The organism is Pusillimonas minor (assembly GCF_014237865.1).
In the GTDB taxonomy this organism is placed as follows: domain Bacteria; phylum Pseudomonadota; class Gammaproteobacteria; order Burkholderiales; family Burkholderiaceae_B; genus Neopusillimonas; species Neopusillimonas minor.
Genome location: NZ_JACJUU010000004.1, coordinates 170433 through 225414 on the forward strand (window position 1 = coordinate 170433; position 54982 = coordinate 225414).

Annotated in this window: 57 protein-coding genes, 2 tRNA genes and 1 pseudogene (2 of these 60 only partly in view); 23 read left to right on the forward strand and 37 right to left on the reverse strand. The window is 59.0% G+C overall.

The features are described 5' to 3' along the window. Both GTU67_RS07500 and GTU67_RS07505 read right to left on the reverse strand, forming a co-directional pair. A protein-coding gene (locus tag GTU67_RS07500) for an ATP-binding protein (protein WP_185779474.1) crosses the window boundary here: on the reverse strand, window positions 1-978 show its 5' portion. The gene continues 456 nt to the left of window position 1, outside the view; the window shows 978 of its 1434 coding nt (coding positions 1-978); its start codon is at window positions 976-978; the stop codon falls past the left edge of the window. Further along, window positions 978-1679: a response regulator gene (locus GTU67_RS07505; protein WP_185779475.1), complete on the reverse strand. Its 702-nt coding sequence runs from the start codon at window positions 1677-1679 to the stop codon at window positions 978-980. Before GTU67_RS07505 ends, GTU67_RS07500 begins: the two co-directional genes overlap by 1 nt. Before the next feature lie 82 nt (window positions 1680-1761). On the opposite strand from GTU67_RS07505, the gene recQ reads away from it, so the two are divergent. Further along, on the forward strand, window positions 1762-3597 hold the full coding sequence (gene recQ, locus GTU67_RS07510; protein WP_185779476.1) for a DNA helicase RecQ: 1836 nt from the start codon (window positions 1762-1764) through the stop codon (window positions 3595-3597). Window positions 3598-3671: 74 nt separating this feature from the next. On the opposite strand, the gene ruvB is transcribed toward recQ, so the two are convergent. Genes ruvB through GTU67_RS07545 form a run of 7 tightly spaced genes read right to left on the reverse strand, consistent with a single transcriptional unit; the run spans window position 3672 to window position 10061 of the window. Then, window positions 3672-4739, reverse strand: coding sequence for a Holliday junction branch migration DNA helicase RuvB (gene ruvB, locus GTU67_RS07515; RefSeq protein ID WP_185779477.1), 1068 nt, complete (start codon window positions 4737-4739; stop codon window positions 3672-3674). A 29-nt stretch (window positions 4740-4768) separates the two neighbouring features. Then, complete coding sequence (gene ruvA, locus GTU67_RS07520; protein WP_185779478.1) at window positions 4769-5344, reverse strand: Holliday junction branch migration protein RuvA; 576 nt, start codon at window positions 5342-5344, stop codon at window positions 4769-4771. 38 nt (window positions 5345-5382) lie between these two features. Next, a complete protein-coding gene (ruvC, locus tag GTU67_RS07525; protein WP_185779479.1) occupies window positions 5383-5925 on the reverse strand; it encodes a crossover junction endodeoxyribonuclease RuvC in 543 nt (180 codons plus the stop codon). Next, window positions 5925-7520 (reverse strand): bifunctional phosphoribosylaminoimidazolecarboxamide formyltransferase/IMP cyclohydrolase, encoded by a 1596-nt coding sequence (purH, locus tag GTU67_RS07530; RefSeq protein ID WP_185779480.1) that lies wholly within the window; start codon window positions 7518-7520, stop codon window positions 5925-5927. Before purH ends, ruvC begins: the two co-directional genes overlap by 1 nt. A gap of 26 nt (window positions 7521-7546) precedes the next feature. Then, window positions 7547-7786 (reverse strand): helix-turn-helix domain-containing protein, encoded by a 240-nt coding sequence (locus GTU67_RS07535; RefSeq protein ID WP_093969248.1) that lies wholly within the window; start codon window positions 7784-7786, stop codon window positions 7547-7549. A 35-nt stretch (window positions 7787-7821) separates the two neighbouring features. Further along, window positions 7822-8853, reverse strand: coding sequence for a tRNA dihydrouridine synthase DusB (gene dusB / locus GTU67_RS07540; protein ID WP_185779481.1), 1032 nt, complete (start codon window positions 8851-8853; stop codon window positions 7822-7824). Between the two features lie 47 nt (window positions 8854-8900). Continuing rightward, the gene (locus tag GTU67_RS07545) at window positions 8901-10061 is read right to left on the reverse strand and encodes an FAD-dependent monooxygenase (RefSeq protein WP_185779482.1); all 1161 of its coding nucleotides are present in this window, start codon (window positions 10059-10061) and stop codon (window positions 8901-8903) included. A 48-nt stretch (window positions 10062-10109) separates the two neighbouring features. Here GTU67_RS07545 and GTU67_RS07550 point away from each other — a divergent pair, with 48 nt between their 5' ends. The 4 genes from GTU67_RS07550 (at window position 10110) to GTU67_RS07565 (ending at window position 13642) form a co-directional block, all read left to right on the forward strand. Next, window positions 10110-10529, forward strand: a complete 420-nt coding sequence (locus tag GTU67_RS07550) for an NINE protein (RefSeq protein ID WP_249417619.1) — start codon at window positions 10110-10112, stop codon at window positions 10527-10529. Between the two features lie 427 nt (window positions 10530-10956). Then, window positions 10957-11295 carry a hypothetical protein gene (locus GTU67_RS07555; RefSeq protein ID WP_185779484.1) on the forward strand — a complete coding sequence of 113 codons (339 nt, stop codon included), beginning with the start codon at window positions 10957-10959 and terminating at the stop codon, window positions 11293-11295. A gap of 20 nt (window positions 11296-11315) precedes the next feature. Further along, window positions 11316-12185 carry a cytochrome c oxidase assembly protein gene (locus GTU67_RS07560; RefSeq protein ID WP_185779485.1) on the forward strand — a complete coding sequence of 290 codons (870 nt, stop codon included), beginning with the start codon at window positions 11316-11318 and terminating at the stop codon, window positions 12183-12185. Beyond that, window positions 12182-13642 carry a M48 family metalloprotease gene (locus GTU67_RS07565; protein ID WP_249417620.1) on the forward strand — a complete coding sequence of 487 codons (1461 nt, stop codon included), beginning with the start codon at window positions 12182-12184 and terminating at the stop codon, window positions 13640-13642. Before GTU67_RS07560 ends, GTU67_RS07565 begins: the two co-directional genes overlap by 4 nt. 80 nt (window positions 13643-13722) lie before the next feature. On the opposite strand, the gene GTU67_RS07570 is transcribed toward GTU67_RS07565, so the two are convergent. Both GTU67_RS07570 and GTU67_RS07575 read right to left on the reverse strand, forming a co-directional pair. Continuing rightward, window positions 13723-14814: an alpha/beta fold hydrolase gene (locus GTU67_RS07570; RefSeq protein WP_185779486.1), complete on the reverse strand. Its 1092-nt coding sequence runs from the start codon at window positions 14812-14814 to the stop codon at window positions 13723-13725. 10 nt (window positions 14815-14824) lie between these two features. After that, window positions 14825-15037, reverse strand: a complete 213-nt coding sequence (locus tag GTU67_RS07575; protein WP_093969241.1) for a zinc-finger domain-containing protein — start codon at window positions 15035-15037, stop codon at window positions 14825-14827. A gap of 158 nt (window positions 15038-15195) precedes the next feature. Here GTU67_RS07575 and GTU67_RS07580 point away from each other — a divergent pair, with 158 nt between their 5' ends. The 3 genes from GTU67_RS07580 (at window position 15196) to GTU67_RS07590 (ending at window position 17802) form a co-directional block, all read left to right on the forward strand. Continuing rightward, complete coding sequence (locus GTU67_RS07580; RefSeq protein WP_185779487.1) at window positions 15196-15942, forward strand: AzlC family ABC transporter permease; 747 nt, start codon at window positions 15196-15198, stop codon at window positions 15940-15942. Then, complete coding sequence (locus GTU67_RS07585) at window positions 15935-16261, forward strand: AzlD domain-containing protein (protein ID WP_185779488.1); 327 nt, start codon at window positions 15935-15937, stop codon at window positions 16259-16261. Before GTU67_RS07580 ends, GTU67_RS07585 begins: the two co-directional genes overlap by 8 nt. Before the next feature lie 146 nt (window positions 16262-16407). Beyond that, complete coding sequence (locus GTU67_RS07590) at window positions 16408-17802, forward strand: DEAD/DEAH box helicase (RefSeq protein WP_185779489.1); 1395 nt, start codon at window positions 16408-16410, stop codon at window positions 17800-17802. An 82-nt stretch (window positions 17803-17884) separates the two neighbouring features. Here GTU67_RS07590 and GTU67_RS07595 read toward each other — a convergent pair whose 3' ends face one another. After that, on the reverse strand, window positions 17885-18274 hold the full coding sequence (locus tag GTU67_RS07595) for a thioredoxin family protein (protein WP_185779490.1): 390 nt from the start codon (window positions 18272-18274) through the stop codon (window positions 17885-17887). An 87-nt stretch (window positions 18275-18361) separates the two neighbouring features. Between GTU67_RS07595 and GTU67_RS07600 the strand changes: the two genes are divergently transcribed. From GTU67_RS07600 to phaP, 4 genes are all read left to right on the forward strand, one after another. Continuing rightward, window positions 18362-19159: an EI24 domain-containing protein gene (locus GTU67_RS07600; RefSeq protein WP_185779491.1), complete on the forward strand. Its 798-nt coding sequence runs from the start codon at window positions 18362-18364 to the stop codon at window positions 19157-19159. A 20-nt stretch (window positions 19160-19179) separates the two neighbouring features. Further along, window positions 19180-19977 (forward strand): competence/damage-inducible protein A, encoded by a 798-nt coding sequence (locus GTU67_RS07605; protein ID WP_185779492.1) that lies wholly within the window; start codon window positions 19180-19182, stop codon window positions 19975-19977. Between the two features lie 148 nt (window positions 19978-20125). Next, window positions 20126-20953 carry an IclR family transcriptional regulator gene (locus tag GTU67_RS07610; protein WP_185779493.1) on the forward strand — a complete coding sequence of 276 codons (828 nt, stop codon included), beginning with the start codon at window positions 20126-20128 and terminating at the stop codon, window positions 20951-20953. A 115-nt stretch (window positions 20954-21068) separates the two neighbouring features. After that, window positions 21069-21647, forward strand: a complete 579-nt coding sequence (phaP, locus tag GTU67_RS07615) for a TIGR01841 family phasin (RefSeq protein WP_185779494.1) — start codon at window positions 21069-21071, stop codon at window positions 21645-21647. A 179-nt stretch (window positions 21648-21826) separates the two neighbouring features. Here the strand turns inward: phaP and GTU67_RS07620 are convergent, their stop codons facing one another. From GTU67_RS07620 to GTU67_RS07650, 7 genes are all read right to left on the reverse strand, one after another. Next, window positions 21827-22876, reverse strand: coding sequence for a quinone-dependent dihydroorotate dehydrogenase (locus GTU67_RS07620; protein WP_185779495.1), 1050 nt, complete (start codon window positions 22874-22876; stop codon window positions 21827-21829). 3 nt (window positions 22877-22879) lie between these two features. Then, the gene (locus GTU67_RS07625; RefSeq protein WP_185779496.1) at window positions 22880-23614 is read right to left on the reverse strand and encodes an arginyltransferase; all 735 of its coding nucleotides are present in this window, start codon (window positions 23612-23614) and stop codon (window positions 22880-22882) included. A gap of 42 nt (window positions 23615-23656) precedes the next feature. Then, window positions 23657-24397 carry a leucyl/phenylalanyl-tRNA--protein transferase gene (aat, locus tag GTU67_RS07630; RefSeq protein WP_185779497.1) on the reverse strand — a complete coding sequence of 247 codons (741 nt, stop codon included), beginning with the start codon at window positions 24395-24397 and terminating at the stop codon, window positions 23657-23659. Between the two features lie 20 nt (window positions 24398-24417). After that, on the reverse strand, window positions 24418-25029 hold the full coding sequence (locus GTU67_RS07635; protein ID WP_185779498.1) for an NUDIX hydrolase: 612 nt from the start codon (window positions 25027-25029) through the stop codon (window positions 24418-24420). A 65-nt stretch (window positions 25030-25094) separates the two neighbouring features. Then, a complete protein-coding gene (locus GTU67_RS07640; RefSeq protein WP_185779499.1) occupies window positions 25095-25697 on the reverse strand; it encodes a DUF2946 family protein in 603 nt (200 codons plus the stop codon). A gap of 26 nt (window positions 25698-25723) precedes the next feature. Beyond that, window positions 25724-25797, reverse strand: a tRNA-Cys gene (locus GTU67_RS07645). Window positions 25798-25855: 58 nt separating this feature from the next. Beyond that, window positions 25856-25931: transfer RNA gene (locus GTU67_RS07650), tRNA-Gly, on the reverse strand. A gap of 375 nt (window positions 25932-26306) precedes the next feature. Here GTU67_RS07650 and murB point away from each other — a divergent pair. Continuing rightward, window positions 26307-27326 carry a UDP-N-acetylmuramate dehydrogenase gene (murB, locus tag GTU67_RS07655; RefSeq protein ID WP_185779500.1) on the forward strand — a complete coding sequence of 340 codons (1020 nt, stop codon included), beginning with the start codon at window positions 26307-26309 and terminating at the stop codon, window positions 27324-27326. A 73-nt stretch (window positions 27327-27399) separates the two neighbouring features. On the opposite strand, the gene dapB is transcribed toward murB, so the two are convergent. Both dapB and GTU67_RS07665 read right to left on the reverse strand, forming a co-directional pair. Then, window positions 27400-28191 carry a 4-hydroxy-tetrahydrodipicolinate reductase gene (gene dapB / locus GTU67_RS07660; protein WP_185779501.1) on the reverse strand — a complete coding sequence of 264 codons (792 nt, stop codon included), beginning with the start codon at window positions 28189-28191 and terminating at the stop codon, window positions 27400-27402. Between the two features lie 10 nt (window positions 28192-28201). Then, complete coding sequence (locus GTU67_RS07665) at window positions 28202-28741, reverse strand: outer membrane protein assembly factor BamE (protein ID WP_346727000.1); 540 nt, start codon at window positions 28739-28741, stop codon at window positions 28202-28204. Window positions 28742-28818: 77 nt separating this feature from the next. On the opposite strand from GTU67_RS07665, the gene fur reads away from it, so the two are divergent. Further along, complete coding sequence (gene fur / locus GTU67_RS07670; RefSeq protein ID WP_185779502.1) at window positions 28819-29238, forward strand: ferric iron uptake transcriptional regulator; 420 nt, start codon at window positions 28819-28821, stop codon at window positions 29236-29238. 3 nt (window positions 29239-29241) lie between these two features. Here fur and recN read toward each other — a convergent pair whose 3' ends face one another. Both recN and GTU67_RS07680 read right to left on the reverse strand, forming a co-directional pair. Next, the gene (gene recN / locus GTU67_RS07675; RefSeq protein WP_185779503.1) at window positions 29242-30885 is read right to left on the reverse strand and encodes a DNA repair protein RecN; all 1644 of its coding nucleotides are present in this window, start codon (window positions 30883-30885) and stop codon (window positions 29242-29244) included. A gap of 3 nt (window positions 30886-30888) precedes the next feature. Continuing rightward, window positions 30889-31788: an NAD kinase gene (locus GTU67_RS07680; RefSeq protein ID WP_185779504.1), complete on the reverse strand. Its 900-nt coding sequence runs from the start codon at window positions 31786-31788 to the stop codon at window positions 30889-30891. A 123-nt stretch (window positions 31789-31911) separates the two neighbouring features. Here GTU67_RS07680 and hrcA point away from each other — a divergent pair, with 123 nt between their 5' ends. From hrcA to dnaJ, 5 genes are all read left to right on the forward strand, one after another. Next, window positions 31912-32922, forward strand: coding sequence for a heat-inducible transcriptional repressor HrcA (hrcA, locus tag GTU67_RS07685; RefSeq protein ID WP_185779505.1), 1011 nt, complete (start codon window positions 31912-31914; stop codon window positions 32920-32922). Window positions 32923-32945: 23 nt separating this feature from the next. After that, window positions 32946-34007 (forward strand): ferrochelatase, encoded by a 1062-nt coding sequence (hemH, locus tag GTU67_RS07690; RefSeq protein WP_185779506.1) that lies wholly within the window; start codon window positions 32946-32948, stop codon window positions 34005-34007. A gap of 144 nt (window positions 34008-34151) precedes the next feature. Next, window positions 34152-34715: a nucleotide exchange factor GrpE gene (gene grpE, locus GTU67_RS07695; RefSeq protein ID WP_185779507.1), complete on the forward strand. Its 564-nt coding sequence runs from the start codon at window positions 34152-34154 to the stop codon at window positions 34713-34715. 99 nt (window positions 34716-34814) lie between these two features. Further along, on the forward strand, window positions 34815-36740 hold the full coding sequence (gene dnaK / locus GTU67_RS07700) for a molecular chaperone DnaK (protein ID WP_185779508.1): 1926 nt from the start codon (window positions 34815-34817) through the stop codon (window positions 36738-36740). Window positions 36741-36842: 102 nt separating this feature from the next. Beyond that, window positions 36843-37976 carry a molecular chaperone DnaJ gene (dnaJ, locus tag GTU67_RS07705; protein ID WP_093969219.1) on the forward strand — a complete coding sequence of 378 codons (1134 nt, stop codon included), beginning with the start codon at window positions 36843-36845 and terminating at the stop codon, window positions 37974-37976. A gap of 150 nt (window positions 37977-38126) precedes the next feature. On the opposite strand, the gene GTU67_RS07710 is transcribed toward dnaJ, so the two are convergent. The 3 genes from GTU67_RS07710 to GTU67_RS07720 are packed head-to-tail and all read right to left on the reverse strand — an operon-like array spanning window position 38127 to window position 43080. Beyond that, window positions 38127-40982, reverse strand: coding sequence for a M16 family metallopeptidase (locus GTU67_RS07710; protein ID WP_185779509.1), 2856 nt, complete (start codon window positions 40980-40982; stop codon window positions 38127-38129). Window positions 40983-41002: 20 nt separating this feature from the next. Beyond that, window positions 41003-42175 carry a vWA domain-containing protein gene (locus GTU67_RS07715; RefSeq protein WP_185779510.1) on the reverse strand — a complete coding sequence of 391 codons (1173 nt, stop codon included), beginning with the start codon at window positions 42173-42175 and terminating at the stop codon, window positions 41003-41005. A gap of 32 nt (window positions 42176-42207) precedes the next feature. Further along, window positions 42208-43080 carry an AAA family ATPase gene (locus GTU67_RS07720; protein ID WP_185779511.1) on the reverse strand — a complete coding sequence of 291 codons (873 nt, stop codon included), beginning with the start codon at window positions 43078-43080 and terminating at the stop codon, window positions 42208-42210. Window positions 43081-43224: 144 nt separating this feature from the next. Here GTU67_RS07720 and GTU67_RS07725 point away from each other — a divergent pair, with 144 nt between their 5' ends. Then, on the forward strand, window positions 43225-43578 hold the full coding sequence (locus GTU67_RS07725) for a c-type cytochrome (protein ID WP_093969216.1): 354 nt from the start codon (window positions 43225-43227) through the stop codon (window positions 43576-43578). 12 nt (window positions 43579-43590) lie between these two features. Then, a complete protein-coding gene (locus tag GTU67_RS07730) occupies window positions 43591-43950 on the forward strand; it encodes a c-type cytochrome (RefSeq protein ID WP_185779512.1) in 360 nt (119 codons plus the stop codon). 107 nt (window positions 43951-44057) lie between these two features. On the opposite strand, the gene GTU67_RS07735 is transcribed toward GTU67_RS07730, so the two are convergent. The 6 genes and pseudogenes from GTU67_RS07735 to GTU67_RS07755 form a co-directional block, all read right to left on the reverse strand. Further along, on the reverse strand, window positions 44058-44495 hold the full coding sequence (locus GTU67_RS07735) for a DUF1841 family protein (protein WP_093969214.1): 438 nt from the start codon (window positions 44493-44495) through the stop codon (window positions 44058-44060). Between the two features lie 350 nt (window positions 44496-44845). After that, window positions 44846-44950, reverse strand: a complete 105-nt coding sequence (locus GTU67_RS15695) for an SRPBCC domain-containing protein (RefSeq protein WP_430459002.1) — start codon at window positions 44948-44950, stop codon at window positions 44846-44848. A gap of 23 nt (window positions 44951-44973) precedes the next feature. Then, window positions 44974-45297 (reverse strand): annotated as a pseudogene (locus tag GTU67_RS07740) ((2Fe-2S)-binding protein); the annotation flags it as partial. A gap of 31 nt (window positions 45298-45328) precedes the next feature. Beyond that, entirely contained in the window at window positions 45329-46687 is a 1359-nt protein-coding gene (locus GTU67_RS07745) for a xanthine dehydrogenase family protein molybdopterin-binding subunit (RefSeq protein WP_185779573.1), read from the reverse strand. A 22-nt stretch (window positions 46688-46709) separates the two neighbouring features. Continuing rightward, window positions 46710-47033, reverse strand: a complete 324-nt coding sequence (locus GTU67_RS07750; RefSeq protein WP_185779514.1) for a MarR family winged helix-turn-helix transcriptional regulator — start codon at window positions 47031-47033, stop codon at window positions 46710-46712. A 101-nt stretch (window positions 47034-47134) separates the two neighbouring features. After that, complete coding sequence (locus tag GTU67_RS07755) at window positions 47135-47857, reverse strand: hypothetical protein (protein ID WP_185779515.1); 723 nt, start codon at window positions 47855-47857, stop codon at window positions 47135-47137. 175 nt (window positions 47858-48032) lie between these two features. Here GTU67_RS07755 and GTU67_RS07760 point away from each other — a divergent pair, with 175 nt between their 5' ends. Beyond that, window positions 48033-48821 carry an SDR family oxidoreductase gene (locus GTU67_RS07760; protein WP_185779516.1) on the forward strand — a complete coding sequence of 263 codons (789 nt, stop codon included), beginning with the start codon at window positions 48033-48035 and terminating at the stop codon, window positions 48819-48821. 13 nt (window positions 48822-48834) lie between these two features. Next, a complete protein-coding gene (locus tag GTU67_RS07765) occupies window positions 48835-50355 on the forward strand; it encodes a flavin-containing monooxygenase (RefSeq protein ID WP_185779517.1) in 1521 nt (506 codons plus the stop codon). On the opposite strand, the gene GTU67_RS07770 is transcribed toward GTU67_RS07765, so the two are convergent. From GTU67_RS07770 to trxB, 5 genes are all read right to left on the reverse strand, one after another. Then, window positions 50321-51322: an AraC family transcriptional regulator gene (locus tag GTU67_RS07770; protein ID WP_185779518.1), complete on the reverse strand. Its 1002-nt coding sequence runs from the start codon at window positions 51320-51322 to the stop codon at window positions 50321-50323. The two genes, GTU67_RS07765 and GTU67_RS07770, sit on opposite strands and share 35 nt — an antisense overlap. A 92-nt stretch (window positions 51323-51414) precedes the next feature. Continuing rightward, window positions 51415-51969, reverse strand: coding sequence for a DUF934 domain-containing protein (locus tag GTU67_RS07775; RefSeq protein WP_185779519.1), 555 nt, complete (start codon window positions 51967-51969; stop codon window positions 51415-51417). Beyond that, window positions 51962-53701 (reverse strand): nitrite/sulfite reductase, encoded by a 1740-nt coding sequence (locus GTU67_RS07780; protein ID WP_185779520.1) that lies wholly within the window; start codon window positions 53699-53701, stop codon window positions 51962-51964. Before GTU67_RS07780 ends, GTU67_RS07775 begins: the two co-directional genes overlap by 8 nt. A gap of 362 nt (window positions 53702-54063) precedes the next feature. Beyond that, entirely contained in the window at window positions 54064-54918 is an 855-nt protein-coding gene (locus GTU67_RS15585) for a Smr/MutS family protein (protein WP_185779521.1), read from the reverse strand. Beyond that, window positions 54908-54982 carry the 3' portion of a thioredoxin-disulfide reductase gene (gene trxB / locus GTU67_RS07790; protein ID WP_185779522.1) on the reverse strand. 885 nt of this gene lie beyond the right edge of the window, so the window shows 75 of its 960 coding nt (coding positions 886-960); the start codon falls outside the window, past its right edge; its stop codon occupies window positions 54908-54910. The genes GTU67_RS15585 and trxB overlap by 11 nt, the downstream gene beginning before the upstream one ends.

Sequence of the window (54982 nt, forward strand, 5' to 3'; positions counted from 1 at the left end):
TTTGTAGGTACTTAAATCGGTGCCGCGCACAAACCCGATGAACTGGTCGATGATGCGTTGCATGTCGTGGATATCTTTACGGAAACCTTCTTGCGCTTCGGTATTGTCGAGCATTTCGGCGCGCAGCCGCATGCGGGCCAGCGGGCCTTTCAGATCGTGGGGCAGGCCGGCCAGCAGGGTGCGTCGGACTGTGTCGGATTCGGCCAGGGTGTCGAGCATGGCATTGAAGCGTTCGCCCAGACGGCGCGTTTCGGTGGGGCCGGCGGGCTCGACCCGCTGGGGCTTGCCGGCGGCCAACTGGTCGGCGGCCCGCGATAGCCGGGTAAGCGGCCGCGTGATGTGCCACGAAAAAGCCGCAGCAACAAGCAGCAGTAACCCCATGCCACCCAACCACGCCAGAATGGCCGGTGTGCTGACAGGCGGGGCCAGTTGGTCTAACGGGATGACCAGCCACTCTTGGGCATTGCTATCGGGGTTTTCGTCGGGAACCAGCGAAATATACAGACGTGGCACGGGCCCGCGCGATAGCCCGACACGTGTGCCGTCGTCGAGCCGTGCGTTCAGGGCATCGACAAAGTAGCGTAGCTCGCGGCGCAAGTCGGTATCGGGCGGAGGCTTGGGCGGCGTGGCGCCCTGGCCCGGCCGATGATGCCCGGCGTTGTTTTGGCGGATGCGGCGCTCGAGCCGCGCATTGGCCGGCAATGTGCGCGACCACAGGCGCCACTCGTTGCGCGAGGCCTGACGAACAAAATCGGCCCGTTCTGCCGCCGGTACTTTGGCCAGCGATTGGCGCAAGGTACGGATGGTTGTCGCCGTGACTTCGACGGTGACCTGTTCGGTAAATTTTTGCCGGAAATGCGCGACCGTCGCCAAGGTGGCCGCCTGAACCACCAGCAGGGTGCCCAGCGTGAGCAGAATCAGGCGTGCGCTGAGCGAACGCGGCACAAGTACGCCGAGTTTGTTATTAAAGCCGGCCATTATGGCGAGAACCGGTAGCCAATACCCCACACGGTTTGAATCCAGCGCGGTTGTTTGGGGTCGTCTTCGATGGCGCGGCGCAGGCGCAGTACGGCAATGTCGATGGCCCGGTCGTTGCGTTCGCCTTCGTCGTCGTCGCGGGCCAGCGCCAGCAGGCGCTCGCGCGACAGCGGCTTGCCGGGGTTGCGTATCAGTGCTTCCAGAAGGTTGACTTCGCCGCCGGTGAGCTTGATGGCGGTTTCGCCTTTGAACAGCTGGCGCAGTACCGGGTCGAAGCGAAATGGTCCGAACTCGACGGCTTGTTCTTTGACCAGGGCCGATGCGCCTTTTTTGCGTCGTAATACGGCCTCGATGCGTGCCAGCAGCTCGCGCGGGTCAAAGGGCTTGCCCAGGTAATCGTCGGCGCCGGCCTCCAGGCCGATAATGCGGTCAACGGTTTCGTCTTTGCCGGTAAGCAAGATGACCGGGATGTCTTCCCCCTGCTGACGCAAGCGGCGGCAGGCGTCGGCGCCATCGCCGTGGGGCAGCATGCGGTCAAGCACGATCAGGTCGGGTGCATAGCGTTCGATGCGCATTTCGAGATCGCGGCTGTCGGGCGCCAGCAGCGTGTCGTAGTGGTGCCGGTTGAGGTAGTCGGCCAGTAACTGGCGCAGGGCGGGGTCGTCGTCGACGACCAGCACTTTGGTCAGGGGTTTTTCCATAGCCTGAAGTTTGCGCGATCGGGCAGCGTCGGGCAAGCGCTTCGAAATAAACTGAAATGGCTCTTCATACTAAAATGTCGCGATGTCTTTCAGCCCCGACCCCCTCGATACCCTTCAGCAGGTTTTTGGTTACGACGCCTTCCGGGGCAATCAGCAAGCCATTATTGAACACGTCGTCGCCGGCGGTGACGCTCTGGTGCTCATGCCCACCGGGGGCGGTAAATCGCTGTGCTATCAAATTCCGGCCCTGGTCCGGCCGGGCGTGGGGGTTGTCGTGTCGCCCCTTATCGCCCTTATGCAAGACCAGGTCGACGCCCTGCTCGAACTGGGCGTGCGTGCCGCTTTTCTTAATTCCACGCTCGATTGGCGCGAGGCGCGTCAGGTCGAACAGGCGTTTCAGTCGGGCCAGATCGATCTGCTGTATGTGGCCCCCGAACGCCTCCTTACCGATCGATGCCTCGAGATGTTGTCGCGCGGCAAAGTGGCGTTGTTTGCTATTGACGAAGCGCATTGTGTTTCGCAATGGGGGCACGACTTTCGGCCCGAGTATCTGGGGTTGTCGGTGTTGGCCGAACGCTGGCCCGAGGTGCCGCGCATTGCCCTGACGGCCACCGCCACAACGGCCACCCGGCACGAAATCGTGCACCGGCTGCAGCTCGACGGCGCGCAGCAGTTTGTCTCCAGCTTCGATCGCCCCAATATTTGCTATCGCATCGTCGAAAAAAACGAGGTGCGTCGTCAGTTGCTCAATTTCATCCAGACCGAGCACGACGGTGATTGTGGCGTGGTGTATGCCCTGTCGCGTGCCAAGGTCGAAGAAACGGCCGACTTCCTGTGCCGCCAGGGCGTGCAGGCTTTGCCCTACCACGCCGGGTTAAGCGCTACGCAACGCGCCGAAAACCAGTCGAGGTTTTTGCGCGAAGACGGCATTGTCATGGTGGCAACTATTGCTTTTGGCATGGGCATCGACAAGCCCGATGTGCGGTTTGTCGCCCATATCGATATGCCCAAGTCGGTTGAAGGCTACTACCAGGAGACCGGCCGGGCCGGACGTGACGGCGCGCCTGCTACGGCATGGCTGGCTTACGGCTTGCAAGACGTCATGCAGCAGCGCCGCATGATCGACGAGTCGCCAGGCGACACCGCATTCAAGCGACGGCTGGGGCAGCAGCTCGACGCCATGCTGGGTTTGTGTGAAACGGTTAATTGCCGGCGCCAGCGCCTGCTGGCGTATTTTGATCAGCAAATCGAGCCCTGCGGCAACTGCGATACTTGTCTGGAGCCGCCCCAGGCCTGGGATGGTACGGTGGCTGCGCAAAAAATGCTGTCAGCCGTGTACCGTTTATGGCGCGAGCGAAACCAGCGTTTTGGGGGCGGCCATTTAATTGACATTTTGCGCGGCAAACTTACCGATCGCGTTCGCCAGAACCAGCACGAGACCCTGACCGTATTCGGTGTGGGTAACGACTTGTCGGAACAGGCCTGGCGCGGTGTGCTGCGCCAGTTGTTGGCCATGAATATATTGGCGGTCGATCACGAGGGTTATGGCACGCTGGCGCTGACCGACGCCAGCCGCCCCGTCCTGAAAGGTGAAACCACGCTGATGTTTCGGCGTGAAGCCGAGAAAGTCGGGCGGCAATCACGCGTGGCCAAGCCGCGTGCTGCGCAGCCCGACCTGCCGCCCGAGGCCCAGCAGCGCTTTGAAAACCTGCGCGCCTGGCGTGCCGAGGTGGCGCGCAGTCATGGCGTGCCCGCCTACGTTATTTTTCACGATGCCACGCTGCGCGAACTGGCGCTGGCTTGTCCGCAAACGCTTGAAGACCTGGGGCATATCAGCGGTGTTGGTGTACGCAAGCGCGACGCCTATGGTGAAGAGGTGCTGCGTTGCGTGAACCAGGGTGTTTTAGGGGTGGCCTGACGTCTGGTCTTGCCTGCAGCCAGACGGGTTCGACAAGCCCTTGGGCTTGTCCGGGCCGGCTTTGCCGGTGAAGATCAGGACGTAAATAAATCGGGCGTATTGCCGGTCGGGCCAGGGGGCGTCAGCCCCAGGTGCCGCCAGGTCGTGTGGGTAGCCATACGACCGCGCGGGGTGCGCTGCAAGTAGCCGTGCTGGATCAGATACGGCTCGATCACGTCTTCAATGGTGTCGCGCTCTTCGCCAATGGCTGCGGCCAGGCTGTCAACCCCTACGGGGCCGCCATCAAACTTATGAATAATCGCGTCCAGCAGCTTGCGGTCCATCAGGTCGAGGCCTTGCGGGTCGACGTCGAGCATGGCCAGTGCGGCACCCGCGGTTTGTTCGTTAATGACCCCATTTGACTTGACCTCGGCATAGTCGCGTACCCGGCGCAGGAGGCGGTTGGCAATACGCGGCGTGCCGCGCGCGCGCCGCGCAATTTCAGAGGCGCCGTCGGGGGTAATGCTGACATTCAGCAGGTTGGCGCTGCGCGTCACAATGTGGGTCAGGTCGGTGACGTTGTAAAACTCAAGCCTGGAGACAATACCAAAGCGGTCGCGCAAGGGGTTGGTTAGCATGCCGGCGCGTGTGGTGGCGCCCACCAGCGTAAAGGGTTGCAGGTCGATTTTTACGCTACGTGCCGCCGGCCCCTCACCGATCAAAATATCTATCTGGAAGTCTTCAAGCGCGGGGTAAAGAATTTCTTCGACCACGGGCGAGAGACGATGAATTTCGTCGATGAACAAAACATCGTTTTTTTCCAGGTTGGTCAGTAATGCGGCCAGGTCGCCCGGCCGCTCAAGGACGGGCCCCGAGGTTTGCCGCAGCTGTACACCCATTTCGTGGGCCACAATGTGGGCCAGTGTCGTCTTGCCCAGGCCCGGGGGGCCAAACAGCAGCACGTGGTCAAGCGCTTCGCCGCGCTTGCGTGCCGCGGCAATAAAAATTTCAAGCTGTTCGCGCGCGCTGTGCTGGCCCACGTACTCGGCCAGCAGCTTGGGGCGCAAGGCCCGTTCAATAGAGTCTTCGCCAGGCGAGCTGGTTTGCGGGCTGACGATACGCTGCGGGGCGTTGCCGGTCAGGGCGTCGGATTGAATGGCCATAAACAGTTACCCAACAATAAGGCTGCAGTCTAACGCGACAACGACTTGAGGGCCAGGCGGATGCCCTCGGCGACGTCAACATCGGCAGGCAACGTTTTAAGCGCAGCCTGAGATTCGGCCGCCGAGTAGCCCAGCGACAGCAGGGCGTTGACGATGTCGTCGCGGCTCGAGGCGGGTTGGCCGGGCAGACCGGCCGGCAAATCGGCGCCGATTTTGCCCTTGAGTTCGAGCAGCAGCCGCTCGGCTGTCTTTTTGCCAATACCCGGTACCCGCGTCAGGCGTCCCGTTTCTTGCCGGGTGATGGCGTCGGCGAGCTCTTCGGTGGTCATGCCCGACAGCACCGCCAGCGCGGTACGTGCGCCAATGCCGGTTACTTTGATCAGGGCACGAAAGGTAGCGCGCTCTTGCGCCGAGCCAAAGCCATAAAGAATATGGGCATCTTCGCGTACCGCCAGATGGGTGAACAGCGTGGCTTTGGCCCCGGTGTCCGGCAGGTTATAAAGCGTGCTCATGGGGACGTCGATTTCGTAGCCCACACCGCCGACGTCAATGCACACAGTGGGCGGGGATTTTTCGATAAGGGTGCCGGTAATGCGTCCGATCATGTTGCGGTTTCCTGCAAGGGTGGGCGTTTACTAAAGGGTTAAATAAGGCGCCCGCCGCGCAGGCGGGTACCGCCCAAGCTGCCCAGCGCGCCGGATGTCTTGAGCTTTTCGGTGAGTGGGCCGACGTGGGCATGGCAAATGGCGCAGGCCAGCGCGTCGGCCGAATCGGGCGAGGGCAGGCCGCTAAGTTTAAGCAAATGCTGCACCATGGCTTGCACCTGCTCTTTGGCCGCATGGCCGTTACCCACCACCGATTTTTTGATTTGCAGTGCCGTGTACTCGTGTACGTCAAGGTTGTGGTCGGCCAGCGCGCACATGGCGGCCCCGCGCGCCTGACCCAGCAACAATGTAGAAGTGGGGTTGGTGTTGACGAAGACTTTCTCGAGGGCGGAAACCGTGGGCTGGTGGGCCTCGACGATTTCGCGCACGTTGTCGAGTATGGTTTTGAGGCGCCGGGCCAGGGGTTGGTCGGTGGGCACCACAATGGTGCCGCTACCGACGTAGGTCAGGCGCATGCCCTGGACATCGATAATGCCAAAGCCGGTGCGCCTGAGGCCCGGGTCAATGCCGAGAATCCGCATTAGTGGCGGAAGTGGCGCGTACCCGTGAAGACCATGACGATGCCGCGTTCGTTTGCGGCGGCGATTACCTCGTCGTCGCGTACGCTGCCACCGGGTTGGATGACGCAGGTGGCGCCCGCGTCGACAACCACGTCAAGACCATCACGGAACGGGAAGAACGCGTCGGACGCCACGGCCGAGCCTTGCAGGCTGAGCCCGGCATTGTCGGCCTTGATGGCGGCGATGCGCGCCGAGTCGATACGGCTCATTTGGCCGGCGCCGATGCCCAGGGTCATGCCGTTGCCGGTAAAGATGATGGCATTGGACTTGACGTACTTGGCAACCTTCCAGGCAAACATCAGGTCTTGCATTTGTTGCGCAGACGGCTGTTTGGTGGTGACGACCTTGAGTGTGGCCGGGTCGACCTGGAAATCGTCGGGGTTTTGCACCAGCCAGCCGCCGCCGACGCGTTTGATGTCGAGCATGTTGTGGGCATCGCCGGCCGGGATTTCCAGAACGCGAACGTTTTTCTTGGCCGTGAAAACGGCCAGCGCTTCGGGGGTGTAGGCGGGCGCCAGCAAGACTTCGACAAATTGCTGCGAGGTGATGGCTTGTGCGCAAGCTTCGTCGACCGGGCGATTGAAGGCAATAATGCCGCCGAAGGCCGAGGTGGGGTCGGTTTTGTAAGCTTGCTGGTAAGCGGCCTCGGGGGCGTCGCCCACCGCTACGCCGCAGGGGTTGGCATGCTTGACGATAACGCAGGCGCCTTGCTCAAAACTGCGTACGCATTCCCAGGCAGCGTCGGCGTCGGCAATGTTGTTGTAGGACAGTTCTTTGCCCTGCAATTGACGATAGCTGCCCAGCAACCCTTGGCCGACGGGCTGGTCGACATAAAACGCCGCCGTTTGATGCGGGTTTTCGCCGTAACGCAATACCTGGTGCTGTTTGACTTGCAGGGTGAGCGTGCGGGGCCATGCGTCGCGCGCAGGCTGGGCGTCCTGGGTGGGTTCGGCTTCGGCCAGGCTGGTCAGGTACGCGGCAATGGCGCCGTCGTAGGCTGCGGTGTGGGCATAGACCTTGGCCGCCAGTTCCAGGCGTAAGGCGTAGCCGGGCTCGCCCTGGGGGCTGTCGATGTCAGCCAGTACGCGCGGGTAGTCGGCCGGGTCGATGACGACGGTTACCCCGCCTTCGGGGGTGCCATGGTTTTTTGCAGCGGCGCGAAGCATGGCCGGCCCGCCGATGTCGATGTTTTCAACAGCATCGGCAAACGTGCAGCCGGGCTTGGCAATGGTTTCGCGAAACGGATACAGGTTGACCACCAGCAGGTCGATGCGGTCGATGCCGTGGGCTTCGATGGTTTGCATGTGTTCTGCACTGTCGCGTCGCGCCAGCAGGCCGCCGTGAATTTTGGGGTGCAGCGTTTTGACGCGGCCGTCGAGAATTTCGGGCGAGCCGGTATGCTGCGCAACTTCGGTGACCGGCAGACCGGCTTCAGCCAGCAGTTTTGCGGTGCCGCCGGTAGACAGCAGCTTGACGCCACGCTGAGCCAGCGCCTTGGCAAAGTCGACGATGCCGGTCTTGTCGGAAACCGATAGCAGTGCGGTTTGAGTTTTCATGAGATAGCAAAAAATAAAGTGGGAAATCAGGGTTGCAGATTGTGGGCTTGCAGCTTTTTGCGCAAAGTGCTGCGGGTAATGCCCAGCATGTCGGCGGCTTTCGACTGGTTGCCGTTGGCGCGTTCGAGGGCAACTTGCAAAACAGGGCGCTCGACGCACGAAATGACCATGGCCAGCATGTTGTCGGGTTCGGAGTCGCCCAGGTCGGCAAAGTAGCGCTCGAGATTGTCGCGCACGCATTGTTCCAGTGGATTGAGGTCGTTCATGTGTTCGGGTTTTTGCTGTTATTGGTGTGGTTAAGTCAGGCGGCCAGCGCGGTTGCCGGTTCGGGGGTTGCCGGTGACTGGATGAAATCGTCGGGGGCATGCTGGTCGAACCAGTGGGCGACCGCGGCAAGCTGTGCCTGGGTGGATTCGGTTTGATTGATGTGGCTTAGCAGTGCGGTGCTGTCGGGCTGTTCGGCCAGGTACCAGCCTATGTGCTTTCGTGCCGAGCGTACGCCAGTATATTCGCCATAGAAGCGGTAGTGGTCTTCGAGGTGCTCGAGCAGGCAGGCGCGCAGTTCGCCAACGGTGGGCGGGGCAAGGTGGCGGCCCGTGTCGAGGTAGTGGGCCACTTCGCGGAAAATCCAGGGCCGACCTTGAGCGGCCCGCCCGATCATGACGGCGTCCGCCCCGGTGTACTCAAGCACGTAGCGGGCTTTTTCGGGGCTGTCGATATCGCCGTTGGCGACGACCGGGATGGACAGGGCTTGCTTGACCGCCTTGATGGTGTCGTATTCGGCCTGGCCGTTGTACAGGTCGGCCCGGGTGCGGCCGTGCAAGGTAAGTGCGGCAATGCCGATATCTTGGGCCATACGGGCGATGCGCAGGGCGTTACGCGATTCGGCATCCCAGCCGGTACGGGTTTTGAGGGTAACCGGTACGTTGTAGGGGCGGCATGCCGACACCACGCTTTCAAGAATTTGGGCGACCAGGGCTTCGTGGCGCAGCAGCGCCGAACCCGACGCGACATTGCACACTTTTTTGACCGGACAGCCCATATTGATATCGATGATATGCGCGCCTTTTTGAATATTGAAAACGGCGGCTTCAGCCATCATGGCCGGGTCGGCGCCGGCAATTTGCACGGCAACGGGCGTGGTTTCGCCTTCGTGGTTGAGGCGGCGCGAGGTTTTGACGCTGTGCCAAAGCCTGGGATTACTGGCGGCCATTTCGGAGACGGCGTACCCCGCACCCAGCCGCTTGCACAATTGCCGGTACGGACGGTCGGTGACACCGGCCATCGGGGCGACAAAAACACGATTGGGGAGGGTCCAGGAGCCGATACGCATGGGGTGGATTTTAACCGCCAATTGGGATTGGGGCTGACGCCAAGATGTTACGTGCGCAGGCCTTGCAGCAGGTGCGTGGCCAGCGGGGTGCGCAGGGTGTGGCTTAAGTCCATGGCCAGCAAGCCCAGGCCACAGGCGTGCTCTACCAGCGGGTTGCCGGTGGCAAAGATGCGCGGCAAGACATCGGTGATGGCGGCGGTTGACCAGCGGTCGACGCGGCGTTGGGCGGTAAAGGTTTCGAGCAGGGGGGCTGGGTCGGCCGATGGGTTGGCCAGCCAGAACCGCAGGGCGTGGGCCAGTTGTGCGGCATCGCGCAGGCCCAGGTTAAGGCCCTGGCCCGCAACCGGGTGCAGCGTTTGCGCAGCGTTACCGATGGCGACCCCGCGCGCATGCGTGCGCAGTGGCCCCGCGTTCAGGCCAAGCGGGAATTGCTGCCGGCTTCCGTGCAGTGTCAGCGGCCCCAGTCGTGTGCCGAACGTGTCGTTCAGGGCCTGGTCGAATTGCGCGGGCGCCATGTGCATGAGCGCTTGTGCTTGATTAGGGTGGCAGCACCATACGACGCCATAGTGCCCCTCGCCCGACGGGTGAGGCAAGACGGCCAGCGGGCCCTGGCGCGTGAAGCGCTCGAAGGCCCAGCCCTGGCGCGGCTCGGCGGCGGCTACGGTTGCCAATACTGCAACCTGTTCGTAACTGCGTTCGATACCTTTGGGGCGCGCGCCGTCTGACTGAACGGCCAGGCGTGCCGTAAGCGGGCCGGTATCGGGGCTGAGCAAGACCGGGTTGCCAAACGTTGGTGTGACCGGTTGGGAGGTGAGCCGTGTGATGCCGCTTTGCGCCAAGGCTGTGTGTAATGCGGCCAGCAGATCGGGGTAGGCGACCACGCAACCCAGTTGGGGGACGCCGAAATCGTCGTGCTGAATAAGAGTGCGGCCTAATCGTTGGCGCTGCGAAACATGAACCGTTGTGATGGGGCTGTACCGAAGCGGCCAGGCATTGATGGCCTGCAAGGCCACCTGACTGCCGTGGTTCAGGGCGATGGCACGTGGGTCGGCGGGGCTGTTGCTGTTTGCAGTGTGTGCTTCGATGAACCTTGTGCCCACAAGCGCGATGCGTGCGGGGTCGAGGGCATAGCGGGCCAGCATCAGGGCCAGCGCACTGCCAACCGGGCCTGCGCCCGTAATAACCAGGTCGAAATCGGGGTGGGACATGGAGGGTTCTAATACAATCGGCGTTCGGTTGAACTTCGGAATATGCAGATGAAGCAACATCGCAGCAAAGTCATTGTATCGCTGCTGGCGGCAGTGCTGGGCGTCTTTGGCGCGCATTGGTGGTATTTGCGCCGCCCCTATGCCTGGCTGTTCACGCTGGTAACCCTGGGTTTGCTGGCGTACGCACAAACCTTTCCAAGTTGGTGGGACAACCCGGCGTTTTTGCTGCTTTTTATCCCCATGGCCGCGGGCTGTATCGAGGCCTTGGTGTTCTGCCTGAAGCCGGATGCCTGGTTCGATGCCCGCTACAACCCGGGCGCTTCAATACAGACCCAGACCGGTTGGGGTCCGGTGCTTGTGGCAATTTTGACTGTGTTTTTGGGCGGTACGGTGGTGGTGTTTGGTATTGCCGCAACCGTGGTGCATGTGTACACAGCGCTGGGCTGGCTGGACGGCTATCAGCTTTAAATGGCGCGCATGTTGCGTTTGGCCGACAGGGCAGCCCGTACGTTTTTATCTAGCCCGCGAAAGCGCACATGCCGACGAGGTGTTGTGCCGCTGCAAAATTATCGGCCAAGTCATCTTTGAAGGCCCTGGCCGTCTTGTCGGAACCATGCTCGCGGGTTAGAATGGCGGTCTCTTCATTTTATAGGAGCTGAAGCGGTGAATACCGATTCTGGCGACAGTAACAGTCGATCGTGTATCGACAAATTTATTGATCTCTAGGCGCGTTTTCAGGTTTTCAGCTTGGTCACGCCCTGGGGTAATACAGCAGGGTGTGGCATGTCTAACCGGGTTCCTCCCGGGTTACTACGCCACCCGTTTTTTAAATTTGGCCATATCTGGCCAGTAGCTTGGCGTGTGTCTTGTATGCGGCACACGAAAGGTGGTGTTTATGCGTCTGTTCAATTTGTTCCTTCGTCGCGCCGGCGTTCAGTCGGTGCCTGCTCGTGGCAGCAAGCCTGCGGCTTCGCGCCTTACCGTTGTTTGCTCGCGCGATCACATGGCCGGCGTGCGGCGTGCCTTATACAAAAATTTCGAATCTGCCGGTCTTAAAGTAGGCTCGGTGCAGGTCAGTGCGGCGGCCGACCCGGCGCTGGTCAGTGCTTGTGTCACGGTAAGTTGCGCTCCCGAAATGCGCCCGGTGCTCATGAAGCAGGCGCGCGACTTAACTTCTGTTACCGGTGTACGCCATGTACGCTGGGGTGATCATCGCCATATTGTTTTAAACTAGCGGGTGTTCTCGCTTTTGGGTTGTTGTCCATGGATGTCCTAGGCTGGCTTGTGCCCTGGGAGTTTTCTCCCGCGCTGGTGCTCATGTTTGTGGTGGGCATCGTGCTGTTCATCCGTGGTGCCCGGGTGCATCGTGTTTCCGCGGCGCGCCAATGGCTGTTCTGGCTGGGTATTGTGGTGTTGTATTTGTCGCTGCATACCCGCATCGACTACTACGCCGAGCGTCTTTTCTTTGCACACCGGTTGCAACACCTGGTGCTGCATCATCTTGGCCCGCTGCTTATCATGGGGGCGTACCCCGGCCAGGTCATGCGCGCCGGGTTGCCCATGCCACTTCGGCTGTGGCTAAAAAATTTCCGTCTTACCCCCTTTGGGCGCCTCACCCAGGCCGTGCTCACGAACAAAATTCTTGTGCCGTTCATGTTCGTGTTCCTGGTGGTGGTGTGGCTCATTCCCAGCGTGCAGTTCTATTCCATGCTCGACTGGCGTTTGTATCGCCTCATGAACTGGTCTGTAGTCATCAGTGGGTTCTTGTACTGGAATCTGATTCTTGATCGTCGCCCAAGCCCGCCTGCGGTGCTTTCACCAGGCGCGCGCATTTTGTCGCCGGTCATTACCATGGTGCCGCAAATGGTGGTCGGCGCCGTCATTACGTTCACCGAGTACGACCTGTACCCTATTTTTGACCTCTGCGGCCGCGCTATTCCCGGGATGTCTGCCGTTACCGACCAGGCCATCGGTGGTCTGACCATGTGGATTCTGGCCGGTTTCGTCGAGGTTTTTGGTTTGTTGTTTGCATTGGGTACGCTCATGCGCCTGTCGGGCAAAGGGCGGTTACCCGGCAAGAACAGGCCGGCCCCGGTGCCGGCTATTGGGGTGGCAGGCACATGAAGTACACGGGGGCGGCGGTTCTGGTTTTTGCTTTGTTTGCACCGGTGGCCGGCCAGGCCCAGCCCATGGGGCTGCCCAGTATGGGGTCGGCCTCTTCGGCCGAATTGTCTCCCGCCCTTGAAAAGACCTTGGGCGACGCCATCATGGAACAAGGGCGTCGCGACCCAACCTATATCGATGACCCCGATGTCTCTCAGTACCTGAACGACATGGGGCGTAAATTGTCGGGGGCTGCGGGCAGCGCAGCCGTTGACGTGTTCGGCGTACGCGACCCGTCAATCAACGCATTTGCCCTGCCCGGGGGCTATGTCGGCATTAACAGCGGCCTGGTGGTGGCCTCAACCAACGAGTCGCAGCTGGCTTCGGTGGTGGCGCACGAAATCGGTCACGTCAATCAGCGCCACGTCGCCCGTGGCATGACGCAAAGCAACCAGTCCAGTCATATTGCCATGGCCTCTATCGCCGGGGCCTTGCTTGCCGCGCTGGCCGGCGCCGGCGATCTTGCTGCCGGCGTGGCAGCCTTCGGGCAGGCGGCAGCGGTCGACCGGCAACTGGGGTTTTCGCGCATGGCCGAGCAAGAAGCTGACCGCGCCGGGGTAGAAATGTTGCGCCGCGCGGGCTATGACCCGGTCGGGATGGTGCAAATGTTCGAACGTCTGGGTAATGCATCGCGCCTGAATGAAGGTGCGGGGGGCGGCAGTTATGCCAGCACCCACCCGCTGTCCATTCAGCGTATGTCCGACATCGAAAACCGCGTGCGGGCCTTGCCGCCTGTTCGGCGCAACGATACCGACGCCTACTGGTTCGTGCGTGCCAAGCTACGTGTCATCCAGTCGCGCGATTCGCTTGCACTGCGCAACACCGAAGCGGTGCTTCGGCAAGACACACTGTCGGCTGCCGGTGTACCCAAAGCAGCCGCTTGGTACGGACTGGCCTATTTATCGTGGCAGCGCAAAGACCTCGATGAAGCCGCCAAAGCTTTGCAAAATGCCCGTGCCGACGGCATTTATTCGCCTCAAATTGCAGGGCTCGAAGCCGAGATCGCGTTGTCGCGCGGCGAAAATCAAAAAGCCGTCGATACCGCAATCAAGGCGTTTGAACGTTGGCCTGGCAACCAGGCTTTGGGTATGGTGGTGGCGCGCACTTTGCAGGCCGACAATCAACCCGAAAAAGCTGTGCAGGTACTGACCGGCCTGATCAAAAAGTGGCCTGACGAACCCCGGTTCTATCAAATGCAGGCGCTCAGCCTCGAGCGCATGGGCCGGCCTGTGCAGGCGCGTCGCGCCATGGCCGTCTTCTACGAAAAAACAGGCGCCTTGCCGACGGCTGTGTCGCAGTTGCAGCAGGCGCGCGGCATGACGCAAGACTTCTACGTGCAATCAGAGCTTGATGTCGAGATTCGTACCTTGCAAGAACGCGTGCGCCGCAACAGAGAGTTGCTCGAGCAGTTTCGATAAGGGGCGACCAGAGGCCCGCAGTTCGAGCAGTTTCGATAAGGCATGGCCAAGCCTGTAGCCGGGCCATGCTTGTTGTGGTGCTATTGCCTGCGCTCGAAGAATCGAGACAGCCGGGTGGGCAGCCAACTGGTGTGGCCAGGAAACTTCCCCGTAATGAACCCCACATGCCCCCCTTCGGCGGGCTGGTGCAGCAGTACCTGGGCGGAGCATTCGTTGGGGCCCGGTAGCGATGCCTCGGGCACGAAGGGGTCGTTGCGGGCGTTCAGGATAAGCGACGGTGTTGCCAGGGCCCCAAGCAGGGGTTTGGACGAGGCGCGTGTCCAGTAATCGAGGGCATTTTTGTACCCGTGCATGGGCGCGGTGTACATGTCGTCGAAGTCGCGAATGGTTTTGATTTGATTAAGACGCAAGGTGTCGATGTTGCCAGGAAAACGTTGGGCTTTCTCGGCGATTTTTCGCTTCATTGAGGCCAGGAAATAGGGCGAATACACCCACTTGCCGACGGGGGTGTCGGACAGGGCAGCGCCCGCCGCGACCAGGTCGAGGGGGACGGAAATGGCCGCTGCAGCGTTGACCCATTGGCTGGTGTCAGGGTTTTCGGCCAGAAACTTAAGCATGGCATTGCCCCCGAGCGATACGCCGGTAGCGTGCCACCGTGCGTTGGGGATGCGGGCACGGACGGTGTCGAGCATGAAGCCGACGTCTTCGGTGTCGCCCGAGTAGTAAGCACGCGCCATGCGGTTGGGAAACCCTGAACACCCCCGGAAATGGGCGATGACGACGATCCAGCCCCGGCCCCGGAAATACTGGGCGATAGACTGTGCGTAACGGCTGGTGCTGTTGCCTTCAAGACCGTGAAACAACACCAGCGCCGGTGTTTCTTCGAGCCCCATAAGGGCTTGCCAGTCAGTGCGGTCGGCCCACCGATAGGCCGCGGTATGCGCTAGTGCAGGTTCGCGCGGGACGCGAACATTGGCGGCAGTTTTATCGGCAAACAGGCCTGGACCTGTCCAGTCGAAGTCGAGAAAATCGCCATCGGGGGTGTCTACCCGTTCGCGTACGAACGAAATATGATGAAAGCGCGCGACCGTTGCGCCCCATATGGTCTGCGTGTGCCCACCGGGCAACCATATGGGGGAAGGGCAAGGCGAGAGATCGAGCTGGGCGGCCACTGGCTGACGCTTAGTGGCCGTGGACGTGTTCGCCTGGCTTGAGCTGGTAGGTGGCGCTGCAGTAGGGGCAAACGCCCTGGCCCGATTTGGCGACTTCGATGTAAACGCGCGGGTGCATTGACCACAGCGGGGCTTTCGGGCCCGGGCAATAAACAGGCAGGTCGGCGGCGCCGACCAGAATGACGTCATCGTTGTGTTTTGCAGGGGTATCGGCACTGCTCATGATTCGTCCTGGGATAATGATTTGACTGGCTGCATTGTACCAACAGCCTGCGACAATTCAGCGAAATAAAACAATTCGGGTGCGCTCGTATATGATGGCGGGTTTACAGGGTTGTCCCGGCATTTTCAAAAAATGCCCGAAGGGTAATGAGGCGTCGGATGGGGTCTTTATCTACTTATAACGCGTGGTCAAAGGCGCGGGCACAGAAAAGCTTCAACGAAGGTTTTCGTCAGGTCCTGCCCACCATGGTGGCAACCAGCCTGTGGGGGTTTGTGACTGGTATTGCCATGGTCAAGGCCGGCATGTCTGAAGCCATGGCCAGCCTGATGACGTTGTTGGTGTATGCAGGCTCGGCTCAACTGACTGCGCTGCCGCTTATCGTGGCCGGCGCGCCGCTGTGGCTAATTTTTGCGGCAGCGTGTGTGGTCAATATCCGATTCGTGATATTTGGTGCCGCCATGCAGCCGTTTTTTGCGCGCTATCGCTGGCCCTCGCGCCTGGGTCTCGGCTTTTGGTTAAGCGACATGGGTTTTGTTTTGTTCATGACGCGTTTTGCCGACAGTAAAAAGCGCGGTACACGCTATCAGTTCTGGTACTACCTCGGGCTGATTATTCCGGGCTGGATTTCTTGGCAGGTGGCCTCGTTGGCCGGCATATTCATGGGTGGGGTCGTGCCAACCGGTTGGGCGCTAGAGTTTGCCGCGACGCTGGCGTTGCTGGGCATTACGATCCCGTTGGTCAAAAATATGCCCATGGCAGTATCTATATTGGTGGCAGGCACCATTGCCTGGCTGGGGCAGCCGCTGCCCTTGCGTCTGGGCCTTGCTGTGGCCGTTGTCGGCGGCATTGTCGCCGGCGTTTTGACTGAAAAGCATCAAGCCTCAGTAAAGGCAAGCCATGGCTGATAACGATACCTATGTATTGGCGGTAATCGGGCTGCTAACGCTGTGCAGCCTTATCACCCGGGCGGGCTACTTTGTGTTTGGCAACCGTATCCCGCTAACCGACGGCGTGCGTCGGGCATTGCGTTACGCACCGCCGGCTGCGCTTATTGCCATTATTGTTCCCGAAATTTTGCCGTGGGCCGAAGGCGCCCGCGCCTTTGTCGATGTCCGTCTGCTGGCCGTACTGGTTGCCATAGCGGTTTACGCGCGTACACGCAGCACAGTGTCGGTTATTGTGTCGGGTATGGTGGCGTTTTGGGTGCTGCGGGCATTGTTGTAGTTGTTGCCTTGGCTAAGTAGTGGATATTTAACGACACTTTCGGGGCGCCCTTTTGGGCTGTCATAGGGTTGCGCGGCGACGTGCGTTAAAATGCCCGGGTTATCAAAGTCTGGCGGGGTGTTCCTGCGCAGGCGTAACCTTATTCAATGACAGACACTATTATCTCCGATACTCCGCAAATCACGTTTTCCGATCTAGGCTTGCATCCAGGCATTTTGCAGGCAGTCGCCGCAACGGGTTACACCGTTCCAACGCCTATCCAGGCCAAAGCCATCCCGGTTGTCATGCAAGGTCGCGATGTCATGGGTGCGGCCCAAACGGGCACAGGCAAAACCGCCGCGTTCACGCTGCCTATATTGCAGCGTTTAATGCCTCTGGCCAACAGCAGTGCGTCACCTGCCCGCCATCCGGTTCGTGCGCTTATTCTTACGCCTACCCGCGAGCTGGCCGACCAGGTCGCCGAGAACGTTTCGCGGTATAGCGAGTCTATTCCTTTGCGTTCGGCGGTAGTGTTTGGCGGCGTCGATATCGCCCCCCAACGCGACGCGTTGCGGCGCGGCTGCGAGGTCGTCATTGCCACGCCGGGTCGTTTGCTCGATCACATCGAACAAAAAAATGTCAGCCTGGCCCAAGTCGGCATTCTGGTGCTCGACGAAGCCGACCGCATGCTCGACATGGGCTTCTTGCCCGACCTCGATCGCATCGTTCGTCTGTTGCCGCAAAATCGTCAAACCTTATTGTTCTCGGCAACCTTCAGTCCCGAAATCCGCAAGCTGGGTCGTACCTGGCTTAAAGAGCCCGTCGAAATCGAAGTCGCGCGCCCCAACGCCACCGCCGAAAACGTGACGCAAATTGCGTATCCGTTGTCAGGTGATGCGAAGCGGGCTGCCGTTGTTCATCTGGTCAAGTCGCGCGGGCTCAACCAGGTTATTGTTTTTTCAAATACAAAAATCGGCACCAGCCGCCTGGCACGCTTGCTCGAGCGCGACGGTGTCAAGGCCGAGTCCATTCATGGCGATAAAAGCCAGCTCGATCGCATGAAGGCCCTCGAAGCCTTCAAGGCCGGAGACCTGGAAGTGCTGGTGGCCACCGATGTGGCCGCACGTGGTCTGGACGTGGCCGGCGTACCTTGCGTCATCAACTACGACTTGCCCTACAACGCCGAAGATTACGTTCACCGCATCGGTCGTACGGGTCGCGCCGGCGCCTCGGGCGAGGCCATTGCTTTTTTTGCCCCCGACGAAGAGCGTTACCTCCTCGACATCGAAAAGCTCATCAAAGCCAAGATCCCGCGTGGCACGCTCGAGCTGCCCGCTCAGCCTCAGGCGGCAACGCGTCGCTCATCGGCAGGTTCTTCCTCGTCGGGTCGCGAGCGTTCTTCACGGGCCTATGCCGACATGTCGTCGCGCAAGCCGGTCGACGATTTCTTTACCAAGCCCTATGTGGCGTCGTCGGTATCGGCCACGCCGCAGTTGCCCAAGTCGGCCGCATCGGGCAAGGCTGTGCGCAAGCAGGTGGGCGTACTTCTGGGCGGTCGCTAGGTTACCTGGCGCAGCCCGGTGCGCTTACGGCGCCGCCTAAGCAAACTTTTTTGTAGTCATGGTTTGGGTGCGGCGCAGGTTTTCAGGCCTGCGCCATCAGGGTTTGGCGCAGCAGTGGCGGCCCGCCATTAATGGCGGGCATTCTGTTTATTGTCGCCAACAACTTTTCCAGATGACCAATATGGGGCAGCATCGGGCCAAAAAAACGGTTCTCGGTGGCGGTTTGCACCAATAGCGTCGGGAAGTTCTCGACGTCTTCATCCCCCAGCAGCTCGGGGTTTTCTTCGATATCTACCCAGATAAAAACGTAGTGCGGAAACTTGTCAGCCAGTTGTGCAAAGGCAGGGGCGTACTCACGGCACGTGTCGCACCAGGCGGCACAAAAGCAGGCCACCAAGCCGGTGTCGGAGGCGTGGCCGGCCAGGTAAGTTTTTAGTGGGTCAATGTCGTTGGGAAGTGTGAAAACAGGCATAAACAGAGGCAAAAGCGGGTGTGCGCCCGGGGCAAATTGTTTTGGCTTTGGCTATGATAGTCGAATGTTTGAAAGGTCACTGAAACTATGTCTGATTCTCGTGTAGTTGCCAACGTCTCCGAACCCGTCCGGGTTACCGGTATGGCGTCGGTGGGGCAGGCGTTCCGGCGTGCGCTGGTGTCGCAGTTGCACCCCAAAATGCTGTTTGCGCTGTTTTTGCCCTTCATTATTGCGCTGCTGGGCGGCATTGTTTTGCTATGGGCGTTCTGGGCGCCGCTTACCGCCTGGCTTAGCGGCGAGGCGGCCAATTGGGGTGTGCTTGCCACGGTAGACCAATGGATGCTGGGCATCGGCCTGTTTTCTTTGCAAGCTTACCTGGTGCCTTTGCTGGCCATTGCCATTTTGCTGCCGCTATCGGGCATTTTGGGGTTGGTCATCGCCGCCATATTTGTCATGCCGCTGGTGTTGCGTCACCTCGAGCAACGCGAATACCAGGGCCTGACCAGGCAGGGGCAAATGTCCACTGCGCTGGGTATCTGGAACGCGGTCTGGGTAGGCGGGCTGTTTGCTATTGGCTGGCTGCTGACCATGCCGCTCTGGTTGTTTCCGCCGTTCCCGATTCTGTTGCCTGTTTTTTGGTGGGCATTTGCCTTTACCCGCATGCTGCGTGTCGATGCCGTCATCGAACACGCCAGCCCGGTCGAGCGCCGCATTATCTGGAAGCGGCATAACCGCAAATACTGGCTGATGGGCTTTATTCTTTCATTGATCAATCTGTTTCCGCCGGCCTGGCTGGTGTTGCCGGTATTTTCGGCACTGGTCTACGCGCACTTCAGCCTCGAGGCGTTGCGTCAGTTGCGTCAAGAAACCGTTATCGATGTCTGAATTTTATAAAAGGTGAATCAATGACATCTACTATTGTGCCTCGTGTGCGCCTGGTTATTGTGGGCGACGAAATTCTGTCCGGCCGTCGGCAAGACAAGCATTTCTCAAAGGTCATCGAACTGCTCGGTCAGCGGGGCATGCAGTTGTCGGAGGCCGAATTCGTTTCCGACGATCGCGCCAGCATTGCTGCCGTGCTCAAGCGTAGCTTCGCCACCGACGACATTGTCTTCAGTTGTGGCGGCATTGGGGCAACGCCCGACGATCAAACCCGCCAGGCTGCGGCCGAAGCGCTGGGGCTCGATCTTGCCCTGCACCCCGAAGCCGAACGCCTTATTACCGAACGTTGCGCCGAGAACGAAAAGAAAGGCGTCGGTAGTGCAGATATGTCGTTGCCCGAGAACCAGCAGCGTTTGCAAATGGGTGTGTTTCCGGTTGGGGCCGAAATCGTCCCTAATCCCTACAACAAAATCCCCGGATTTTTCATTCGCAACCACACGTTCATGCCGGGCTTTCCGGTCATGGCGTGGCCTATGCTCGAATGGACCCTCGACACACGTTACCGTCAGTTCCATCACCAAACGGTGCGTGTCGAGCATTCTTTCCTGGTGTTCGGGCTGCCCGAATCGCGCATCACGCCGGCCCTCGAAGCCCTCGAGGCGCGCTGGCCCGGCGTCAAGGCGTTCAGTCTGCCCAGCATGGGCGGCGAGGGCAAGCCGCATATCGACCTGGGCGTCAAAGGAGAGCCTCACGCCGCGGCCGAGGCCCTGGCTTTTCTGAAGAATGCGGCACAAGAGGCTGGTGGTACGTTGACGCCCTGACGTCGTTCTTTTCAGGCATAAAGGGTCGTCCTGGCGGGCCACACCACCCGCAAGTCGTTATCGGGGAATGCGTCATCAACAAAAAGGTCTTGCCAAAACGCGGCGTATTTTCATAATATGAGAATGTTGCGTTGCGTCAAAGTCAAGCATGTCCCGAACCGAACTTACGGCCCGCCCCGGGGCCGTCGCCCAAAATGCCCCTGCCGAATCGCCGATCACCATCCAGGTGCTTGAGCGCGCCATGCTGTTGCTTGATGTTCTTGCGCATCAGGCCGAACCTGTCCCGCTGAAGAATCTGGCCGCCAAAACGGGTTTGCACACGTCGACGGCGCATCGCATTCTTAACGATCTGGTCGCCGGGCGTTATGTCGAAAGGGTGGACAGCGGTCTGTATCGTCTGGGCATGCGCTTGCTTGAACTCGGTTCGTTGGTCAAAGGGCGCCTGAGTGTGCGCGAGGTCGCTCTTGAGCCGATGCGTGCCTTACACAAGCTTACCGGGCAAACCGTTAATTTGTCGGTGCAGCAAAACGACGAGATCGTCTATATCGAGCGGGCCTGGAGCGAGCGTTCGGGCATGCAGGTGGTGCGTGCCATTGGCGGGCGTGCGCCTTTGCACTTAACCTCTACCGGAAAATTGTTTTTATCGGCTAGCGATCCTCGCCAGGTCAAGGCCTACATCATGCGCACGGGGCTGACTGGCGCAACGCCTAACAGCATTACTCAGGCCGAGACGCTTGAAAAAGAACTTACCCTGGTGCGCCGCACGGGCTATTCGCGCGATAACGAAGAGCTGGAGCTGGGAGTTCGTTGTATAGCAGCCGGCATTTACGATGACGCCGGTAATTTGCAGGCGGGGCTGTCAATTTCGGCGCCTGCCGAACGTATGCGCGACGAATGGATTGACGTCTTGCTCAAGACCGCCGGCAGCATTTCCGAGGCGCTGGGCTTTGAGGGTGGGCCAATCGGTGGGCGCTGAAAAGCCTTGTTCCAAATTTATTGCACTGCAATAAAAAATTCATTGACATGTTGTTTTTAAAGGGTTAAATTGTTTTTGTGCAACGCAGCATAACCCTTATTTAAAGGAAAACACCATGAGCGCAATTCCCCAACAATTTTTTGCCAACCAGAAAGCCTCGCTTGACAAGATCCTGGCTGCTCAGGGTTCGATCTTCGGCGGCTTCGAAAAACTGGTTGATCTGAACCTTAAAGTGATGAAGGCAACGTTTGAAGACGTCGCCCAGAAATCGCAAGAAGCCGTTGATGTTAAAGACCCCCAGGAAGCCGTCGCTTTTACCTCGGGTCTGGTACAGCCTAATGCCGACAAGGCACTGGCTTACGGCAAACACGTTTACGACATCATGTCGTCGGTTCAGTCCGATCTGGCACGTCTTGCCGAAGAGCAGCTGGCCCAGGGCCAGAAACAGATGCACGACACCATTGACCAGTTGGCCAAAAACGCACCCACCGGTACCGAAGGCGCCATTGCTTTGCTGAAGTCGTCGGTAGCTTCGGCCAATACGGCTTACGAGACCGTTGCCAAGGCAGCCAAGCAGGCCAGCGAAGCGGCTGAGTCGAACATCACGGCAGCTACTAACGCCACCTTCAAGGCAGCATCCGAAGCCGCCGAAGTGGTTAAATCGGCCACGCCTCGTACGCGCCGCGCTTCGTAATACAAGCGGCAAGTTGCCCGGCGCGTTTTGCCGGCAGCTTGCGGGCAGGTTGTCTTTTAGTGTGCGTTGCCCGCTAAAAAACCCGGTAGCCTGCCCTTGAACTACACCCCAAATGTTGGATGCTCATCCAGCCTTTGGGGTGTTTTTCATGGACCGCTGCGGCGCAACGGCCGACGCGCTTATTTTTTAAGCGCCGAAAGGCTGCGTACGCATTCGCCGATAAGTGCGGGGCCGCGATAGATAAGGCCCGTATAAAGCTGGACGGCGTTGGCACCGGCCTGTATCTTTTCGACGGCCTGGCGCCCGCCGCTAATGCCGCCGACGCCAATAATGGCAAAATCAGGCCCCAGTTGTTCGCGCAGGCGACGAATGACCGCCAGCGACAAGGCGTGTACGGGCGGGCCCGACAAGCCGCCGATTTCTTCGGCATGCGGCAGGCCTTTGACCGCATCGCGCGACAGCGTTGTGTTGGTGGCAATGACACCATCAACACCATGGCGACCCAGCACGTCTGCAATGACATCCACCTGTTCGGTAGATAAGTCAGGGGCAATTTTTACCACCAGAGGCACGCGTTTACTATGCAGGTCTTCAAGTGCCTTGCGCTTTTCGGCCAGTGCCGACAGCAGGCCGCCCAGTTCGTCTTGCCCTTGCAGGGCACGCAGGTTTTGCGTGTTGGGCGATGAAATATTCACGGTCACGTAGTCGGCGTGTGGGTAGACACCTTCAAGGCCGATCAGGTAGTCGTCTACTGCCCGCTCGATGGGCGTGGCCGCATTTTTACCGATATTGAGCCCGACAATGCCGCCCTGTTGGCGCCACTGGCTGCGTTGTACGTTTTGCAGGAAGACATCGAGCCCGCGATTATTGAACCCCAGCCGGTTGATCAGTGCATTGGCGGTCGGCAGGCGGAACATGCGCGGCTTTGGGTTGCCGTCTTGGGGTTTGGGCGTTACGGTGCCAACCTCGATGAAGCCGAACCCCAGGTTGGCGAGGGCGTCGATGTGCGCACCGTTTTTGTCTAACCCGGCGGCCAGCCCGACCGGGTTGCGCAATTGCAGCCCCATGAGCTGCGTGGGCAAGTTGGGCGCGCTATGCATGAGGCGGCGGGTAAAGGCGCAGTCGTAGGCTTTTTGCAAAGACGACAGCGTCAGCTCGTGTGCGTGCTCGGCGTCTAGCGAGAAGAGGGCGGGGCGGGTAAACGAATAAGCGTTAAACAGTAATGACATGGCTCAGCCGGCCAAGGGTTCGGGGGTGAGCCAAACGCCGTTGACGTAGATTTGATGGGGGCGAAAAACAGACTTGTACGCCATTTTACGGCTTTCATGAATCCAGTACCCCAGGTAGAGCCAGGGCAGGCCCAGTTCGCGGCATCGCCCAATTTGCCAAAGTACGCCGTATGTTCCCAGGCTGCCTGCCGCGGTAGGGTCGAAAAAGGTGTAAACGGCCGATAAGCCCGTATCAAGTACGTCGACAATGGACACCATTTTCAGTTCGCCGTCGGGGGTGCGGAATTCGACGACGGCGGTTTCGACCCTGCTGCTCAGTAAAAATTGCGTGTATTGGGCTTCGCTGTCGTCGTCCATGCCTGCATTGGGGTGCCGCGTCCCGATGTATTGCTGATAAAGCCGATAGTGATCCGGGTGGAACTCAAGCGGAAGGACGCTGGCCTTTAGCGAGGCATGCCGCTTTGCGATGCGCTTTTGCGTGCGCGTGGGCACAAAATTATTGGCATCGACCCGAATGGGCTTGCAGGCCTGACACTGGTCGCAGTGCGGGCGATAAGTAAAAATGCCGCTGCGACGAAAACCCTGTTCGACCAGGCGACTGTACAGCGTGGTGTCGATAAGATGATTGGGGGCGGCAACCTGAGAGCGTGCGTTGCGACCTTCCAGGTAGCTGCACGGGTAGGCGGCTGTGGCGTAAAACTGCAGCGTTTGGCAATGGGGGTCGGTAGGACGGCTCATGACAGGGCACCGGGGTTGTTTGCCCTTCAATTATGGATGCTTTCAGGGTAATGGCGCAATCGTGCCGTCTTGCAATATCGTGCCAGTACGCCACGGTGGCGTGGGCTTGCCTAGCGCAGCGTTAAGCCAGCCCAAGAAAACAGGCCTGGGCACCGGCCTGGCGCCCAGGCTGGCCAGGTGCGGGGTTTCTTGCTGACAGTCAATGTGCTCGACCCCGTGGCGTTTCAAAAAGCTGGTCAGGTACACCAGTGCAAGCTTCGAGGCGTCCGGGGCGCGGCTGAACATGGATTCACCAAAAAAGAAGCCGCCCAGGCTGACACCGTACAGGCCGCCTATCAGTGCGCCGTCGAGCCAGGTTTCGATGCTGTGGGCTTTGCCCTGGTTGTGCAAGGCGCCATAGGCGGCCTTGATTTGCGGCGATATCCAGGTGCCGGGCTGTCCCTTTCGCGGGGCGCTGCAGGCGTCGATGACCTGACTGAATGCGGTGTCGACACGAATGTTCAGGCCTGGGTTGGCCGTCGACGCTGAACGTTTGAGTTGCCGCAGTTTTTTGGCCATGGTGTGTGAAATGACCAGGTCATTGCAGGCCAGCACCATGCGTGGGTCGGGGCTCCACCACAAGACCGGGTCGCCTTCGTTGAACCAGGGGAAAATCCCCTTGCGATAGGCGGCTTCGAGGCGTGCCGGGCCAAGGTCAAGGCCCGCCGCCAGCAGCCCGTCGGGGTGGGCATCGCTGGGGTCAGGCAGCGGTTCGTGCGGCGCAACCCAGGGTAAAACTGTCATGCCAGAAAGACGAACGCGGGTTAGTAGTCGCGTTTGGGCAGCGAAACTTCGTAGTAGTGCACCGGCGGGTGAGCCCCGGGCTTGAAGTGACCGTGTTTTTTGTCTTCAAGGTAGTGTTCAAGCGTTGTGATGACCGTACGGAACGCGAGTTCCGGCCAGGGGATTTCATCTTCGGTAAAGAAGCGGGCCTCGAGGCTTTCTGGTCCGGGGGCGAGGTCCGGGCTGAGTACCTGCGCAAGATAAAAGAAATGGACCTGTTCGGCGTGGGGTACATCGATAACGGTGTACAGCGGCCCCAGCTCGATCTGGGCGCCGGCCTCTTCCTGGGTTTCACGCATGGCGCCCTGGGCCGTGGTTTCGCCCAGCTCCATGAAGCCGGCGGGCAAGGTCCATTTGTCGTAGCGCGGCTCTATGCCGCGCCGGCACAGCAGTATTTTGTCTTCCCATACAGGCAACACGCCCACAACATTGCGCGGGTTTTGGTAATGAACCGCGCCGCAGCTTTCGCATACGGCCCGCAAACGGTTGTCGTCGGGCGGGGTCAGGTAGGTGATGTGTGCCGCACATTGGCTACAAAATTTTTGCGCGCGCGGTGCGGGGAAGTAAAAGGATGATGCGGGTTGGGTGGCCATAAGAAATTATTCTTTTCTGTGTTGCGAAGCGTGGTGCATTGCGCCTAAGCATAGCGTAATGCAGGTCAGCGCACAAAACCCAGAAGTGTTTCGATATGGCTTGCTGCACAAAAGTGCAGCGTGGCAGGGTGTGTTTGTGCCGGTGCCAGTGCAGGGGCAACGACAATCGCGTTAGTGCCGACAGCGTCCAGCGCGTCTGCCAGCGGCTGCCCGTCGGGCGTATGCAGCGTGTCGAGCAATGCCGGTAAATCGCGACCCGCAATTAACCCGGGACCCAGATTTGTTTGTGCATACAGGTGGCCTTCGTCGTCGAGCCACCAGGCGTTGACGCTGTCGATAACAGCCCCGGTGTGCGCTTGCAGACCGGTAGTGTTGTCGTTGATGCGCAGTATTAACGGTGCGGCGTCGAGTCTGACATAGACTTTTTGCGGCCCGTTCTGAAAATACCAGCGCCCGGCGTCGTCGGCCATGTAATTACGGCTTATAAAGCCCGTAATTTGCGGGTTGCTGATGGATTCGCCTTCGGGGTATTGGCCGCTGTCGTTAAGGGCCAGCGCGTTACCCGTGGGGTGCAGACGCCATTGGCCGTTGCGGGTTAAAGACAGCCAGCCGAAAACATCGGGGACGTTTGGCCAGCGAGCCATTGCGGCACGAACGAGGTCATCCATGGGCAGGCCGATAGGGGAAGGGGGGATGGAGGCGCAACTCGGAATCGAACCGGGGTACACGGATTTGCAATCCGCTGCATAACCACTCTGCCATTGCGCCAATACGTACTAAATTGTACGTAAAAAAGGGAAGCTTTGTGGGCTTCCCTTTTGGTATTTGGAGCGGGAAACGAGTCTCGAACTCGCGACCTCAACCTTGGCAAGGTTGCGCTCTACCAACTGAGCTATTCCCGCGTGGTGCGCACTTTTCAGTGTCTTCCTGTTGGCTTGCTAGCCCCAAGAAGCTTTGCATTATAACCTGTTTTTTTTGTTTTGCAAACTTAAAAACCGTTTTTTTAACTTGTTTTTAAATTTTTACTGCACTACAAAATGTCTTGGCTACTGACTGCAACACTTTCTGCGCTTGCCACATTCAGCTTTGTCTTTATGGTTTTACTTTCGTAAAAGCTTCAAAAGCTGTGTTGTTTCTGGCAAGACCAAAATAATAGCACAAAATTAAATTTGTGCGCAAATGGGTGCGGTTTTTTTAAAGCCAACCGTTGCATTGGTGGCTGTTGGCTCATGGTGTAATAGCTGTCTTTCGCCCGTTTGTGTCTACGAGGCCTGCACATGTCTTTGTCTGTCGAACCCAAAGATCTTTCGTCCATGAATACCCTGGGGCTGGCGTCGCATGCCGACGCTTGCGTTGTATTTACCGATGACGCCCAGTTGCCCGACCTCACCCGTTTGGCGCGAACGTACGAACGCACGTTGGTGCTGGGGGGCGGAAGCAATGTGGTTCTTGCAGCGCAGGTGTCGGGGCTGGTTGTTTGTACGCGTACTCAAGGCGTTGCCTTGGTCGGCGAAACGCCGGATGCCTGGTTGGTCGAGGCCCAGGCGGGCGAAACCTGGCACAAGTTTGTTGATACGTGCCTTGCCAATGGATGGGCGGGCCTGGAAAACCTGGCGCTTATACCGGGTACCGTGGGGGCCGCGCCGGTACAAAATATCGGCGCCTATGGCGTCGAACTCGATACCCGTATCGATCAGGTCCACGCCTGGGACATTCAGCAGGGTGAAAGCCGGGTGTTTTCGCGCGATGAATGCGCGTTTTTGTACCGCGATAGTTTCTTCAAACGGCAGCCGCCTGGTCGGTGGCTGATTACACGCGTCAGGTTCCGGCTGGCAAAGCAATGGGTGCCGCAATTGGCATACCCCGATTTGTCGGCGTGCCGCGAATCGGCCGCTGCCGGCCGCATTACGCCACGACAGGTGTTTGATGCGGTCTGCGCCATCAGGCAAAGCAAATTGCCCGACCCGGCCGTGCTGGGTAATGCGGGCAGCTTCTTTAAAAATCCGGTGGTCGATGCATCGGCATGGCAACGCCTTAAAGCTGGCCTTCCCGATCTGGTCGGCTACCCGCAGCCCGACGGTACGTTTAAACTGGCAGCCGGCTGGCTGATAGATCGTGCCGGCTGGAAAGGGCGCCGCCGGGGCGCGGTGGGTGTGCACGACCGGCAAGCGCTTGTATTGGTGAATTTTGGCAGGGCAACGTCAACAGAGCTGCTGGCGCTGGCGCAAGATATTTGCGCCGATGTCTATGCCCGCTTTGGGGTTCGGCTAGAGCAAGAGCCCGTGCTGGTGGCTTAACTTGCAGCGGGCAAGAGGCCCGGCCTGCTGCAAGGCCGGTTCTCTGTTCTTATAACCACAAGGCTTGTTCTTGTTAACTGGACAGCACGTCTTGCATGTCGAACAGGCCGAATTCTTTACGCGCCAGGTAACGCGCGGCACGCAGGCTGCCTTGGGCGTAGGTGGTCCGGCTGCTAGAGCGGTGCGAGATCTCGATGCGTTCGCCGGCACCGCAGAAAAACACCGTGTGGTCGCCCACAATATCGCCGCCGCGCATGACCGAAAAACCAATGCGGCCGTCTTCACGCGCGCCGGTATGGCCGTGGCGGGCCCAATCGGCGATGTCGTCGAGCTTTTCGCCCCACGCCCGCGCAACGGTTTCGCCCATGGCCAATGCGGTGCCCGAGGGGGCGTCGACCTTGTTGCGATGGTGAGCCTCGAAGACTTCGACGTCGTAGCCGCTATTAAGCAGGCGTGCCGCCATGTCGAGCAACTTGAGGGTGGCGTTGACCCCTACGCTCATGTTGGGGGCGAACACAATGGCTGTTTTTTGGCTGGCGGCCTGAATGGCCTGCTTGCCCGCGATATCGAAGCCTGTTGTGCCTATAACGCACTTGACCTTATGTTTGACGCAGGCCTCGAGGTGAGTGAGCGTGCCTTCAGGGCGTGTGAAGTCGATGAGGCAGTCGGCGTGACTTAATGCGTCGAGGTCGTCGGTAATGTGTACGCCCGTCGTGTGGCCCAAAAAGCCCCCGGCGTCTTGGCCTATGCAGGCCGAACCGGTGCGATCAAGCGCAACGGTGAGCGTCAGGTCGGGCGAATTGATGACAGCTTCGATCAGCATGCGGCCCATGCGGCCGTCGGATCCTGCAATGGCGATGCGCATAGGGGGTCTCTTAGCGTAAGGGTTCGGAAACAGGCTGGCTTTGAATCACTGCAGCCGGTGTGCGCTCGGGGTTGATCTCGACTTCGGTGTTGGGGCCGGCGCGGCGTTCGATGGCTGCTTTGCGGGCGTCGGCGTCTTCGGGTGCGCTTTCGGCCGAACCGGCACCCGAATCACTCTTTTCGAAGGGCTGGCGGTCGGGCATTTGGTCTCCGGCCCACCGGACCAGTACGTCGCCGTCGAACCAAACGGTGAACTTGCGCTCTTCTTCTTCGCCGTAACCGGGCTTGTTGTAGTAGGGGTAGTCCCAGCGGTCGTTGCGGAAAATGTCTTGCAGGGTGGGGGTGCCCAGAATGAATCGCACTTGCTCTCGGGTCATGCCGGGCTCGAGGCGCGCGACTTGCTCGGCAGTAACCCAGTTGCCCTGCTGAACGTCGGCCCGGTAAGGGAAGCCCCACTTGGTGCCACCACACGCGGTGAGTGTCAGGGCCAGCGCACCAACGGCCAGGCCAGTGCGCAACGTTGAAAATAATGGTTTAGCAGTCGTAAGCACGAAGCGCCCCTGTGATTCAGGTTGAATAAAACCGTTATGATAAAGGCATAATGTCCACCTGCCCGAGAGCCTCGAACATGAATGAACAAAACGAACTGAAAAACATGGGTCTTAAGGCAACGTTTCCGCGCCTTAAAATTCTGGATGTTTTCCGTAAATCAGACACACGCCACCACAGCGCCGAAGACGTTTACCGCGCCCTTATCGCCGAAGATATCGATATTGGCCTGGCAACCGTTTACCGCGTGCTGACGCAGTTTGAACAGGCAGGTATTCTAACGCGTAGCCAGTTCGATGGGGGCAAGGCCGTTTTCGAGCTTAACGACGGCGATCACCACGACCACCTTATTTGTACCAACTGTGGCAAGGTGGTCGAGTTTACCGACCCCGAGATCGAAAAGCGTCAGCACCTGATTGCCGATCAAAAAAACTTTACGCTCGAAAGCCACACCATGATGCTGTATGGCATTTGCGGGTCGTGCCAGAAGAAAAAATAAGCTTCAGGCCCCCAGCATTTCGGCGGCATGCTGACGCGTTGTGTCGGTAATGCTTAGCCCACCCAACATGCGCGCTATCTCTTCGATGCGCGCTTTTTTGTTTAGTAGCTCGATGCGCGAGGCAGTTTTGCCTTTGTGCTGAGACTTGCTGACCCTGAAGTGATGGTTGCCGCAAGCCGCCACCTGGGGCAAGTGTGTGACGCACAGTACCTGATGGCGCTCGCCCAGCGCCCCCAGCAGTTTGCCCACGACTTCGGCCACCCCGCCGCCAATACCACTGTCGACCTCGTCGAAAATAAGCGTAGGGACGCGTGCGGCCTGGCTGGCGATGACCGATAGCGCCAGCGATAGCCGGGCCAGTTCGCCGCCCGAGGCCACCTTGGCCAGCGGGCGGGGCTGTGTGCCGGTGTGGGCTGCCACTAAAAACTCGATGGTTTCGGTACCGTTGGGGCCGGGCGCGCAAGGGCTGATGGCCACATCGAAGCGCCCGCCGGCCATGGCCAGCGTTTGCATGGCTTGTGTAACGGCCGGTGCCATGATGCTGGCGGCTTTTTTGCGGGCAGCCGCCAGCCGGGCGGCCGAGGCCGTGTAATGGTCTTGTGCTGCCTGGGCTTTGGCCTCGAGGGCGGCCAGGTCGATACCCGCTTGTGTTTCGTGAAGGCGCTCGCGCAGGCGGGCAGTCAATGCGGGGATTTCTTCGGGTTCGACGCGGAATTTGCGTGCGGCGTCGAAGATGGCCGACATGCGTGCTTCGGCTTGTTCGAGCGCGTCGGGGTCGAGGTCGAGCTTGCTGATGTAGCTGTTCAGGTCAGAGATGGCCTCGGCGGTGGCGATGCGCGCCGACTCGAGGGCGTCGCAAATGACCGAGAGTTGCGCGTCGTGGCGCAGTATGCCCTGCAGTCGGTGCGCTGCCGTGTTCAGGATGTGATGTGCGCCGGCGGTGTCGTCATCGAGCGCGCTTAAGGCCTGTGTCGCGTTTTCGAGCAACGATTGCGCATGCGCCAGCCGGTTGTGTTCTGCCGACAGGGCGTCCCATTCGCCTTCGGCCAGATTCAGTTGTTCGAGTTCGTTGACTTGCCACTCCAGCCGGTTTTGTTCTTCTTGCAGGGTGTCGGTGTGTGCACGTGCATCGTTGAGCTGTTTGGCCAGTGTTTGCCAGGCTTGCCACGCTTGCGCCACATGCTGGACCAGGTCGGTATGGCGACCTTGGGTGTCGAGCAGTTCGCGCTGGCTGCCCGGTTTGAGCAGGCTTTGATGGGCGTGCTGGCCATGGATATCGACCAGTTGTTCGCCCAGTTCGCGCAGTTGGCCCAGTGTGGCGGGCACCCCGTTAATGTAGGCGCGGCTTTTGCCTTGCTGGTCAATCACGCGACGAAGCATCAGGGCATCGTCGGTATCAAGGTCGTGTTCGGCCAGCCAGCCGGCCAGGTTGTCGGGCACGTTAAATACTGCGCTGATGTCGGCCTTGTCGGCGCCGTCGCGAATAAACGCGGTATCGGCGCGGGCGCCCAGCACCAGCGACAGGGCATCGATAAGAATTGACTTGCCGGCGCCCGTTTCGCCCGAAAACACCGTGAAACCCGAGTCGAACTGGATTTCGGAGTGCTCGACAATGACGAAATCGGTAAGGCTCAGGGATTGCAACATGGTTTATTCGGTCTCGTCTGACAAGGTGGGCATCTGGTTCCAGAGCAATTTACGCCGCAACGTCGAGAAAAAGCTGTAGCCGGAGGGGTGCACGAAGCGGATGGTGTCTTGTGCACGCCGCACTTCGATGCGGTCGCCGGCCTGGCATTCGGACCACGTCTGCATATCGAAGTGAACGCTGGCGCCCGACTCGACCCGGCTGAGCGAGGTAATGGTAATGCTGAGCACGCCGCTGTCGGGGATGACGATGGGCCGGTTTGACAAGGTTTGCGGTGCGACCGGTACCAGCAGCATGGTGCGCAGTTGCGGGTGCAGTATGGGGCCGTTGGCCGACAGCGCATAAGCGGTCGAGCCCGTAGGGGTAGAGATGATCAGACCGTCTGCGCGCTGGTTGTACATCAGGTTGCCGTCCAGCTCGACCCCCAGTTCGATCATGCCGCCGCGGCCTGCACGGTTGATGACCACATCGTTCAGGGCCACCCCGGAAAACATCACCTGGTCGCCGCGCATGACCCGACCTTCAAGTAAGATGCGCTCTTCGATGTTGAAGTTGCCTTCGATGACGCGTGTTAAAGCGGCAGCCGCCGACTGCAACGGGATATCGGTAATAAACCCAAGCCGGCCGTGGTTGATGCCAATAAGGGGCACGTGGGCCCGCGCCAGCATGCGGGCTGCGCCCAGCATGGTGCCGTCGCCGCCCATAATAACGGCCAGGTCGGCCTGGCCGCCGATTTCGGCGTACGACGCGACGGTGTATTCGGTAACCCCGGTATTGATGGCGGTATCGGTTTCGACAAGAACGCGGCACCCTGCTTTTTCGAGGGTCGCGGCCAGTTCGCGCAGCGGTGCGTCAAGCCCGCTGTCCTGGTAGCGCCCGACCAACGCTACAGTATTGAAATGCATTGTGCCGATACCTTGTTTATGATGTTTGGGTTCAGATAAATTTATTATATGTTCCACAAGCGTTTGTTGTTGTACCCGGAACGACAACTTTGTCTTCCGGAGGCGTAAGGTTTAAACATGGACATGGACGACAGAGCCAAAGCCCTGCTCAAGGCACTCATCGAGCGCTATATTGCCGATGGGCAACCCGTGGGGTCGCGCACGCTTTCAAAAATGTTCGAGCTGTCGCCGGCCACCATTCGTAATGTCATGGCCGACCTCGAAGAGCTGGGGCTTATTCATAGCCCGCATACCTCGGCCGGCCGTGTGCCTACGCCACGGGGGTATCGCCTGTTCGTCGATCGCCTGCTGGCTACACAGCGCTTCGAAGTGCTGCAACCCAGTCAAATACGCGAAATGCTGCCGGCATCCGAGCCAACCCGGGCCGTGAATGCCGCCGCTAATTTGTTGTCGAACCTGACCCGTTTTGCCGGCGTGGTGCTGGCACCTAAACGTTCGCAAGTGTTTCGGCAAATCGAGTTCATCCGTCTTTCCGACAAGCGCGTTCTGCTCATTATCGTGACGCCCGATGGCGATGTGCAAAACCGCATTTTGTTTGTTCAGCGCGATTACCTCGACCAAGAGCTCACAGAGGCCAGCAATTTTTTCAATGCGCACTTTGCCGGCAGGTCGTTTGACGAAGTTCGTGAAGCCATCACCAACGAGCTGTCATCGCTTAAAGAAGACATTTCACGTCTGATGCAGCAGGCCGTCGAGGCGGGCACGGCGTCTGACGGCAGTGACGACGGCGTCGTCATTTCCGGCGAAAGCAAATTGCTCGACATTTCCGATATCGCCTCCGACATGGATCGTCTGCGTCGCATGTTTGCGCTTTTCGAGAAAAAAACCGATCTGCTACAGCTGCTCGATGTCTCCAGCCGGGCACACGGTGTGCAAATTTACATTGGCGGCGATTCACAGCTTGTCCCGCTTGAAGACGTCTCGGTCATTACAGCGCCCTATGGTATCGACGGTAAAATTGTCGGCACCCTCGGCGTGATCGGGCCTACCCGTATGGCTTACGATCGCGTCATTCCTATTGTCGACATCACGGCGCGCCTGCTTTCAAACGCGCTAAGTCACAACACGTCCTGACCCCGATTCTTTCAAGGCCTTTCATGTCCAGTTTTTTGCCGTCACGTTACTTGCCCGAAACGCCTGACCCTCATGGCCTTGACCCCAACCCGCCGGCGCGTGCCGACGGCCCCGTCGGTGTATTGCTGGTCAATCTGGGCACGCCCGACGCGCCCACTGCGCCCGCCATTCGCCGGTATTTATCCGAATTCTTGTCCGACCCGCGCGTTATCGAGATCCCGCAATGGGCGTGGCAATTTATATTGCAGGGCATTATTTTGCGCATCCGGCCTCGCAAGCTGGTGCCGCGCTATGAAGGTATCTGGCTTGAAAACGGTTCGCCGTTAACGGTTTATAGCCAGGTGCAGGCCGACCGCGTGCAAAGCCTGTTGGGCGAGCAGGGTCACAATGTGCATGTGGTGCTGGCCATGCGCTACGGCAACCCTTCGGTGGCCCAGGGTGTCGAGGCCCTGCGTGCCAAGGGGTGCGAACGCATACTTACCGTGCCCATGTACCCGCAGTATGCCGCCAGTACCACCGCCACAGCCGTCGATGCCGTTTGCGCCTATGCCGCACGTTTGCGTAACCAGCCCGAAATGCGCTTTGTAAAGCGCTACCCCACCTTGCCTGCCTATATTCAGGCCATGACCGACAAGGTTCGTGCCGTGTGGCAGTCGCAGGGCAAACCCGAGCGTCTGTTGCTGAGTTTTCATGGTTTGCCTCAGCGCACCATTAACCAGGGCGATCCTTACCACCGCGACTGCATGGAAACCGCCGCCGCATTAAGGCAAAGCCTGGGCGAAGACGGCCACTTGGTGCATGTGTCGTTCCAAAGCCGCTTTGGCGCCGAAAAATGGTTGCAGCCTTACACCGAGCCCACGCTGAAAGCCTGGGCCGAACAGGGGGTACGTCGCGTCGACGTCATGTGCCCGGGGTTTCTGGCCGATTGCCTCGAAACACTCGAGGAAATCCAGGTGGAATGTCGCGAGGCCTTTTTGCATGGCGGGGGCGAACAGTTTCGCTATATCGAATGTCTGAATGACGACGAAACCTGGGCGCAGGGCCTGACGGGTCTGGTCAAGCAGCATTTGCAAGGCTGGCTGTAAAAGGGCGGTATTCGGCCTTGTGGCGCGCCCGACCAAGGGGCCGACAGTCGGGGCACTTCACTCATTGTTGTTCATGGTCTTGAAATGGGGGCGACTGCCCCCATTTGCACTGGATTGAATCACTTGAAGTGGAGAGCTTTAACTATGTCGACGAACCAGCAGCCCCTTGATCCCAAAGACGAAAATCAGGCAACGGACACTTCCGAGCAGCTCGAATCGAACGAGCCGCAAGGTGCCGAGGGCGCGGACCATGATCTGGCCGCTTTGCTCGAGGCCGCTCAGGCCCAGGTCGCCCAATACCACGATGAGCTTTTGCGCGCCAAAGCCGAGGTCGAAAATATTCGCCGTCGCGCACAGGATGACGTTGCCAAAGCACGCAAGTTTGGTACCGAGTCGTTTGCCGAGAGTCTGGTGCCGGTCAAAGACAGCCTTGAAGCCGCGCTAGCGTTGCCCGATCAAACGCCCGATGCCTGGCGTGCCGGTGTCGAGGCCACACTCAAGCAACTGGTGTCTGCATTCGAGCGCAATCTCATGAAAGATGTGGCGCCTGCGCCCGGCGACAAATTCGACCCCAACGTGCATCAGGCCATTTCCTCGATTCCGTCCGACTTCCCCGAAGGGAGCATTGTGCAAACCCTCCAGAAGGGGTACACCATTTCGGACCGTGTCTTGCGGCCTGCGCTGGTTACGGTGTCTTCCGGCAAGTAAAAAAATCGGGGCGCCGCCTTGAAAAGGTGTTATCAGGCCCCAATTACTCGACATCAAGCTGATTTTTACTAATTTCGAATTTTTTCAGGGCTATACATTATGGGCAAGATTATTGGCATCGACCTGGGTACCACCAACAGCTGCGTGGCAGTCATGGATGGCGGCAAGGTCAAAATCATCGAAAACGCTGAAGGCGCCCGTACCACGCCTTCTATCGTGGCCTACATGCAAGACGGCGAAATTCTGGTGGGTGCGCCCGCCAAGCGCCAGGCAGTCACGAACCCTGCCAACACGCTGTATGCGGTCAAGCGTCTTATTGGTCGCAAGTTCGAAGAAAAAGCCGTACAAAAAGACATCGATCTGATGCCTTACAAAATTGTCAAAGCCGACAACGGCGACGCATGGGTTGAGGCGCAAGGCAAAAAGCTGGCGCCTCCTCAGGTGTCGGCCGACGTGCTGCGCAAAATGAAGAAAACCGCCGAAGATTACCTTGGCGAAGAAGTGACCGAGGCTGTTATTACGGTGCCGGCTTACTTTAACGACAGCCAGCGCCAGGCGACCAAAGACGCCGGCCGTATTGCAGGTCTTGAAGTCAAGCGCATTATCAACGAGCCTACCGCCGCAGCACTGGCGTTTGGTATGGACAAAACCGAAAAGGGCGACCGCAAGATTGCGGTTTATGACCTGGGCGGCGGTACGTTCGACGTCTCCATCATCGAAATCGCCGACATCGACGGCGAGAAGCAGTTCGAAGTGCTGTCCACTAACGGTGACACTTTCCTGGGCGGTGAAGACTTCGACCAGCGCATCATCGACTACATCATCGACGAGTTCAAAAAAGAAAGCGGCGTTGATTTGTCCAAAGATGTGCTTGCGCTTCAGCGTCTTAAAGAGGCGGCCGAAAAGGCCAAAATCGAGCTCTCCTCGACCCAGCAGACCGAAATCAACCTGCCGTACATCACGGCAGATGCGTCCGGCCCCAAACACCTGGCGCTCAAAATCTCGCGTTCCAAACTCGAGGCTTTGGTCGAAGAACTGATCGAACGCACCATCGAGCCTTGCCGCATCGCCATTAAAGATGCCGGCGTCAAAGTGTCTGAAATCGATGACGTGATTTTGGTTGGCGGCATGACTCGCATGCCCAAGGTGCAGGAAAAGGTCAAAGAATTCTTCGGCCGCGATCCGCGCAAAGACGTCAACCCCGACGAAGCAGTTGCCGCCGGCGCCGCTATTCAGGGTTCGGTGTTGTCCGGTGATCGTAAAGACGTTCTGCTGCTCGACGTTACCCCGCTGTCACTGGGTATCGAAACCCTGGGCGGCGTGATGACCAAGATGATCAACAAGAACACGACGATTCCTACCCGGTTCTCGCAAGTGTTCTCGACCGCCGACGACAACCAGCCGGCTGTGACCATCAAGGTTTTCCAGGGCGAACGTGAAATTGCTGCCGGTAACAAGGCACTGGGCGAATTCAACCTCGAAGGCATTCCGCCCGCACCGCGTGGTGTGCCTCAGGTCGAGGTTACCTTCGACATCGACGCCAACGGTATTTTGCATGTGTCTGCCAAAGACAAGGGCACAGGCAAAGAGAACAAAATCACCATCAAGGCCAATTCTGGTCTGAGCGATGAAGAAGTCGAACGCATGGTGAAAGACGCCGAGGCGCATGCCGAAGAAGACCATCGTATTGCGGAGCTGGCCATTGCCCGCAACCAGGCCGAAAGCCTGATTCACTCGACACGCAAGTCGCTTGAGGAGTACGGCAGCCAGCTTGATGACGCCGAGAAGCAGGCTATTGAAACCGCCATTAAAGATCTCGAAGATGTCTTGAAAGACGGTGACAAGGAAGCCATCGACGCCAAAGTCGAGGCCTTGACGACGGCAGCTCAAAAACTGGGTGAGAAGATGTACGCCGACATGCAGGCCAAGGCCGCAGCTCAAGGTGGCGCCGAAGGGGCCACCGATAAGCCGGCTGACGACGATGTCGTCGACGCAGACTTCAAAGAAGTCAAGCGCGATCAATAAGGTCAACTCTTATTGATTAAGGCCCGGTTTCTGGTGTTTGCCGGAAATCGGGCATTCTTATTCATGTACAAGATACGCGTCGTGCGACGCACTTAGAAAATTATGGCAAAACGCGACTTTTACGAAGTTCTGGGCGTAGGCAAGAACGCGACTGATGACGAATTGAAAAAGGCTTATCGCAAACTTGCGATGAAGTACCACCCTGACCGTAACCCGGACAGCAAAGAAGCCGAGGAAAAGTTCAAAGAGGTCAAAGAAGCCTACGAAATCCTGAGTGACGAAGGGAAGCGATCCGCCTACGATCGCTTTGGCCATGCCGGTGTTGACCCGAATGCAGCCGGCGGCGGTGGCATGGGCGGCATGGGTGGCGCCGGCTTTGCCGATGCGTTCGGCGATATCTTTGGCGAAATTTTCGGTGGCGGCGGTGGTGGCCGTCGCGGCGGCCCGCAAGTATATCGGGGCGCCGACCTTAAATACACGCTCGATATCACGCTCGAACAGGCCGCCAACGGTTTTGATACTGAAATTCGGGTGCCTAGCTGGGAAAACTGCGAAACCTGCAAAGGCTCGGGTGCCAAGCCGGGTACCAAGCCGCAAACCTGCCACACCTGTGGCGGCAACGGGGCCGTGCGTATGCAGCAGGGCTTTTTCAGTGTCCAGCAAACCTGCCCTACGTGTCACGGCAGCGGCCAGGAAATCACAGACCCTTGCGTGGCTTGCGACGGCGTGGGTCGTATTCGCAAAAATAAGACCCTGCAGGTCAAGATCCCGGCGGGTATCGATGACGGCATGCGTATTCGTTCGGCCGGCAACGGTGAACCCGGCGTTAATGGCGGCCCACCCGGCGATCTTTACGTCGAAATCCACCTTAAGCCGCACGCTATATTCCAGCGCGATGGCGAAGACCTGCACTGCGAACTGACGCTGCCCTTTACCACAGCGGCATTGGGTGGCGAAATGGAAGTGCCCACGTTGTCGGGCAAAGGCTCAATTTCCATTCCCGAAGGCACGCAAACAGGTAAAACCTTCCGCTTGCGCGGCAAGGGAGTTAAAGGGGTCCGGTCCAGCTATCCGGGTGATTTGTATTGTCACATCGTGGTCGAAACGCCGGTTCGCCTGAACGAAGAGCAAAAGAAAATTTTGCGTCAGTTCGAAGCATCGTTGTCGCAGGGGGGCGAAAAACACTCGCCCAAAAGCGACTCGTGGAAAGACAGAGTGAAAAGCTTCTTTAGCTGAGGCCCCTGGAGGCCTGCTGCTTTAGCTTTAATGTGCGCATTGCATCGGGTCGTTAAAACGTTAAGGTAAACGGGCCTACAAGTCGGTAACATTACCGCGCGTATAGGCCCAAAAAATGCCCGGGAATACCGGGCATTTTTTATGCGCCAACTATGGTTTGTTCTTGTCGAAGTCGCCGGCCAGCGCCGTGCTGAACGCATCGGGCTGAAGGTATTTGCGCAGCGCCGCATTAACGTCTTCGGCCGTCATTTTTGACAGCAGTTCGTCGACCTGGGCCGACCAGGCAAAACTGCGCCCTTCTTGCATGTAATTGACCCACACCGCCGCCAGCACTTCGTCGTTGCTGCGGTTCAGGCGACGCAGGTTCATCAGGGCCTGCACGGCCTCTTTGACTTCTTCGTCAGAGAATCCCGACTTGAGTGCCTTGTTCAGTTCGTCGTTTAGCGCCGCACGGAAACGGTCGCGGTTTTCGGGGGCCAGAATGGCCGACATGGACCATTCGCCCGAAGGCTCGTAGGCCGACGCGTTGACGCCGGACCCCACACTGTAGGAGATCCCTTCAGTGACGCGAATGCGCTCCCAGAGCCGTGAGCGACTGGACCCGCCCAGTAGGTAATTGGCGACGTACAAGGCCTGAAATTCGGGGTTGTCGTCCCGCAATTCAAGCGGTAACGACGCCACGTAAACCGCATTGGCCTTGTCCGGTGTGCTGATCGTGAAAGACGCTGGTTTGACGTTACGCCACGGGTCGTCGAGGCGCGTGTACGCCGGTGCCTTTTTCCATTGCGAGAACCCTGTTTTCAGGGCTTCGCGTACAGCGTCTGCGTCGAATGAACCGACCGCCGAGAAACGCAATGTACCGGTACCGTAGAACTGCGCATGAAAACTCGCCAGTGCCTTTTGATTCAGGGCTTCGACACGTTGCAATGCCTCTTCAAAGGTTGGCGTGTAGCGCGGGTCTGTTTTGGGCCAGGGGTTGTCGTGACGCGCCAACGCGCGCGACGCCAATGCACCGGGCTCGGTCATGGCGCTGCGAATTGAGGTCAAGACCTGGGTTTTATAGGTTTCAAGTTCGTCGGCGGGGAAGACTGGCTCGCGCAGAATATGGGTGACCAATGCAATGACTTGTGGCAGGTTGTTGCCCGGCACAGAGATGTCGGCCACCACGACGCCATTGCCGCCGCCCAGGCCGACATCGGCCTGCAATTCGGTGAATTTGTCCTGGATGTCCTGGCGTGACAGGGTTTGAGTGCCATGCTCGAGCAACGACGCGGTGGCTGCGGCAATGGTGCTTTTGCCGGCCAAAGATTGCGCGTCACCAAACTGCATCAGCAGCTTGGCTTCAACCCGGTTTCCGCGTGTTGGTTTGGGCAGCAGGGCCAGGTCGATGTGTGTGCCGTCTGGTAATGCCAGGGGTTCGCGTTGGGTCTGGGCATCAATGTTTTCGGGTGTGGCATTGAAGGCGGCGGCATTGTCTTCAAGCGCGCGCCCGGTGTAGCCGGCCAGCATCTCTTCGATATTGACCGGCGTGGCGGCAGGGGCGCGTTTGGGTTGCGCGGTGGGCAGGTAAATGCCTTCGGTCCGGTTGTCTGGCAGCAGATAGGCGGTCGTAACGCGTTGTACTTGTTCAAGCGTTGTTTGTTCGACTTGGTCGCGCTGCCAGTAAAACAGGCGCCAGTCGCCCAAAGCGGCGGCTTCCGACAGCGCTGCGGTAAGGTGTGCCGGGTCGGCATAGATCTGATCCCATTGGGCGCGGGCCCGGGACTTGACGCGGTCGAGTTCTTGCTGGGTAAAGGGCGTATTGGCCACGCTGGCAATGGCGGCGTTCATGGCGCCTAGCGTTTTGTAAGGGTCGGCGCCAGATTCGAGCTGGGCGCCAAAAAGTGCGTAGCCCGGTTGCCGCATGGGGCGTGCAAAGCCAAAGCTTTGTGCCGCCAGTTTTTTATCGACCAGTGCTTTATACAAGCGCCCGGACGGTACATCGGCAATGATGGATACCCCGAGGTCGAGAGCGATGAAATCGGGGCTGGCCCCCTGAGGGATGTGATATTGGCTGACGACCAGCGGTGTACCGCCATTTCGTTTGACCACGACCTGGCGCTGGCCTTCTTGTACCGGCTCTACCGTGTATTCCGGGGGTAAGCGGCGTTCGGGCCTGGGGATGCCTTTAAAGGCCTCAGCAACCAAGGCCAGCGTCTGGGCAAGGTCGAACTTGCCGGAAATGATCAGGATGGCGTTGTCGGGCTGGTAATACTGCCGGTAAAACGCACGGAGCTGCTCGATATCGACGTTTTCGACGTCTGATCGCGCGCCAATGGTGTCATTGGCATAGCTGTGCCACTGGTAGGCGGCCGCCTGCGTTTTTTGCATCAGGGTTTCGAAAGGGTTGTTTTCCCCGGCTTCCATTTCGTTGCGCACCACGGTCATTTCGGCATCCAGGTCGCTGCGCGCAATGGTGGCATTGACCATGACGTCGGCTTGCCAGCGTACATACCAGTCAAGCAGGGCAGGGTCGGCGGCAAACGACGCGTAGTAATTGGTGCGGTCGCTTGAGGTGGTGCCGTTCGCCCTAAGCCCGCGCTTTGAAAATTCGGCCAGTGCATTGGGCATCGATGGCGTGCCGCGAAACAGCATGTGCTCAAGCAAATGCGCCATGCCGGTTTCGCCGTAGTTTTCGTGTCGCGAACCCACAAGGTATGTCATGTTGACGGTGACCGAAGCCTTGGCGTCGTCGGGTGTCAGCAGCACTTTAAGACCATTGGGCAAGGTGTATGCGTGTGTGCCTTCGATAGCGGGGCCGGCGATGACGCCACCGGGGAGTGCGACAGACGCACCGGGTTTGGTCACGGTGGCTTCGGCCGGGCTTTGCGCCGGGGTGGTTTGGGCGTGGGCCAGTTGCAGGCTTGTCAGTGCGGCTATGGCCAGCGCCAGGCCGCCAAGGCCTTGACGCAGCGTGCGCACTGTCGCGGGTATCAGTCGATCGTTAAACAGCTTTAAACCAGGCATCGGGACTCCGGGGGGCGGGGTTACTTGGAAAGGTGTCGCATGGCTTGCTCTAGCCCGCTGACCGTGACGCTGTACATGTGGTCGTGCATCAGGTTTTTGACAATGGCAATAGATTGCCGGTAGGGCCAGTACCCTTCGGGTTCGGGGTTCAGCCAGACCGATTTGGGCCAGTTGTCGAGCAAGCGTTGCAACCAGGCGGCGCCCGTTTCTTTGTTGTGATGCTCAACCGAACCACCCGGGTGCAGCAGCTCGTAAGGGCTCATGGTGGCATCGCCCACCAGAATCAGGCGCCAGTCTTCGTTGTACTTGCGTATGACATCCCAGGTATCGAAACGTTCAGCATGACGACGGCTGTTGGTCTTCCAGAGGTGCTCGTAAGGGCAGTTGTGGAAGTAGTAGACGTCGAGATGGTGGAATTCGCTGCGGGCCGCAGAAAACAATTCTTCGACCCGTTGTATATGGTCGTCCATGCTGCCGCCGACGTCGAGCAACATGAGCACCTTGACCGCATTGTGTCGCTCGGGAACCATGCGCAGGTCGAGAAAGCCGGCGTTTCTGGCGGTGTGGCTGATGGTGTCGTCCAGATCGAGCTCAAGTTCGGCGCCTTCGCGTGCAAAGCGCCGTAGTCGCCGCAGTGCCATTTTGAAATTGCGTGTGCCCAGCTCCTGGCTGTCGTCGTAATCTCGAAATTCGCGTTTTTCCCAGACTTTTACGGCAGTACGGTTGCCGGCTGAAGGACCGCCCACACGGATGCCTTCAGGGTGATAGCCGCCATGGCCAAAAGCCGACGTGCCGCCGGTGCCGATCCATTTGTTGCCGCCGGCATGACGTTCTTTTTGCTCTTCCAGTCGTTGCTTGAAAAGCGCCATGAGCTTGTCCCAGCCGTGTTTTTCAATGGCTGCCTTTTCTTCGGGCGACAGGTGTTTCTGGAATTCTTTGATGAGCCAGTCGAGGGGGATGTCTTTGTCGGCGGGCAGACGGGCCTCGATTTGCCGGTAAAACGCGCCGAACGCCTGGTCGAAACGGTCGAACAGGGTCTCGTCTTTGACCAGGGTCATGCGCGACAAATGGTAGAAGTCGTCGAGCGTGGGGGGCATGACCCCGCTTTTAAGCGCGCCCAGCAGCGTTAAGTATTCGTTGACCGACACCGGAAGACGATGACTGCGCAAATGGTAGAAGAAATCCAGCAACATGACGTGAGATTACCAAACAAGGTTGCCGGGGCTTAACGACGGGTACTGGCACGCGTGATGGCGGCCAGACGTTGCAAAAGCGTAAGGTCTTGCTCGTTTTTAAGCAGGGCGCCGGCCATGACGGGCAAGTCCTGGTCGGGGCGACGGATATCGTCGGCGCTCATGTTCTCGTTCATGAGCAGGCGCAGCCAGTCGAGGAACTCGGATGTGGACGGTTTCTTTTTAAGGCCGGGTGCGTCGCGCAGGGCAAAGAACGTGTCGAGTGCTGCCGCCAGTACGTCTTGCCTGACGTTGGGGTAGTGCACATTGACGATGTCTTGCAGGGTGTCGCGCTCGGGGAAGCTGATGTAGTGAAAGAAACAGCGGCGCAAAAAGGCGTCGGGTAGGTCTTTTTCGTTGTTGGACGTAATGATGATTAATGGACGGTGACGGGCTTTGATGGTTTCCCGGGTTTCGTACACATGGAAAGTCATTTGGTCGAGTTCACGCAGCAGGTCGTTGGGGAACTCGATGTCGGCCTTGTCGATTTCGTCAATCAGCACCACCGTGGGTACGTCGGACTCGAAAGCCTGCCAAAGCACGCCCTTGACAATGTAGTTGGCAATGTCGCGCACCTTTTCGTCGCCCAGTTGCGAGTCGCGCAGACGCGAGACTGCGTCGTACTCGTATAGGCCCTGGTGCGCCTTGGTGGTTGACTTGATGTGCCATTGCAGCAGCGGGCGACCCAGCGCTGCAGCGACTTCTTCTGCGAGCATTGTTTTTCCGGTGCCGGGTTCGCCCTTGATAAGCAGGGGGCGTTGCAGGGCAATGGCGGCATTGACGGCAAGTTTCAGGTCGTCGGTGGCCACATAGCGGTCGGTGCCGGTAAAGCGTTGTTCAGACGAAGCGGGTGCTGCAGAAGTCATGTTGTCGGTCCGTATTAAAATAGCGTCTTGCAGTGAAAATTTGGGTAAATAGCGATCTTCACGACAATTATCGTACAATCCCAACGTTTCGTCGGTCACCTGTGCGGTGAGCGGCCTTTTATTTACCGCCAAACAAGAGCTACTATGAAGTTGCGAACAAATTTCAAGCGCACGCTGTCTGCGCTAGCCGTTACGGCATCCTGTGCGTTCGTGGGTCAGGCCCATGCGGCCGATTCGGCCACCGTTGGCGATGCCAAAGCCGCCGTAAATAAAGTGTCCATGTGCATTGGCTGTCACGGTATCGAAGGCTACAAAGCCAGTTTCCCCGAGGTCTACCACGTACCCAAAATTGCAGGCCAAAATGCCGAATACATTGTGGCTGCCCTGAAAGAGTACGCCAGCGGCGCGCGCAGCTTCCCCACCATGGAAGCCATCGCCAAGAGCCTGTCTGAAAAAGACATGGCCGACCTGGCTGCTTACTACGCTAATTTGAAATAATCGGGGGCGACCATGAAGAAACTGACTCTTGCCCTGCTGGGTTCCGTTATGTTTGCGGCCGGTGCGGCCCAGGCTGCTGATCTGGCCGCCGGCCAGGCTGCGTACCAGAAATTTAACTGCGCCAGCTGCCACGGCGCCGATGCCAAAACGCCCATTATGCCGGCTTACCCCATTTTGGCCGGCCAGCATGCCGACTACCTCGAGCACGCTTTAAAAGCCTACAAGCGTGGCCAGGCCGGTGCGCCCGCAACGGCAAATATCCGTAAAAACGCCATCATGGGCGGTATGGCCATGCCTTTGTCTAACGAAGACATTAAAAACATGGCCGCCTGGATGGCCAGCCTGCCATCGCCTTTGGCCATTCGCAAGTAATCGCGTTTCCGCCGTCCTGTTCAAGGACGATGGTTCAGCATTAAAAAGATCAGGCCCGGGTTATACCCGGGCCTGATCTTTTGTGTCGGTGTCGTCTTGCGCCAGTTTTATCGGCCGTGGCGTGTGCTGCGTTGCCTGATCAGTTCCAGATAGGTGTCGTTGCTGAATGGCTTGCCCAGCCGTTGGGCTTCCCACACCACTTCGCCCAAACACTCCATAATTTCGTGAGCGGCTTCGTGCGCTCCAATGCGCTGTGCCAGGCCGTCGTGGGCCGCCCGAATGCCGGGGGGCTGGTCAACAGAGAGCTGTTCGGAAATAGCCAGATGCATCGACAGGTGCAGGTACGGGTTGGTTTGGCCGCCTTCCACCGTATATTCGGCTTCAAGCGCATCCGGGCGGTTCAGTTCGTCGTGATATTCGGGGTGCTGCACAATCCACTCAACGGCCATCGATTCAATCGGTGTCAGTACGTTGTTTTGAGTGTGTTTATGCCAGGCGCCGCAAAAAAATTGCCTGACCTGTTCGCGGGATGGGTTGAAAAGCATGGGCGTCGAGCCTTTTGGGGGCGTTGCTACGGTTGGGGTGTTGAAACGTGGGGATGACCCTTCAGATTTTACGTCAACGCCCGCGTCCGGGGGGGAGCAGGCCGTCGGCTCGATAATAGATTGAGTGCAGACGAGGTATCACCAGTCGATCGGCAAGCCGTGGCGTTAGGGACTAAGACGATGAGCCAAACGCCGAACGCATGAGTGACATCAGCGATGCTTTTGATGCCTTGGCGTTGGCGTCGGCCGACGCTGCCCCGGATTCAGGCGCAGTCGCCGCGCTTGCAGCCGCGCTGATGAACGACATTTTGACGTGAATGTTCACCAGATATTCGGTGTCGCTGATGACGTCAATCGATTCCAGGTACACAAGCGCCCATCACGTTGGGGTCCAGCAGCAGCGTCCAGACCTTGTCTCTGGGCGCCGCAATCGTCATTTTCTTTTCAATTTCCATTTGGCTTTCCGGTGGTTGATTCGTTACTTGGTTGCCAGCTTGTGTGCCGCGGCTTGCACCGATTCGACAATGCTGACGTAGCCCGTGCAGCGACACAAATTGCCGTTCAAGCCCTTGCGAATTTCGGCTTCAGACGGGTTGGGGTTTTGGTCGAGCATGGCTGTGGTTGTCATGATGAAGCCGGGGGTGCAATAGCCGCATCGCATGCCGCCACAGTTCAGGAAGGCTTCCTGCACCGGGTGTAATTCGCCTTCGCACGACAGGCCCTCAATGGTGGTGACCGACTTCCCGTTGGCCTGTACCGCCAGCGACAGGCAGGACTTGATGACTTCGCCGTTAACGACAACATCAATGGTGTGTTTGCTCATGAGCGTGTCCTTATTGCGATGTCAGGCCGAAGAGGTCGAGCAGGGCGTGGCGGATGATGACGCGCGCCATGTCTGCGCGGTATTCGGCCGACCCGCGCGAGTCCGAGATCGGGGTGATGTTTTGAACGGCAACGTCGGCCGCTTCGGCCGCCAGGGCTGGTGTTATGGTCTGGCCGCCCACGCGGAACAGATGCAATCGTACCGCGTCGGGCAGCGACACCGCACGGGATGTGTCTGTCTTGACGCGGATCATGCCGTCGTGGATTTCAAGGGTGTCCGGCGCCGATGCAAGTTTTTCGACGGCAACCTCGAAGAGTTGCTCGCGCGCCTTGATGGCCGCCAGTCGCACGGCGTTGCCGGCAATAATGGTCACGCGTGATGCCACCGTACCAATACCAAACGGTGTCGAGTCGGTGTCGGGTTGCGGCACGGTAACGTGGCTGATGGGGATGTTCAGCTCGTGGGCGCAAATTTGACTGAGCACCGTGGCAGCGCCCTGGCCCATGTCGCATTCGGGGGTTATCAGGGTCACCCGGCCGTCTTCGTTCATTTTGACGATGGCGGTCGAGCCGTCCCAGTTGCCCAGCTGGCGGTTGGCGCTGACATGAATGCCGGCGCCAACGCCTGTCCCGCGTTTAATCGGGCTCTTGTTCTTTGGTGCCTTGCGTTTTTCGGCCCAGCCTATGCCCTGGGTGGCCTGCGTCAGACAGTCGGACAGGCCACAACTGCCCATATGCCAACCATGTACGCTGGTTTCACCGGTTTTGATGGCGTTACGCAATTGCACTTCAAGAGGGTCCATCCCGACCATTTCGGCCAGCATGGCCAGGTGGCTGTTCAGCGGGAAAGCCATTTGCTGACCGCCAAAGCCCCGGAACGCACCGCTGGGAATTTTGTTGGTGTAAACCAGCTTGCCGCGTGCGCGCACGTTTTCAAGGCGGTGCATGTTGTCGCTACGCATGGAAGTGACATGAATGACGTGCCCGGCCAAGCCGGTGTATGCCCCGTTGTCGCCAATAATCATCGAGTCTTTTGCGACGATCAGCCCGTCTTTTGAAAGGCCCATGCGTAGCCAGACCGTGGCCGGGATGCTTGAGGGGGCAGCCAGGAAGTCTTCCAGGCGGTTATTGGCCAGACGCACAGGCTTGCCCGATTTGATGGCGAGTAATGCTGCGATAGGCGTATTTGCATCTTCGACGGCTTTGCCGCCAAAGGCGCCGCCTGTCATGGTTTGAATAAAACGGATCTGCGAATGGGGGACGTCGAGCGCCTCGGCCAGCCGCGACGCGGCCGGTTTCGGGGCTGCAGCGCGCCGGCGTCCGCGGGCTTTTCCGAAAAACTGGGCGGGCGGGCGATACGCGAACGGCAGCCCGCGGGCGCCCGCGGGCTTTTCAGTCGGCCGATGCGCTGCCTGGCGGAACGCGCAGCAGACCGGCGTCGGCGGCCTTTCTGAGCTTCATCAGGGCGGTGTACAAGGCAACGCGCTCGGGTTCGTCCAGCTGCGCCAGGACATTGGCCTGGTATTTTTGCGCAACAGGCATGATTTGCTCGTACAGGTCGGTACCGGCTTCAGAGGCAACACACACCAGTTTTTTGCGATTGCCACCGGGCTCGGGTTGGACGGAGCAAAACCCGCGCTGCTCAAGAATGCGCAAGGTACGGCTGACCAGTGCTTTGTCGGAGCTTGGCAGCCGAACCAGTTCACCAAAGGGCAAGGGGGAAAACCGTACAAAATCAAACAGGCCTGAAGTGTAATGGCTTGCCTATACGGCGGCAAATAATTCAACGGCGGCCAGGCGCCTGGCTGGCGTGTCGCTTAACGTACAGGCAAAAAGTTGAAGAACAACAGCCCTTGTACGTAGTTGATGCCTACCCGGCGCAGGTTTTCGTCCAGCAGGTTGGCAATCAGGTCCAGGCGGCCCACCAACTGGCCAAACTCACGCTCGAAACTCAGGTTGCTGGTTTCGGGCGTGATTTCGTTGGCCAGCAGCAGGGGTTGCCCCAGGCTGTTTCTGCGTGTCGATAGCATCCACGCGGCAATTTCAACATTGCGTGCAGCGTTGTACACCTTTTGCGCCTCGAGGGCGTCAGTCACGTAAAAGCGCGTTTTGCCGTTGTGGGCGCGCACAATGGTGTCGGCCAGCCCGAATACAAAGGCGGCGACGCGGTCGCCCGTGTAGCTCGGATCGAGCGATACCGACAAAATCTGAATATCGGCCAGGCCGCGCAAAGGCGCCGGCGCCTGCCCCGATTCGATGGCTGCCTGCCCCCGTTTAATCGCTGTTTCAATGTCGCCCGCGCCTGACTTGCGCCATTCGGCCGGATTGCGTCTGTACAGTTTCTCGAGCAGCCTGTTCAGGCTGTCAAGGTTGTCGCGCATGGCGACGGTAACGGTGCGGTTGAAATCGGTTTGCGCCATTTGATCAACCGACATGTCTTCGGTGCGTGGCGTGTTCGGGCCGGAAGGGCCGGGCAGCGTGCAGCCGGAAAGCACCAGCGCTGCTGTAAATACCAGGGTACCGGTGAAAAGTCGATTCATTCGGGGGGGCCTTTGTTTTTACCGCTTGCACTGTAGCAGAAAAAAATTGCGGCCCATTGCACTTTCGGGATAACGATAGGCACTTGCGGGATAGGCTGCGCAAGGGGTCGCTTCGCATAATGCTTCTGTCAAAAACATATAACCACGCCTTCATTAATTGACAGGAGACAAGATCATGCAGGACATGCAAGATAAAGTGGCCATCGTGACGGGTGGCTCGACATTAATTGGCGCCGCTGTGGCCAAAGCCTTCTGCGACAGAGGTGCTGCGGTAGTTATTGCCGATATCGACGAGGCAGGCGGCCAGCGGGTCGCAGACAGTCTGGGCGAACGCGCCGTATTCGTAAAAACCGACCTGTCCGACGACCAGCAAATTGATGCATGCGTGCATCAGGCCGTGGCGCGTTTCGGCGGCGTCGACTATCTGGTCAACCTGGCCTGCAGTTATGTCGACAACGGCATCGAGGCCAGCCGCGATGACTGGCACCAGAGCTACGATGTGAATGTGGTGGGCGCCGTCATGATGATGCGTGCTTGCCGCCCTTACATGATCAAGCGGGGCGGTGGCGCTATTGTCAATTTCAGCAGCATCAGCGCCAAAGTAGCCCAGACAGGTCGTTGGCTTTACCCCGTAACCAAGGCCGCCATTGCCCAGCTGACACGCAATATGGCCATGGACCTCGCCGCCGATCACATTCGGGTCAACTCGGTGTCGCCGGGCTGGACGTGGTCGCGCATCATGAATGAACTGACCGGCGGCGATCGTGCCAAAACCGATCGCGTGGCCGCACCCTACCATCTGCTGGGGCGTGTGGGTGACCCGGCCGAAGTGGCCGAGGGCGTTGTTTTCCTGTGCTCGCCGGGTGCCTCTTTTATTACCGGAACCGATCTGGCGATTGATGGCGGCTACAGCGCCATGGGACCAGAGCAGGCTGTTCCCGCCATTCCCCGTCTGTGTGAGTAACCGGAGTCAAGCCATGAAAATTGCAATCATTGGTGCCGGTTTTGCCGGCCTGTCGTCTGCCAAAGTACTGACCCAGTTTGGTCATGATGTGACCGTATTCGAGAAGGCCCCGGACGTAGGCGGCGTCTGGAGCGCGACGCGCCGGTACCCCGGCCTGCGTACCCAGAACAATAAAGACACTTACTTTTTACCTGACTTCCCGATGCCGGCCGAGTACCCCGAGTGGCCCAGCGGTGAGCAAGTGCAGCGCTACCTGGCGGCGTTTGCCAAGCATTTCGATCTGGATCGCCGCATTCAGCTGAACACCGAGGTCGTTGTTGCCGAACCCGAGAACGATAAAGGGTGGCAAGTCAAGGTGCGCAACACGCGATCCGGACAAGAGGCCGAACATCACTTCGAGCATCTGGTTGTGGCCAACGGTATTTTCTCCGAGCCATTTATTCCGCCGTATTCGGGCGTGGCCGAGTTCGAGGCCGCCGGCGGTCGCCTGTGTGCAACGTCTGAATTCAACAATCTGGAAGACGCGCGCAACAAGAATGTGCTTGTGGTGGGGTACGGCAAGTCGTCTTGCGATGTGGCGGCCGCCATTGGCGAAGTAGCCGCATCGACCAAAGTCATTGCCCGCGAGCTGCTTTGGAAAATGCCGCGCAAGGTCATGAACGTACTGAATTACAAGTACCTGATGTTGACCCGCATGGGTGAAGGCTTGTTTCCGTATATCGAGATCAAAGGCTTCGAGAAGTTCTTGCATGGCGCTGGCAGCGGGGTGCGCGACAGCATGATCTCTTCGCTACAAAAAATTTCCACGCGTCAGCTCAAGCTCGACAAACTGGGGTTGGTGCCCGAGGGGACGTTTGATCGCATTGCGCGCAGCACGGTCAGTTTGTCTACCGACGAGCTGTACGAACAGGTCGCCGCCGGCAAAACCGAGATTGCCCGTGAATGCGAAATTGCGTCGCTGGGGGCCCGCGATGGCAAGCCTGTGGCGACCTTGACTGATGGCCGTACCGTGCCCGCCGACCTGGTCGTATGCGGTACCGGGTTTAAGCAGGTCGTGCCATTTTTGCCGCAGTCGGTGCAAGATGAAATTACTGACGAGCGCGGTAACTTTGAGCTGTATCGTCAAATCTTGCCGCTAACCGTAAAGCGACTGCATTTCTGCGGCTATAACTCGTCGTTCTATAGCCCGTTAAGCGTCGAAATTGCGGCCTTATGGATTGCCACCCACTTGATGGGCGGGCTGGATTTGCCGTCGGTAGAAAAGCGTCGCGAGCATGTGCGTCGACGCCTGAAATGGATGGAAGAGCGTACCGAAGGCAAACATGCGCGGGGTACCAATATTATTCCGTTCTCGATGCACAACGTTGACGAAATGCTGGACGAAATTGGTATTAATGTAGGGCCGTTTACCCGCTTCAAACAGTGGTTGCTGCCCATTGATGCACGTGACTACCGCATGGTGACGCGCAAGCTGTTGGAACGGCAGAAGCAGGTGCAGGCTAACCCCGCAGCGTTTGTGAAGGCAGTTCATTGAACTGCTTGCGATAGGCTTGCGTAAAGTGCCCCAGGTGCCCGAAACCCCAGTCGAGGGCTACCTGGGTGACGCTGATGCTTTGCCCAGCGCGTCGCGCCTGCAACAGGGCGTCGCGCACCTTTTGCAGACGCACCTGCCTGACGTAGCCCATGGGGCTGATGCCCCGGTGTTCTTGAAACCCCTTGTACAAACTACGCGTACTGATATGAGCATGGCGCGCTAGGTCTTGCATGGTGATGGGCTCTTTGCAGTGCGCCAGAATGTATTCTTCGGCCCGGCGAATGTAGGGCAGGTCGGGTGTTGGCGCCGGGTTAAGCAGCGCAGCCGAATAGTTGTGCGGGTGTCGGGTTAACAGCGTGGTAGCCAGAAGTTGTTCTAGTTGGCTGGTAACGAGGTTGCGCTGGTCGGCTCCCGCAATGAACTGACTGGTGGTTAAAAATGCAATAAGCTGGCGCCAGGCCAGGCCGCCGTCGCGGCTTAAGTCCATGCCCAGTTTGAATTCGATGGGGCAAGGCAAGGCATGGCCCAATGCGGCTGCGCAGGCGGTTTCAAGCGCGTGGCGCTCTATTTTGACAATAAGCTGGTCGCATACCCCTTGCCATTGCATGTGTACGGGTAATGAGGGCGTCAGGACCGAGGCCATGTCGGGCGTGGAAACGATGTGCTCGGCACCGCAGCGGATATCGGCCCGCCCGGACATGGGCATTTGCACCAGCAGGAAGTCGTCAAGAGACTCGGGCTCGATGGTGACATCGGCCCCGTAGCGCAGCCGGTTGATGGACGCCTTGCCTAATGAAAGGTGGTCCATTTCGGCGTCGAGCTTTTGGCGCCGTCCACGAACGCCGAGTTCGTGGGGTTTGAAAATGCGCCCCACGGTGTCGCGGGTTTCATCCAGATCGTTGGAGTGAAACAGCCGGTGAGCGGCTAAATGGCCAACAAGCTCTGGTTCTTTCGGGAAGAGTTCCATAGGAGCCTTCGCAGAACAGGGCGCGCCGATACGACTGGTGCGTGGGGTTGATCAAGGGGTTAATCCTTGAATTCTAAAATAATTCCACGCGTTCAGATACCGAGGGGATACACCGTCTGGTAGGCGGCGGTGAAGGTGTGCAAGGCTTGTTGCGCGGCGGGGGTGTCGTGACCGGGTTTAAGCAGATAGCTGTCAAAACCGCAGCGTCGCAGGTAGAAGACCGTGTCAATCAAGACATCACCCGACGCGCGCAGTTCGCCGACCCATTGGTGGCGGGTACGCAACAGCTGGGCCAGGGTAAAGCCCCGCCCGTCGGTATAAACCGGAAACTCGATAGTGATCCAGGCGGGGGGCAAGGTGGCGCACAATCCCGCCAGCGCCGCCGGGTCGGTATCGCTGGCCAGCACCAGGCCGGGGGTGTGGGTGCGGGCGGCCCAGTGGGTCTGGTGTCTCAGCCAGTCTTGCAGGCCGACCTGCCAGTGGGGGGCATCGGGGGGCAGGGCGGGCGCCGTGTCTGGCGATAACGGGGACGTGCCATCGGCGGGCGGCACTGCGGCATGGCCTGGCGCCCACGTTGTCGGTTTGGGGATACGACGGGTGTCACCGCTTGCCGTCAAGAGCGTCTGGAAGTCTTGGGTATCAGGCATGTGCAGCCTCTTCGGTACGCGTATGCTGAATTTTGCCGGTCACAATATTGGGGTCGCTGTACACGGCGGTTTTGAAGGGCTCGGGGCCGACGCGGTCAATCACGTCGATGAAGCGCTCGGTGTCGTCGTCACGCAGGCCAAGGTAGGTTTGTATCAGTCGTTCAATAACATCCGGGATCTGTTCCCGGCTGAATGATGGTCCGATAATACGGCCGATTTCGGCACCGGTATCTCCGGTTTGTTCGGTACGTGCGGCGTTCTGGCGACCGCCCAGCGTGACCTGGTACCACTCCTGGCCGGCCTTGTCGACGCCCAAAATGCCAATATGACCGACGTGGTGGTGCCCGCAGGCATTGATGCAACCCGAAATGTTCAGGTCCAGCTCGCCAATGTCGTGCAGGTAGTCCAGGTCGTCGAATCGGGCCTGGATGGCTGCCGCTACCGGGATGGACACGGCATTGGCCAGTGCGCAAAAGTCTCCGCCCGGGCAAGAAATGATGTTGGTGAGCAGGCCGATATTGGGTGTGGCCAGACCCAGCGTGTCCAGGGCGTGCCAAAGGGCCGGCAGATCGTGGCGGGGCACGTCGGGCAGCAGCAGGTTTTGCTCGTGGGTGACCCGTAACTGGCCCTGACTGTACTGCTCGGCCAGTGTCGCCATGCGGTCCATTTGGTCGGCCGTGATGTCGCCCGGGGGCGACCCGGTGGGTTTCAGCGACACCGAAACTGCGGCGTACCCGTCGACCTTGTGGGCGTGGGTATTGGTGCGCAGCCAGCGCGCAAAGGCCAGGTTGTCGGCCTTAAGTTCGGCCACGCCGTTGTCGTGGCCGGCGTCAAAGGTTTGGTACACCGGCCAGTTGAAGCGGGCGGCGATCTGGTCGACGTGGGTTTGGGTCAGGGTGTCGGGGCCGTCTTTCAAGGCCTGCCAGTGCTCATCCACCGCTTTCGCAAAGCCTTCCGGGGTCATGTCCCGAACCAGAATCTTGATGCGTGCCTTGAATTTGTTGTCTCGGCGTCCATGCAGGTTATAGACCCGCAATATGGCGCTTAAATATGTCAGCAAATGAGGCCAGGGGACGAACGGGTTGATTTGTTTGCCCACTATGGGGGTGCGCCCCAGGCCTCCGCCTACCCAGACCTGAAACCCGGTTTCGCCGTGTTGCGTGACAGCCTGCAGCCCGATGTCGTTGACCGCAATGGCGGCGCGATCGGTTGTAGCGCCGCTGACGGCGATTTTGAACTTTCGGGGTAAAAACGCAAACTCGGGGTGAAATGTCGACCATTGCCGGATGATTTCGCACCAGACCAGCGGGTTGACGATTTCGTCGGGCGCAAGGCCGGCAAGGTGGTCGCTGGTGGTGTTGCGGATGCAGTTACCGCTGGTTTGTATGGCATGTAACTGCACAGTGGCCAGCTCGCCCAGTATGGCCGGCACATCTTCAAGGCGGGGCCAGTTGAACTGCATGTTTTGCCGGGTACTGAAGTGGCCGTAACCGCGGTCGTAGCGCCGCGCAATGTCGGCCAACTTACGTAACTGGTCGGCGCGCAGCAAACCATACGGAATGGCGACGCGCAGCATGGGCGCATGGCGCTGAATATAAAGACCATTTTGCAGACGCAGGGTACGGAACTCGTCTTCGGTAAGTTCGCCGGCCAGAAAACGTTGTGTTTGGCCGGCAAACTGGGCCACGCGTTCGTTGACCAGTTGCTGGTCTGTTTCGTTGTAGGTGTACATCGGCTCATCCTTCCAGGGTATGCGCCGAATTCTATAGAGTTGTGCGTTTTCCGTTGCTATATGCAAGGTGCTGCAAGTCATAAGCGACGCATTGAATGCTTTTGGTATGATGGCAGCGACCATACTTGGGGCGGCGTGTGCAACCTTGGTGAATGTATTTCGCCCCGTTGTGTTGCCGCAGCGCACGATATAGGTGCAATCCCTAAGTGTTTATTGTTAACAATTGGTGCACAATTCAACACATGCAGGTGAGGAGACAAAGCCCTGCATGGGCAAACCGATAAAATCGGAAATAACTATACTTGCCACTCATGGCAAGAAGCGGTACCCATAAAAATCAAAAAATGCAAAAAGGCCGGCGCTCAGCGCTGGCCTTTTTGCATTCCGTGTTCTGTTTTTAGCAAAACCTGCACCGCACCGCTGCCACCGTTGTTTTCGGGGCACTCGGTGTACGCCTGTACTGCGTCAAACTGGGTAAGCCAGCGCCGAACCACCTCTTTAAGCACCGGGGCGCCATCCCTTGACCCATACCCTTTGCCGTGCACAACCTGTACACAACGCACATTATGTGTAATACACGACTGTATGAACTGGTCGAGCCGGTCGCGGGCTTGTTCCAGCGTGGCGCCGTGCAGGTCGATGCTGGCCACAATGGCCCATTTCCCGCGTTGCAGGTTTTTCAGGACGTCGGGGCCAACGCCCTGGCGCAGGTAGTCGCTGTCCCCGCGTTCGGCATGTTGCAATACCGGGGCGAATGCGTCTGATACTTTGGCGGCGGGGCGGGTGATGTCCTGGCCTTGCGCGGCGGCTCGACGGCCTTTTAGCACGGCCTTGGCGGCTTTGGGCACAGGCGGTAAAACGGCCCGCCCGGTGTTTTTAATGGGCTGGACAAACCGCATGGTTTGCCGGAACAACGCAACATCTTGCTCTGGCACGGCTTCTGTGCCGGCCGGCCAGGGTATCGTGTCGGGTGCCCATCGACCCGGCGAGCGAGGGGCGGGGCGCCCGCCTGTGGGCGTGACGGGTTTGACGCCTGGCGCTGCGGGGGCGGGTCGAGCCGGTGTCGGAGTAAAAGGCGCCCCGGCAGACCCCGGCACTTGGCCCCGGGCTCTTTTTATAGGTGCCTTTTTGGGCGCTGCCGCAGGCTTGGGCGCGGCGGCGGCTTCGGCCTGCTGGCGCAGCTTTTTAAGGTCGGCCAGCCCGGGTTTATTCGCCACCGTTCTCGAGCCAGCGTTGCGCGTCGAGCGCGGCCATGCAGCCTGTGCCTGCGCTGGTAATAGC

What these genes read in the sequence shown, in the direction of transcription:
- GTU67_RS07640 (WP_185779499.1), bottom strand. Translation starts at nt 25,697, where the DNA reads ATGGATGACCTCGTTCGTGCCGCAATGGCTCGCTGGCCAAACGTCCCC.
- GTU67_RS07765 (WP_185779517.1), top strand. Translation starts at nt 48,835, where the DNA reads ATGAAAATTGCAATCATTGGTGCCGGTTTTGCCGGCCTGTCGTCTGCC.
- GTU67_RS07725 (WP_093969216.1), top strand. Translation starts at nt 43,225, where the DNA reads ATGAAGTTGCGAACAAATTTCAAGCGCACGCTGTCTGCGCTAGCCGTT.
- ruvC (WP_185779479.1), bottom strand. Translation starts at nt 5,925, where the DNA reads ATGCGGATTCTCGGCATTGACCCGGGCCTCAGGCGCACCGGCTTTGGC.
- fur (WP_185779502.1), top strand. Translation starts at nt 28,819, where the DNA reads ATGAATGAACAAAACGAACTGAAAAACATGGGTCTTAAGGCAACGTTT.
- GTU67_RS07605 (WP_185779492.1), top strand. Translation starts at nt 19,180, where the DNA reads ATGACATCTACTATTGTGCCTCGTGTGCGCCTGGTTATTGTGGGCGAC.
- GTU67_RS07620 (WP_185779495.1), bottom strand. Translation starts at nt 22,876, where the DNA reads ATGTCATTACTGTTTAACGCTTATTCGTTTACCCGCCCCGCCCTCTTC.
- recN (WP_185779503.1), bottom strand. Translation starts at nt 30,885, where the DNA reads ATGTTGCAATCCCTGAGCCTTACCGATTTCGTCATTGTCGAGCACTCC.
- GTU67_RS07775 (WP_185779519.1), bottom strand. Translation starts at nt 51,969, where the DNA reads ATGCCTGATACCCAAGACTTCCAGACGCTCTTGACGGCAAGCGGTGAC.
- GTU67_RS07680 (WP_185779504.1), bottom strand. Translation starts at nt 31,788, where the DNA reads ATGCATTTCAATACTGTAGCGTTGGTCGGGCGCTACCAGGACAGCGGG.
- GTU67_RS07625 (WP_185779496.1), bottom strand. Translation starts at nt 23,614, where the DNA reads ATGAGCCGTCCTACCGACCCCCATTGCCAAACGCTGCAGTTTTACGCC.
- GTU67_RS07555 (WP_185779484.1), top strand. Translation starts at nt 10,957, where the DNA reads ATGCGTCTGTTCAATTTGTTCCTTCGTCGCGCCGGCGTTCAGTCGGTG.
- grpE (WP_185779507.1), top strand. Translation starts at nt 34,152, where the DNA reads ATGTCGACGAACCAGCAGCCCCTTGATCCCAAAGACGAAAATCAGGCA.
- hrcA (WP_185779505.1), top strand. Translation starts at nt 31,912, where the DNA reads ATGGACGACAGAGCCAAAGCCCTGCTCAAGGCACTCATCGAGCGCTAT.
- GTU67_RS07565 (WP_249417620.1), top strand. Translation starts at nt 12,182, where the DNA reads ATGAAGTACACGGGGGCGGCGGTTCTGGTTTTTGCTTTGTTTGCACCG.
- GTU67_RS07575 (WP_093969241.1), bottom strand. Translation starts at nt 15,037, where the DNA reads ATGAGCAGTGCCGATACCCCTGCAAAACACAACGATGACGTCATTCTG.
- GTU67_RS07545 (WP_185779482.1), bottom strand. Translation starts at nt 10,061, where the DNA reads ATGTCCCACCCCGATTTCGACCTGGTTATTACGGGCGCAGGCCCGGTT.
- murB (WP_185779500.1), top strand. Translation starts at nt 26,307, where the DNA reads ATGTCTTTGTCTGTCGAACCCAAAGATCTTTCGTCCATGAATACCCTG.
- GTU67_RS07600 (WP_185779491.1), top strand. Translation starts at nt 18,362, where the DNA reads ATGTCTGATTCTCGTGTAGTTGCCAACGTCTCCGAACCCGTCCGGGTT.
- GTU67_RS07595 (WP_185779490.1), bottom strand. Translation starts at nt 18,274, where the DNA reads ATGCCTGTTTTCACACTTCCCAACGACATTGACCCACTAAAAACTTAC.
- GTU67_RS07710 (WP_185779509.1), bottom strand. Translation starts at nt 40,982, where the DNA reads ATGCCTGGTTTAAAGCTGTTTAACGATCGACTGATACCCGCGACAGTG.
- hemH (WP_185779506.1), top strand. Translation starts at nt 32,946, where the DNA reads ATGTCCAGTTTTTTGCCGTCACGTTACTTGCCCGAAACGCCTGACCCT.
- GTU67_RS07755 (WP_185779515.1), bottom strand. Translation starts at nt 47,857, where the DNA reads ATGAATCGACTTTTCACCGGTACCCTGGTATTTACAGCAGCGCTGGTG.
- dnaJ (WP_093969219.1), top strand. Translation starts at nt 36,843, where the DNA reads ATGGCAAAACGCGACTTTTACGAAGTTCTGGGCGTAGGCAAGAACGCG.
- GTU67_RS07580 (WP_185779487.1), top strand. Translation starts at nt 15,196, where the DNA reads ATGGGGTCTTTATCTACTTATAACGCGTGGTCAAAGGCGCGGGCACAG.
- GTU67_RS07735 (WP_093969214.1), bottom strand. Translation starts at nt 44,495, where the DNA reads ATGCTTTTCAACCCATCCCGCGAACAGGTCAGGCAATTTTTTTGCGGC.
- aat (WP_185779497.1), bottom strand. Translation starts at nt 24,397, where the DNA reads ATGACAGTTTTACCCTGGGTTGCGCCGCACGAACCGCTGCCTGACCCC.
- dapB (WP_185779501.1), bottom strand. Translation starts at nt 28,191, where the DNA reads ATGCGCATCGCCATTGCAGGATCCGACGGCCGCATGGGCCGCATGCTG.
- GTU67_RS07550 (WP_249417619.1), top strand. Translation starts at nt 10,110, where the DNA reads ATGAAGCAACATCGCAGCAAAGTCATTGTATCGCTGCTGGCGGCAGTG.
- GTU67_RS07760 (WP_185779516.1), top strand. Translation starts at nt 48,033, where the DNA reads ATGCAGGACATGCAAGATAAAGTGGCCATCGTGACGGGTGGCTCGACA.
- ruvB (WP_185779477.1), bottom strand. Translation starts at nt 4,739, where the DNA reads ATGGCCATTCAATCCGACGCCCTGACCGGCAACGCCCCGCAGCGTATC.
- recQ (WP_185779476.1), top strand. Translation starts at nt 1,762, where the DNA reads ATGTCTTTCAGCCCCGACCCCCTCGATACCCTTCAGCAGGTTTTTGGT.
- dnaK (WP_185779508.1), top strand. Translation starts at nt 34,815, where the DNA reads ATGGGCAAGATTATTGGCATCGACCTGGGTACCACCAACAGCTGCGTG.
- GTU67_RS07720 (WP_185779511.1), bottom strand. Translation starts at nt 43,080, where the DNA reads ATGACTTCTGCAGCACCCGCTTCGTCTGAACAACGCTTTACCGGCACC.
- GTU67_RS07715 (WP_185779510.1), bottom strand. Translation starts at nt 42,175, where the DNA reads ATGTTGCTGGATTTCTTCTACCATTTGCGCAGTCATCGTCTTCCGGTG.
- GTU67_RS07780 (WP_185779520.1), bottom strand. Translation starts at nt 53,701, where the DNA reads ATGTACACCTACAACGAAACAGACCAGCAACTGGTCAACGAACGCGTG.
- GTU67_RS07535 (WP_093969248.1), bottom strand. Translation starts at nt 7,786, where the DNA reads ATGAACGACCTCAATCCACTGGAACAATGCGTGCGCGACAATCTCGAG.
- GTU67_RS07635 (WP_185779498.1), bottom strand. Translation starts at nt 25,029, where the DNA reads ATGGCCACCCAACCCGCATCATCCTTTTACTTCCCCGCACCGCGCGCG.
- GTU67_RS15695 (WP_430459002.1), bottom strand. Translation starts at nt 44,950, where the DNA reads ATGGAAATTGAAAAGAAAATGACGATTGCGGCGCCCAGAGACAAGGTC.
- ruvA (WP_185779478.1), bottom strand. Translation starts at nt 5,344, where the DNA reads ATGATCGGACGCATTACCGGCACCCTTATCGAAAAATCCCCGCCCACT.
- GTU67_RS07505 (WP_185779475.1), bottom strand. Translation starts at nt 1,679, where the DNA reads ATGGAAAAACCCCTGACCAAAGTGCTGGTCGTCGACGACGACCCCGCC.
- GTU67_RS07610 (WP_185779493.1), top strand. Translation starts at nt 20,126, where the DNA reads ATGTCCCGAACCGAACTTACGGCCCGCCCCGGGGCCGTCGCCCAAAAT.
- GTU67_RS07730 (WP_185779512.1), top strand. Translation starts at nt 43,591, where the DNA reads ATGAAGAAACTGACTCTTGCCCTGCTGGGTTCCGTTATGTTTGCGGCC.
- GTU67_RS07590 (WP_185779489.1), top strand. Translation starts at nt 16,408, where the DNA reads ATGACAGACACTATTATCTCCGATACTCCGCAAATCACGTTTTCCGAT.
- phaP (WP_185779494.1), top strand. Translation starts at nt 21,069, where the DNA reads ATGAGCGCAATTCCCCAACAATTTTTTGCCAACCAGAAAGCCTCGCTT.
- GTU67_RS07585 (WP_185779488.1), top strand. Translation starts at nt 15,935, where the DNA reads ATGGCTGATAACGATACCTATGTATTGGCGGTAATCGGGCTGCTAACG.
- dusB (WP_185779481.1), bottom strand. Translation starts at nt 8,853, where the DNA reads ATGCGTATCGGCTCCTGGACCCTCCCCAATCGTGTTTTTGTCGCCCCG.
- GTU67_RS07770 (WP_185779518.1), bottom strand. Translation starts at nt 51,322, where the DNA reads ATGGAACTCTTCCCGAAAGAACCAGAGCTTGTTGGCCATTTAGCCGCT.
- purH (WP_185779480.1), bottom strand. Translation starts at nt 7,520, where the DNA reads ATGAAAACTCAAACCGCACTGCTATCGGTTTCCGACAAGACCGGCATC.